Source organism: Enterococcus hirae ATCC 9790 (assembly GCF_000271405.2).
GTDB classification, from domain to species: Bacteria; Bacillota; Bacilli; order Lactobacillales; family Enterococcaceae; genus Enterococcus_B; species Enterococcus_B hirae.
Window position 1 is genome coordinate 1,473,528 of sequence record NC_018081.1, and the last position, 43,973, is coordinate 1,517,500.

Consider the following 43,973-nt stretch of genomic DNA (forward strand, 5'->3'; position numbering starts at 1 on the left):
TATTCCCATCTTGAAAAAGCTCTATCATACCAAAGAAGAAATGTCAGCGGCGCTTAAACGCCATTTAGAGTTTTTTAACACGACACCACATATCGTGACCCTGATCTTAGGGATCAATGCAGCGATGGAAGAAGAAAATAAAAATGACCCAGAATTTGATGTAACAGCTATCGATAGTATCAAGACCTCACTGATGGGACCTTTAGCAGGGTTAGGCGATTCATTCTTTTGGGGAACGTTGCGTTTGATCGCGACGGGTGTTGGGACTTCACTAGCACTACAAGGAAATATTTTAGGACCAATTTTATTCCTTTTGATTTTCAATATCCCTCATGTTTTGTTTCGTTACTTGGCAACAAGTTGGGGCTATCGACTAGGTACTGGATTTTTAAAGAAAATCCAAGCAAACGGAATGATGGAAAGTTTAACGTTAGGTGCTTCAATCATTGGATTGATGGTAGTTGGCGGGATGACTGCGACGATGATCGATATCAATATTCCTTTGAAAATCGGAACAGGTGAAAATGCTGTCACGGTTCAAAGTATTTTTGATGATATCGTTCCTCATATTTTAAGTTTAGGTGCCTTTGGAGCAGTCTTTTATTTATTGAAAAAAGAAGTCAAACCATTGATGATTTTGATTGGATTAGCTATTTTTGGGATTGCTGGTTCATGGATTGGTATCTTTTAGAAAAGGAGAGAACAAGATGGTCACAATGCTTGATTATATTCATGAAGAAAAAACAGCTTTATCAGCGATTCTTGAAAAGAATGATTCGTCACTTCATGTGTCTTATCAAAACATGCAACACGTTCTGATTCTGGCGACAGGTTCTTCGTATAATGCTTGTCTTGCTGCAAAGCCGGCACTAGAAAGCTATGGAGACATCACTGTGGATATCCAAGAACCTTATCATTTTAATCATTATGGGAAATTGTCAGAAGAAGTTGATACAGTCATCGCTGTTTCTCAAAGTGGGAAAAGTGCTTCGACAGTCGATGCCATTCGAAAGATCCGATCATCAAAACGACGGACGATCGCTTTAACTGGAGATGATCAAAGTCCGATCACCAAAGAAGTGGATCAAGTGATTGACTTGAATATGGGCGTGGAAAAAGTGGGGTTTGTTACCAAGGGCTATTCAGCAACCGTTCTTCAGTTGATTCTCTTAGGTCTAGCGATTGGAACCAGTAAAGACAGAATAACAGCAGCGCAAAAAGAAGAAAAACTAGTTCAACTAAGAGAAATCGTGATGAAAATTCCTCAGATCATTGCGCAAACAGAACAATTTTTTGAAAAAAATGAAGCACTCTTTCGTGTAGCAAAACGATTTATTGCGATCGGGTATGGACCGAATTGGGGAACAGCAAAAGAGTTTGAAACCAAGTTTACAGAAACTGTTCGGGAACCTTCCCAAGGCTTTGAATTAGAAGCATACATGCACGGTCCGTATTTAGAAGCCAATCCTGGTCACATCCTATTCTTCCTGGAAACCGATAGTGATAGTCAAAAACGTTCCCAGCGATTAGCACAATACATGAAACAATATGTTGGACAGGTCATTGTTGTAACGACTGAAGGAGAAACGACTGAGAATCAGCTTAGTCTGGGAATCACTAGCGAAGAAGATCTTTCTGTTTTAGCTTTAGTTGTACCGATCCAAGTTTTGGCTTATAAAATTGCGACTGCCAAAGGGATCGATTTAGGACAAAGAATTTTTGATGATTTTGATGAAGTATTAAAAAGTAAAATTTAAGAGGTGGAGACTATGTTAAAATTCAATGAACAAAAACAAATCGAGGATATCAATGGGGCGCTAGCTTTACGTCCGCAAGTGGAACAAATCATTGACGGATTGGGAGAGGGATTCGATGCAATTTATTATTTAGGAATCGGCGGAACCTACGCGTCAGCGATGCAAGCTGTGACTTATATGAATGGTAAAAGTAACCTACCTGTTTATGTCCAACATGCAGCAGAATATTACACAACTGGCAACAAACGCCTAACAGAAAAATCAATTGTTGTCTTGTCTTCAGTTACTGGTACCACGCAAGAAGTCGTGCAAGCGGTCAAAGAAATCAAAACAGTGGGTGCGACACTGATCGGGTTTATTGATACAAAAGAGAGTATTCTCGCTGAACTTTGTGACCATACGATCACTTATCCTGCACCTGGAACCGAACAAATCAAATTCTTTATGGTCGCAGATCGTTTGATGTATAATCATGGCGAATTTGAAGACTACGAAACCTATTATCAACAATTAGAAGAGCACTTAGCAGTTGGCTTAGTCGAAGCCGAAAAACAAGCAGATGCTTTTGGATTAGCGTTTGCTGAAAAACATCGTCACGATTCGATGCACTATTTTATCGGTGCTGGGAACCAATGGGGCGCTGTCTATTCTTATGCGATGTGTTATTGGGAAGAGCAAAGTTGGTTGCCTTCTAAATCGATCCACGCTGCTGAATTTTTACATGGTACGCTAGAAGTGATTGAAGAAACGACACCAGTGACGTTGTTCTTAGGAGAAGATGAACAACGTGTACTTGCAGAAAGAGTCGCAAACCTATTACCAAAAATCTGTGCAAATTATACATTGATTGATACAAAAGACTATCCAATTGAAGGAATTGACGAAAGTTATCGTGGACGTGTCCTTTCTTATTTGCTGATGCATGCGGTGACGCAACGAATCGATGCGCATATCGAGCAATTAAATTGTCACCCCTTAGAAATCAGAAGATATTACCGTCAATTTGAGTATTAAGCGACACAATCAGTTCTAAGAGGAACGATTTCGTAAAATAATAAAATAAAACATACCAATATGAATCGTCTGTCAGTGAAATAAACGGTTCATGCTGGTATGTTTTTTGGTTATGACATGGATCAAGTGAGCGATTTGATCCGTGTGTTGATATGTTGATAGAAGAATTTTTATGAATTGTTTGATAAGTCAGTTAAGAGATTACGAGGTTGGATATTCGCATCAATCACATTGTAAAAGGCATTTGAAGTATCATTCACATCCCAAACGGCTAAGATGACATGATAACCGAGATGATCACTTGGAATAGTGATCGTGTGTGTTAGATTTGTGTCAGCATCTTTCCCGTGACCGTCTACCTCACCTATAAATTGAAATTCATCGCGGGATAATGGTTTGTTTGGATTCCAATTATTTTTCGTGATATAGTAATGCCATTTAGCTGTTTTATGCGCGGCAGTATAAGACCAAGTGAATTTCGTTGGACCAGTTGAAAGGTTTTGTTTTGTCCAAATAGTAGCAGTTTGTTTGTCTAATTCAAATCCTTTGGCACCATTTGCGGAAGCAATTTTTCCATCTGCAGGTCCACCATTTGGGAATCCTTTAGGTGCTTCTAGTGATTGTGGCTCAGTAATTATTTCACCGTATTTTTCAAGAGCTGCATGCCAATTCTTCCTACTGTCTAATTCTCCTTGATAGGCACGACTGATAGGTTTCTCCACATAACCGTGAGCATCCACATTAACTGTCGATAAGGCAGTTAAACCAGTTGTTGCTAAAACGAGTCCTAATCCTACGACTAAACTTTTTTTCATCTTGATTCCCTCCATCAATTGCTTATTACGTGAAATAAATTTTTTCACAAAAATAGTATAAAACGATAGGAGAAGAGGGTTAAATATTGTTTGTTATTGCAACAAAAAAAGTATGGTTCCTAAAAAAGTTCGCTCAGTTCGCTATCATGAAAAAGCGTTCGATAAAAGATAACTTCTTTCTGATACGCTCTTATTATTGATGAGTGGCAAAAGTGAAACGAAAAAGATCCCACGATGTTGAGCCTAGCAATACTAGAACTACCCATCGTGGGAAAGATTGAGCAAATGTTTTCAATAAACAGTAAAGAAAATGAAGAATGATTGATTGTTCAGTTAAAGAGAATCACATGGATTCATTTAAATCATTTAAGATACTACGAGGTTGAATATTCGCATCAATGACATTGTAGAAGGCATTTGATGTATCACTTACATCCCAAACTGCTAAAATCACATGATAACCTATCCGGTCATTTGGGATCGTAATGGTGTGAGTTGGACTCGTGCTAGCTTGCGCACCTTTTCCTTGGACTTCGCCGATCAATTGAAGTTCATTGCGAGAAAGTGGTTTATTCTGGTTCCAACCTGGTTTAGTGATATAGTAATGCCATTTACTAGTTGGGTGTGATTGCGTATACTTCCAAGTGAATTTTGTCGCTCCCCCTGTTAAATTTTGTTTCGTCCATAGACTAGAAGTTTGCTTATCTAATTCAAATCCTCTTGCACCATTTGCAGAAGCGATTTTTCCATCTGCTGGTCCACCTTTAGGGAATCCCTGAGGAGCTTCTAGTGATTGTGGTTCATTAATGATCGGACCATATTTTTGAACTGCGAAATCATAGCCAATGTTTTCTTTATCCAATTGACCTTGATAGGCACGGCTAATTGGCGAGATAACATAACCATGTGCTGAAACATTGACGGAAGATAATGTTGTCAATCCTGTCGTTGCTAAAACCAAACCTAACCCTAATAAAGAACTTTTTTTCATATTATAACTTTCCTCCAAATAATTTTTATGAAAAGGTTTTCTTTTCATGGATTTAGTATAACGGGGAGAACAATAAGCTTAGATTGTTTGTCTAGCATTACAACAAAAATAACATCTTCCGGTTCGTAATTGTTAATTAGCTTTGTTTTGTAAACTGCTTTCAATCAATGAATTTTTGAGATTGCTAAAATATTCTTTAGCATTAGTCAAATCTAACCACTCAAAAAAACGAAGACCCTTTTCGATTTCCGAGATGGCTGAATGATCGCCATCTGCTAATCGATCCAAAGCCGCAAATAATTTATACTGGGCAAGATCAACTGACTGTTTGTGGTTTTGCGTTAATCTTTTCAGTTCGCATAGAAAAAGTTTTCTAAGAATCGCAGAATGACGGTTAAATGAGAGGCGTAAACCATTAAGAATAAAATTAGAGAAAAGTTCTGAATAGTAGGTAGCGTCTATGTACGTTTTCATTTTTGATACACTGGTTTGAAAGAGATGGATGATGTATTGATCATCAAAAATAAACAAACAGTTTGAAAAAATCGTTAGTTCAAAATGTCCCCAGGTTTCAATTTTTTCAAGATAATTTTTGATCACAAAAATTTCTTCTTCTATTTTCAAATTGGTATCAGTATGGTTGTAGAGGTAGTTCATAATCAATTTTCGTTGGGCATAAATCAAACGATAGTAGATGCTGCCTGTTTTTTCGTATTCGTTTAGTAGTTCTAATTCTTGTTCGTGAGTGATTTTTTTGGATGAGATGAGATAGTTGGTCAATTTTTGTTTATTCGTAAGTGAATTGCTATTAAGAAGAAATTGATACTCTTCTAAAGTAATGTTCATTCGTTCAAGGTAGTTAACTAATAGTTCAAAACTGATCTTTGTTCCTCTTGATTCAAACGCAGCAAGGGTTCCTCGTTGTGAGATACCTCGTGTCAACTGTTCTTGTGTTAAGCCACGTTCTTTTCTTAACTTACGAATCAGAGACGAATGGTTAGTCATATTTTTATCCTCCTAGTGTTTTTTTATATATATTGTAGATGTTTTTTTAAATATATCACAAATGTAATAAAATTTAAATAAAGCGTCATTTTTGCGCGCTTTTAAAGAAAAAGTGCGTAATTGATTATTTGGGTGTTGCAATACTATGCAAATAATTGTAATCGTTTTAATTGATGGTGTAATATGTTATGTAATAAAGAATAATGGAGGCGGTTTGATGAAGAAAAAACTAGTATTATTTTCTGTAGGTGTGTTTAGTGCAATAGTAAGTGGAGGTACGACGGTTTTTGCAGCTGATGCAGCAGACACGATGCCTGACCTCGCGAATAAACAAATTGCAGTCGGATACTATCATAACTGGCAAGCGGAACAAGGCGCAGGCTATCAAGGAGGTCGTCCAGCCGACATTGATTTGGCCAAAATAAATCCTTTTTACAATGTAGTGACGGTTTCGTTTATGAAAGGAGAAGGGATTCCTACTTTTAAACCTTATAATATGACGGATCAGGCCTTTCGTGAAAAAGTAGCAACATTGAATGCGCAAGGGCGAGCAGTCATTATTTCTCTAGGAGGAGCAGATTCACATATTGAATTACATCGTGGCCAGGAACAAGCTTTTGCGAATGAAATCATTCGGTTAGTAGAAGTATATGGCTTTGATGGATTAGATATTGATTTGGAACAAACTGCGGTGGCTGCTGGGGATAATCAAACAGTCATTCCGGCGGCATTAAAAATCGTTCGTGAGCATTACAAGAAAGAAAACAAACATTTTATTATCTCAATGGCGCCTGAATTTCCATACTTAAGAACAAATGGAGCATATGTACCATATATTACAGCTTTACAAAATGAATATGACTTTATTGCCCCTAAATTGTATAATCAAGCAGGCGATGGGATCAGTGTTGGGACGGAATGGATTGCCCAAAACAATGACAATAAAAAGTATGAATTTTTGTACGGGATTTCAAAATCATTTAATGAAGGAAGCGGTGGCTTTATCCAAATTCCGGCAAGTAAACTAGCTCTAGGGATCCCAGCTAACGAAGATGCCGCAGCGAATGGCTATGTTAAAGATCCTTCAAAGGTCTACCAAGTATTTGAACAAATGACAAAAGATCAAACGCCATTAAAAGGAATCATGACATGGAGTGTCAATTGGGACGAGGGCAGAAATAAAGCTGGGATTGCCTATAATCAGTCGTTTGCGAATGCTTATCAAGGATTGTTCAAAGAGCAAGTACCAGATACTGAGAAACCTTCTAAACCAGAAAATTTAAAAGGAACTGCAACGCAATCAAGCATTTCATTAAGCTGGTCAGCTTCTACTGATAATGTGCGTGTTTCTCATTATAATATTTATCAAAACAAACAACTCATTGGCACTAGTAACACAACCAATTATACGGTGAGCAACTTATCCCCTGACACAACCTATTCATTTACGGTTGAAGCAGTCGATACATCAGGAAATCGCTCAACATCGTCTGACGTATTAACGATCAGAATACAAGCTGGTTCACAATTACCAGCCCCTTCGATGCCAACTGGTTTAGTAGTAAAAGGTGTATCGCAAAACTCTGTGACACTCGGTTGGTCTGCAAATGATCCGAAAGAAGAGGTCATCGGCTATGAAATCTATCGAAATGGAACGCTAGTGACAATAACGAAGTCACCAACTTTCGTAGATACTGGTTTAACTCCTGACACAACGTATACTTATCAAATAGCAGCTGTTAACATTTCTGGTATTTCTAAGAAAAGTCAACAAGTGACAGCGAAAACGACAGCAGATAATCAAGCAGAAGAATGGAAAATTGGGAAATTATATAATATCGGTGATATTGTGACCTATAAAGGAAATCTTTACCGTTGTCGTAACATCCACATGGGACAAATCGGTTGGGAACCTGATGTAGCTTTAGCATTATGGCTGAAGATCAGTTAATAAAGTTAACAAAATAAAAAAGAGTCAGAGTGCAGTATGTCAGGGCTATTACAATGAGGATGTAATGAGGACATAGACATATAAGGCGCACTCTGATTTTTTTACATAAAATTGTCAGAATCAAAATATAAGATAAGCCACGCAACCATTTTACATGCTCTGATCTAAATAGTTATTTTCAGTTGTTCAGGATGAGAGAATAAACAAAAGAAGAAAACACACAGTTCAATCTGAATTCTGGTGTTTTCTTCTTTTATCATTTAGTAACGATCGTACAAAAGTGATGGGACAAACGATGCAACCCATATCGCTGGAATAAAAATAACTGAAACATTAATTAAAATGGCGGTGTAACAGACCACATATTCTAGCCCCCCTTTCTAGTTGATTCAATGATTATTTATATGATAATTATAACGCTTTGAATGACATAAAATTAAAATGTATCTTAATACAACAATGTCAAGTGTTAAACAAACTGTTAAAACGGGAAAAATAGTTTTCAACATTTAGAGTATCTATACTATAATAGTTACTATCAACTATTTGGAGGAATATCAATGAAACAAAAAATTGCAGTTTTAGGCCCAGGCTCTTGGGGGACTGCTTTAGCGCAAACCTTAGCAGAAAACGGACATGATGTTCGTATTTGGGGAAATGTTCCTGAACAAATCGATGAAATGAATCAGTATCATACAAATAAACAATTTTTACCTAACCTAAAAATTTCCGAAACGATTATCGGTTATAAAGAATTAGCAGAAGCAGTGAAGGATGTCGATGCGGTTTTATTCGTTGTACCAACGAAAGCCATTCGTTCAGTTGCTCAAGAATTGATTGAGAAAATGAATACTAAACCAATCATCATTCATGCAAGTAAAGGGTTAGAGCAAGGAACACATAAACGCATTTCTGAAGTTATTGCTGAAGAGATTCCAGAGGAAAAAAGAAAGGCAATCGTCGTGCTTTCTGGACCAAGCCACGCGGAAGAAGTTGCTGTTCATGATATTACGACCATTACTGCTGCAAGCATTGATCAGCAAGCGGCAATCTATGTGCAAGATCTGTTCATGAATGATTATTTTAGAATTTATACGAATAATGATGTCATCGGAGTTGAAACGGGTGCGGCTTTAAAAAATATCATTGCTATCGGTGCTGGTGCCATCCATGGATTAGGTTTTGGTGATGATGCAAAAGCGGCGATCATGACTCGAGGATTAGCGGAGATTAGCCGTCTAGGAGTGGCAATGGGTGCCAATCCATTGACATTTATTGGCTTGAGTGGTGTAGGTGACTTAATCGTGACTTGTACAAGTGTCCATTCTCGTAACTGGCGAGCAGGAAATTTGCTTGGTCAAGGACATAAATTAGAAGAAGTACTTGAGAATATGGGAATGGTGGTTGAAGGAGTCTCTACTACTAAAGCTGCGGTTGAATTAGCGGAACAACTAGGGGTAGAGATGCCGATCACACAGACAATCTACAATGTATTATATAATGGAGAAGACATCAAACAAGCAGCCAAAGAAATCATGTTGCGAGATGGTAAAATAGAGAATGAATTTTCATTAAGCTAAGGGCTTATATTGAAATGAGAGGACGGGGTGTATGAAAGTTAAGAAAGCAATCATACCTGCAGGTGGTTTAGGCACGCGTTTTTTACCTGCGACAAAAGCAATGGCTAAAGAAATGCTTCCTATTGTTGACAAACCAACGATCCAATTCATTGTTGAAGAAGCATTAAAATCTGGGATTGAAGATATTTTAATTGTTACTGGGAAAGAAAAACGTCCGATCGAAGATCATTTTGATGCTAACCTTGAATTGGAATTAAATCTGCGTGAGAAGGGAAAACTCGATTTATTAAGTACCATCAAGGAAACAGAAGCTGTTAATCTTCATTTTATCCGACAATCTTACCCCAAAGGATTAGGGCATGCAGTTCTTCAGGCCAAAGCATTTGTAGGAGATGAACCATTTGTTGTCATGTTAGGGGACGACTTGATGGTGGATCAAGTCCCTTTGACAAAACAGCTAATGATGGACTTCGAGGAAACTCATTCATCAACGATTGCAGTGATGGAAGTTTTGCCAGAAGATACAGGAAAATATGGAATCATTGATCCTGGAGAGGAAGAAAAAACTGGGTTATATCGAGTAAGAAAAATGGTAGAAAAACCTACTCCTCAAGAGGCGCCTAGTAACCTTGCCATTATTGGACGCTATTTATTAACACCAGACATTTTTCCAATACTCGAAACGCAAACACCAGGTGCGGGCAATGAAATCCAATTAACGGATGCGATTGATACATTAAATCGCCATCAAAAAGTCTATGCAAGAAATTTTAAAGGGAGACGATATGATGTTGGTGATAAATATGGTTACATGCGAACCAATATTGATTATGGGTTACAACATCCAGAAATCGGCGCTACCCTTAAAGAGTATCTGATACAACTTAGTAAAGAGTTATAATTTCTAAACTAAGGTACTTTTACTTGGTCTTATCTAGTTCGTTGCTTAAATTTTAGTAAAATACTTTTTGTTAGCTATTAAAATAAACGTCATTTTGCTTATTATGTAGTAATATAAAAGAGTTATGGCAAAATTGACTTTTAAATACAGAAAAGGTGTGTAGCTTTGTATGGGAAAATTGATTACAATCGGTCAAACACTTCTTGATGGATTGAAATGGCTGATGGAAGGAAATAACTGGTTGTTTTTGACTCCATTGGTGCTAATTTGTGGATATGTTTTCATTCAAATGGCTAGAAAAAAAGAGAAATTATTGATTTTTATCTGGTATTTAGCAACAATTTCTATTTTAAGTGTTATGCTTGAACTTGCTTTAGGTGCGTGGGAAGCTATGATTTTTGCTTTGATATTTATCATAGGTTATTTCATCATCTTTATCCCTTATTTCTTTAGAGGCGTTCATATCGGCAAAAAAGGCAGACACACGGCTTCTCATCGCAGAACAAAACGATCAGATAAACGCTAAAAGCAGTGAGTTAAGAAAGTTGATCTATGTAGCTTGCAACTACGGTTATTGCTCGCTTGAGTTTTTCGTTAGAACAAAGCAATCGCTGGTTAAATCCATTTTATTTGGATGAGCGGTTGCTTTTTTGTCTGGTTTTAGGGTCTGAGTATACCATTTAAGGAATGGGAGTTAGCAAAAAGCAGTAGGGGAGAGTCATCCTGGTAGGCTAAGCAAAAAAATGATCATGACATGTCTAATTGTGGACGGCAAATTTATTTATTTAAGTAGATATTGGCTGTTATCATTGATAAAAAATAAATCTAAAAACAAGAATCCTATCACGATAGGATTCTTGTTCAGTTAAAAAAAGTTGATTTATATGTCAAGAAAACAGACCATGGTTTTTTTATTTTTTCGGACTTGCACTTGTCTGATAGATTACTTAAAATGATTGAAGATAGAAACAGCAGAATAAAAAAAGGCTCCCTAATAGTTAGCGGCAACTAACTATCAGGGAATGACCAGTCACACGTATACACCCTGACCGATCATTTGCCATAGTCAATGCAAGGCATCGACCGTATTTATTGTACCTAATTTCTGGGGAGATTTTTACCCTTGTGTCGGTTTTTCGATGGTCGGTAGCTCGTTTATTTACTATGTCAAGGTATTGGGCAGTATGCTCAATGCCTTTTTTTATCTTTCATTTTCAAGCAAAAGGTTGATACGTCTTAACTGATTTCTTTTTTTATGTTTTAGCACACTTGCTGTTTTTGTTGTGAAATTAAAGGTGGAGAAATAAATGAGTTTACGCTATTTTGATTATTATCAGCAACTAGAAAAGAAATTAAGAATCGAAGAACCCTTGATGGTTCAAGCTGCTTCTTTAATTGCTCGTCAAGTTTCATTAGGTGGACGTTTACAAATCTTTGCTAGTCGTACACTAAGCGGGATAGCATTTGAGTTTTGGGAGCATTTACCTGAAATGATACCGGGCAAGTTAATTGAAAATCCGGCAAATGGGATATATGAAACTTTGGAAGGAACAGGAAAAGCGATCATTGATCAGCTCTCTGTCAAACAAGCAGATATTTTTCTACTTCTTTCCAATGAAGGTAGGGATCCAAGTATTGTGGAGTTAGCTCAATGGATCAAGTCAAATGGTCATTTACTGATTATTGTTACTGGATTTGATCTCTCGCGAAGTATCAAATCACAACACAGTAATGGGTTGCGATTGTTTGAATTTGCTGACCTAGTATTGGATAACCATGCACAAATGAATGATACCGCTTTATCATTGTCAGAAGTTGAGCTTGCTCTTTGTGATAGTTCCTCTATCGCTACCATATTACTATTGCAGCAAACCCTATATTTTACAGTCTGCCAGCTGATTCGTTAGGGAACGTAAAAATAGAATGAATGGAAACATTGCCTTGAAGTAGATGAAAAAGGGACACCTTTGAATAAAACTAGGAACATTCGGCGATTTCTAAGTGTTAGTGTAAAAATTAGAGCAAGGTAACATCTTTTTTCAATAGTTAAAACAAGCAAAATATCACAAAGAAGAGACAAAAAAGAATTCACTTGAATTCTTTTTTGTCTCTTAATACACGTTGATGAAAGAGTCTTCCCCAAAACTCTTTACATTGCAATTATAGTACATTAGTTATGATTATTGCAATGAAGATTGTTTATAGATTAAAAAAAGTCTGAAGCAGCTATTTTTTCTAATACACTATCTGTTTTTTTATTCGTTTTTTTTCGGATAAATAATGAATAAAAAATTCTATTTATATCGAATGTTGAAAAAATATACATATTTAAAAAATGATAAAATGTAATTGGTTTTTCTTCATAAATAATAAAACAAGTAAAGATATCATATGAAACTAATTGATTATATGCTTGCGTCACAAAATACAAGAGAGTTATTTAACTTTTTTTGGTTGTTTTTAACAAAAATAAAAAAGATTGCTTTAATAGATAATTAATGTGTTTAGCGTTTTTTTGCTGTATAATCTAATCTGATATTGATTGTTTTATTCATAAAAATTTAAAGATAGAAAGGAAGACTTCATAGTGAAGAAGCAAGTGTCTTCGGGGAAATCCAAACGGGATCTCACAAAAATGACGACACCTCATACTTATGTCATCATTTTTGGAGTGGTCATCCTTGCTTGGTTGCTGACATTTATTGTACCAGCAGGAAAATTTAGTACACAAGATATCGAATACCAAGATGCAAATGGAGAAACAAGTACGCGAACTGTATTACGCCAAGATTCATTTCGTTATGCTTATGCCTTGGATCGCTCCTATGTATTTGATCAATTAGAGAAGTTACAAAATGATCCGACGGAAAGAGAGAAATTAAAAGTCCCTGAAAAAGGGTTAGAAGAAGTGATTTCTGAAGGTGAAAAGAAATTAACGCAAGAAAAGTTAGATGAAATCTCTTTAACAGATGATGTACTTTATGACCAATTTGGCGAACGCATTTATGATACTTCAAAAAAACTCCATAAAACGGCTCGAGTATGGGGGACCGATGATTTTGGTGGTTTCGGATTTTTGAATTTTGTCTTTGAAGGGTTAGTTTCAGGAGACAAGTATGGATCGGCTGTCGGAATCGCTGCGCTTATTTTAGTTGTTGGTGGTGCTTTTGGAATTATCATGCGCACCGGGGCAATTGATGCAGGGATCTATGCTTTCATCAGTAAGACAAGGGGACTGGAGCGTTTAGCCTTACCGCTATTATTTTTTGCTTTTTCATTCGGTGGCGCGACATTCGGCATGGCAGAGGAAGTCATTCCTTTTTCTATGGTGATGGTCCCATTTGTGATAGCTCTTGGTTATGACTCGATCGTTGCAGTAACAGTCACGTATGTCGCCTCTCAAGTCGGAAATGCGACTTCCTGGATGAGTCCGTTTAGTGTAGCAGTTGCTCAAGGGATCGCTGGCATTCCAGTGTTATCGGGTGCGACGTTCCGATTGATCATGTGGGTCGTTATCACAGCGTTATCTGCTGGCTATTTGATGATTTATGGGGAGAAAATCCGTAAAAACCCTGAAAGCTCATTGACGTATAAATCAGATGATTATTTCAGAAGTCATTTGAAAAAAACAACCGACGAGAAAAAAGCGTTTATGTTGGGACACAAATTGATTTTACTTGAAATGCTCATCGTATTGGTTTGGATCGTTTGGGGTGTTACGCAAGAAGGGTATTATATCCCAGAAATTGCTTCACAATTTTTTGTTATGGGATTAGTCGCAGGGATCATTGCAGTAATCTTCAAATTGGATGGCATGCGGATCAATGATATTGCCTCTTCTTTCCAATCGGGTGCTGCTGATTTAGCTGGAACAGCAATCGTTGTAGGGATGGCAAAAGGGATCTTATTAGTATTAGGTGGCTCAGATGCTTCTGTTCCTTCTGCTTTAAACACCATTCTACATGGTATCGGTACAGCTTTAGCAGGAGTACCAGCGGCTATCGGAGCGTGGGCAATGTATATTTTCCAAAGCCTGTTTAATTTAGTCGTGACATCCAATTCTGGTCAAGCGGCGTTAACGATGCCAATCATGGCACCACTTGCTGACTTAGTAGGGGTCTCTCGTCAAGTAGCTGTATTAGCTTATCAATTAGGCGCTGGATTTATGGATGCCTTTACCCCTGTATCAGCTAGTTTGATTGGTGTCTTAGGTGTTGCACGTATCGAGTGGGCAAAATGGGCAAGATTCCAAATCAAAATGCAAGGATTCTTTTTTGTCCTAGGTACTATCTTTATCATGATTGCGATAGCAATCGGCTTACAATAGCGAAGTAAGAATACTATTTATTAAGGTCAGGGTTAGTGAAGTATGCACGGTGTTTTTTCTGATGACAGAGGAACTCGATGCTTTTTCAAACTTACTAGCCAAAAAGTTGACTTATAGAAAGCAAGCCGAAGAGACTGAAAATAGTTTGTCTTATTTTCATTATTCTTCGGCTTTTTTATACTAAAAATAGTTACTTTTGAAACAAAGAAAACCAAAATATCGGTATCAGAAAGGATGAAGTCAAATGAAAATCATTCGTCAAATTGAGGTCTATGCACCAGATTATTTAGGGGTCATGGATGTATTGATTGCTGGGGATAAAATTATTGCGCTTGAAGAAGCGTTGACCGGTGGCTATGCTGAGTTAGAAGTGGAAGAAATTTCCGATAGTGGGAAAGTGTTGACACCGGGCTTTATTGATTGCCATTTTCACCTTTTAGGTGGAGGTGGAGAGGGCGGTTTTCAAAATCGTACGCCAGAAGTAACTTTAAGTCAATTGACGACAGCGGGTGTAACAACAGTTGTTGGGTGTTTGGGAACAGATGGTGAAGGTCGTGACATGACTGCGCTTATCAGTAAGGGAAAAGGCTTAGAAGCAGAAGGGATCTCAACTTACGTCTATGAAGGTTCTTATCGGTTACCACTCAAAACGGTTACGGATTCAATCATCAAAGATTTTTTGACAATTGATAAAATCATCGGAATTGGCGAAATTGCTGTTTCTGACCATCGATCATCTCAGCCCACATTTGAAGAATTTTCTCGAGCAACTGCTGATGCCCGAGTAGGAGGCATGTTGTCTGGTAAAGCTGGTATCGTCAATGTCCATTTAGGTGGAGGAAAACGTAAACTAGAGTTATTAACAAGGGTAGTTGAGGAAACCGAGATTCCGATTACGCAATTTTTACCTACCCATGCCAACCGCACGCCAGAACTTTTAACAGCTTGTATCGAGTTTGCGAAAAAAGGTGGGACAATTGACTTCACAGCGAGCGAAGATCCTGATTTTTGGGAACGAACAGATGGGGAAGTCCGCTTTAGTAAAGCTTTAAAACAGTTGATCGAAGCTGGCGTTTCCCTTGATCATTTTACAATGTCATCTGATGGACAAGGAAGTTTACCTTATTTTGATGAAAAAAATCACTTTCTTGGTATGGGTGTCGGAAGCGCAAAATCACTACTGGTAGGTATCAAAGAAGCGGTAGAAAAAGAAGAGATTCCACTTGAAGTAGCCTTGCGAGCAATCACAGTCAATCCCGCTCGTGTGTTAAAGCTGGAGCGAAAAGGAACAATCAAAGTAGGGAACGATGCTGATCTATGTATACTTGACAAAGAAACCTTAGCCATCGAAACAGTGATCGCCAAAGGACAAGTAATGGTTGAAAACAAAGAAGTTAAAGTGTGGGGAACCTTTGAAAAAACGATCTAAGAGCATACTGTTTGTCTGTTTTTCAAGTTGATGATACCCTGATAATAGTTAGATAGTTAGAAATGAGAAATTTAAGGGAGGAATTAAGATGGCAGATTTAAAAGGACGTTCTGAAGATGCAAAAGACAAAGTAGTTGGTAAAGGAAAAGAAGCTTACGGTAAAGCAACAGATGATAAAAGCAAAGAAGCTGAAGGAAAAGCACAATCACTTGGTGCTGATATCAAAGAAAAAGCTCGTAATTTAGGCGATGATATCAAAGAAGGCTTTGAAGATGTCAAAGAAAAATTCTCCAAAAAAGATGATAAAAAATAGTTTCTCCAAAAGAGAAGTTTGGTTAAAACTTTGAGAATGATCCTCTGGTTTTGTCCAAAGCGAGTTCTTAAGGAAGATTGATTGTAAAAGACGATAGATTTGGTTTATTGTGTTTTGCACCTCTTATAGTTAGTAAACGAACTTTTGAGGTGCGCCACGATACCGATTCTACCGTCTTTTTTTAGTATGCGTTCCAGCAAATCTGTTGATGTACTCTCTCGAATTATAATAAGTATAATTATAAGTCAATGAACTTAATAGAGCTTTGAAGTGATTGGTAGTAAGAAAGCCTTTATTGAGATCGAAAATCCTACTATAGTTATTCCTAAAAATATGGTAAAATAGACGGAGTATGTTTGTAACAGAAGAACGGATAAAAGTAGACAGTTTGTTAAATTGAGACTGTTTTAATCAATGATTTGAGGCAAGATTGGTTGTGCTTTATAAAACCAGGCTTTTTTTCTTGAGAATAGCAGATGCTAGCGATTTATCTAATTTGTTGTATAATGATGGGGAGTAGTCGAATCCATTGTTTTCGACTTTTGTGTTAAAAATAATCGATTCATCGCTTTAATGAAACTTATTCAAAAATGGCAGAAGATAAACAAGAGGACTGTCAATCAGCTGCTTTTTCTTGCTAAGCAATAGAAGAAGTCAGCTAAAATTTTGTGAGTTGCTCATTGAGATGAATCATCTATTTAGTTAAAGAAGAGAATCGATGTCTTTAAACTTGGACATCATAAGAAGAGGTGAAATTTGTGAGTACCATTAAAATTATCCCTTTAGGCGGCGTACGTGAAAATGGAAAAAATATGTACATCGCTGAAGTGGGAGAAGATATTTTTGTTTTAGACTGTGGTTTAAAATATCCTGAAAACGAATTGTTAGGTATTGATGTAGTCATTCCTGACTTTACGTATCTGGAAGAAAACATTGATCGGGTAGCGGGAGTCTTTTTGACACATGGACATGCAGATGCGATCGGAGCGTTACCTTATTTACTTTCTAAGCTCTCTGTACCAGTATTTGGAACCGAGTTAACGATCGAGCTTGCTAAATTGAGTGTGGGACGAAATGATGCAGCAAAAGGTTTCAAAGATTTCCATGTAGTCGATGAACACACGGAGATTGATTTTGGCGAGACGATCGTCAGCTTTTTCCGAACCACCCACACGATTCCAGACTCAGTCGGGATCAACTTGAAAACCAAAGAGGGCAGTATCGTTTACACAGGCGATTTTAAATTCGATCAGACAGCTATTCCAATGTATCAAACTGATTATGCTCGTTTGGCAGAAATCGGTAAAGAAGGCGTATTGGCATTACTTAGTGAATCAGCGAACGCTGAAAACTCAGTTCCTGTAGCATCAGAGCTGCAGATTGCGGATGAAGTCTTCGATACGATCAAGTATTGGGAAGGTAGAATCATCGTTGCTTGTGTGGCAAGTAATCTACAGCGGGTTCAACAAGTCTTGGATGCAGCCGAAAAGGCACAAAGAAAAGTAGTATTGACAGGGCAAGATTTTGAACGGATTATTCGAACAGCAATGCGTCTGGAAAAACTACAACTTCCGAGTGAAGATTTGCTTGTGACCTTGAAGGACATGAAGAAATACAAACCAGAAGAAATCATCATTTTAGAAACTGGACGGATGGGTGAACCAATTAAGTCATTGCAAAAAATGGCCAATAAAACCCACCGTAATATCAAAATCGAAGAAGGCGACTTAGTCTATATCACAACTACTCCAAGTATTGCGATGGAAACGATGGTAGCTAAAACAGAAGATATCATTTATCGTGCAGGTGGTACGGTCAAATTGATCTCTGAAAACATGCGAGTGTCTGGACATGCGAACCCTAACGATCTTCAGTTGATGCTTAATTTGATGAGACCAACTTATTTTATTCCTGTTCAAGGTGAATATCGTGAATTAGCTGCTCATGCTGATTTAGCTCATGCCGTCGGGATCCCTTACAAAAACATTTACATCACAGGACGTGGTGATGTGTTGGAATATAAAAATAAACGGATGAGTGTCGCTGGAACGATCAGTGCTGAAAATGTGATGATCGATGGTTTAGGAATTGGTGATATTGGTAATATTGTGTTACGTGACCGTAAAATCTTGTCAGAAGATGGTATTTTTGTAGCTGTAGTTACTATTAGTCGCCGTGAAAAGAAAATCGTCTCAAAACCACAAATCACATCTCGCGGTTTCGTTTATGTCAAAGCTAGTCGTGACTTGATGAAAGAAAGTGGGACGATGATCGAAGAAATCGTGGAAAAACACTTGGAAAGTAACGACTTTGAGTGGAGTAAATTAAAACAAGACATTCGAGATCAATTAGGACGCTACCTATTTGAACAAACAAAACGTCGTCCAGTGATTTTACCAGTGATCATGGAAGCAACACAACGTAGAGGCAAAAAATAATTGAAACAATAATGGTGTGGAAAAGGTCGTAATCTTTTAAAGAGGTGACTTTTCCATACCATTTTTTGTATCAGTTGAACCAAAGTTCTTGCTCGTTCTTTTTTTTCTATTTTTTTGTAAAATAAAAGAGAAGGAAATGGAAGGAAGATAGTAGATGAAAACAAAAGTAGAAGAATATTTAGAAAAAGAAAGAATTTCTTACGAAGCTCTGACATTTAATCAGACAGAATTGAATGATTTTCAAAAAATACTCAAGCAAAAACAGATTGATCAAAACAGTGTTTGTAAAACATTAGTTTTGAAAGGGGATAAAACAGGTGTAATCATTGCCGTTGTTCCATTGTCGGAACATTTAGATTACAAAAAAACCAGGAAAATTTCTGGTGATCACAAAGTCGGTTTTCCCGGAATGGATTTTGTGATGGCATCTACTGGTTATCCACATGGTGCAAATACACCGATCGGCATTTATCTTAAACACCCAGATTATCTTTTTTTAGTTGATGCGTCTTTCAAAGAAAAGCAAGTGTTGGTCATGTCAAGTGGCGAAATTGGCAGAAGCATTAAGATCGCTAGAACAGACTTCGAAAAAATAGTTCCTTTTACGTATGCAGAGTTAGTGGAGTAGCGTACTTAGAGTGGTTTGAGCTGATTTGCCACTTGGTACAAACTGTATTATCTGTTACAATGATTACGTATGTACTGTACTATTATTTAGGATTATTCTCTAAATGAAATCGGTTTATTTAATGTATGAAAGAAAGTAAAAGGAGTGAGAAAAGTGAAATTTACTTATCACGGACATTCATGTGTGTCGATCGAAATGAAAAATGGTGAACGCTTGATTATCGACCCGTTTATTACAGGCAATCCGTTAACAGATTTAACAGTGGATAAGGTAGAAGTAGACTGGGTTTTAGTTACTCATGGGCACAACGATCATGTAGGAGACATGGTGCCGATTGCTAAACAAAATGATGCAACGATTATCAGCATTGTTGAGATTACCAATTATGCGGAACAGTTAGGTGCCAAAGGACATGGGATGAATATTGGTGGAAAATATGAATTTCCATTTGGGATCGTAAAATTTGTTCCTGCTCAGCACAGCTCAAGTTATGAGGTAGCTGGCACACCGCTTTATATGGGCGAACCTAGTGGGATTGTGATCCAAGCGGAAGGAAAAACGATCTATCACGCAGGAGATACCGCTGATTTTAGTGATTTGGCTTTACTTGCCGAACAATTTACCATTGACGTTGCCTTTTTACCAATTGGTGATAATTTTACAATGGGACCAGAAGATGCAGCGAGAGCAGCAAAACGGATTGGCGCTAAGCTAGTCGTTCCTATCCATTACAATACATTTCCTGTTATCCAACAAGATCCTCAACTATTTATTGAGAAGTTGGCAGGGAACGAAGGAAAAATAATGAGCGTTTCTGAAACGCTAGAAGTGTAGGTTAAAGATATGGCGACGAAACATGACTTGATTTTAGAATATATCGAAAGCTTACCGGTTGGAAATCGTATTTCAGTCAGAAGTATAGCAAAAGAATTAAACGTAAGTGAAGGAACGGCCTATCGTGCCATCAAGGATGCTGAAAATATCGGATTAGTTTCAACGATCCAACGTGTCGGAACAATCCGGATTGAGCGGAAATTGAAAAAACATATTGAACGACTGACGTTTGGGGAAGTCGTCAGGATCATTGAAGGAGATGTATTGGGAGGTGCAACAGGATTAGACAAAGTATTGAATAAATTTGTGATCGGTGCGATGACGAAACATGCGATGGAACGCTATATCACACCAGGATCACTGATGATCGTCGGTAACCGCTCGGAAGTTCAAAAATTAGCTTTAGAAGATGGAGCCGCCGTGCTGATTACTGGTGGATTTGACACTACCCCCGAGATTGCTCGCTTAGCAGACGAATTAGCGATGCCGATTCTTCGTACGACTTATGATACCTTTACCGTAGCAACGATGATCAACCGTGCTTTGAGTGATCAATTGATTAAAAAAGACATTATGCTTGTCAGTGATATCTATATGTCAGCAGAAAAGACACACTACCTGCTACAAACAGATACGATCGCCGATTATCAAAAACTATCAGAGGAAACGCACCATTCACGATTTCCAGTAGTGAACCGTCACATGCGCTTGATGGGAATTATTACTGCTAAAGATGTACTTGGTAAAGCAGATACACAAGTAATTGAGCGGGTCATGACAAAAGACCCGATCAGTGTGAAAAAAACCATGAGTGTTGCTTCTGTCAGCCATCAAATGATCTGGGATGGTTTAGAAGTCATGCCAGTCGTTTCGGATGATTTGACACTTGAAGGGCTGATTACTCGGCAAGATGTGATGAAAGCCATGCAGTTAGTTCAGCGACAACCGCAAATTGCAGATACGATCTCTGACCAAATCTCAGGAGGAATCCAAACGATCGATCGAGACCGAGACGGGAATCTTTTGGCAAATCCAAAGTTTAAATTTATGGTTACCCCTCAAATGGTCAATGGGGTCGGTACGATTTCATTTGGTGTATTAAGTGAGATCCTTTCTGATGTTGCACAAAAAACCATGGTATTAAATCAACGCAGAAATATCATGATCGAACAGATGAGTCTCCATTATCTACGTTTAATCCAACTTGAAAGCGAATTGGATATTCGTCCAAGAGTGCTTGAAATTGGTCGGAGATCAGCCAAACTAGACATTGAAGTATATATCGAAAATACGATCGTTTCCAAGGCAATCGTTGTTTGCCAAGTAATGGAACGTTCATAGAAAGCAGGGAAATAATGACTGTCCAATCTGAAATTTTAGCAGAAATAAAAACATATGATCGAATCATCATCCATCGACATCAACGTCCTGACCCAGATGCTTTAGGTTCTCAAGTAGGTTTAGCAGAGATTTTAAGAGCAACGTTTCCTCAAAAAGAAATTTACCAAGTCGGGGAAACTGTGGAGGGCTTGCGCTTTTTAGCAGAAATGCAAATAGTTGATGATCAAGTGTATGAAGGAGCTTTGGTCATCGTCACTGATACAGCAAATGCACCTAGAATCAGTGATGATCGTTTTAAGTTAGGTGAGAAATTAATAAAAATTGATCATCATCCAAATGATGAACCGTATGGTGATCTGGTCTGGGTCGATACGAAAGCCAGCAGTTGTAGTGAGATGATTACGGAGTTTGCCCTCATGTTTCCAAATGAGTTAACGTTGAATACTAGTGCAGCGCGTTTGCTTTATGCTGGGATTGTAGGAGATACAGGACGCTTCCTATATCCAGCTACAACCGCCAGGACGTTGGAAATTGCAGCAGATTTAAGACGTTATCCTTTTGATGCCAGTGCATTGAATCGTGAAATTGAACAAATGCCGATGAAAGTTGCTAAACTTTCAGGTTATTTATACCAAAATATCCAGGTTGATGAAAATGGCGCAGGAAAAGTGATTTTATCACAAGAACTCCTTTCGCAATACGGAATTGATGATTCTGAAACAGCAGCTGTTGTTTCCTTGCCTGGTGTCATTGATGAGGTATTAGCTTGGGGAATCTTTGTGCAACAACCTGAAGGATATTACCGTGTACGGTTACGTTCGAAAGGCCCGATCATTAATGAATTAGCGAAAAAGCATCATGGTGGTGGCCACCCGCTCGCAAGTGGCGCAAGTGCGAAAGATTTAGCGGAAGTGGCAGAAATTTATGACGAAATCAAAGAGATTTGTCATGCGTATCAAAGATAGTAACTATTTTAGAAGAGAGAGTTGTTCGTTGTAAAAAGGATTTTTACTAAACTTTGTTTTAAAAATCACAAGTCTCTCTTTTCAAAAGACACGTTATCCGTTACAATAATGCTCAACGCTATTTTTAAAGGAGAAAGAAGATGACATTACCAAACTGCCCACAATGTGGCTCTGAATACACTTACGAAGATCGAGGATTATTTATTTGTCCTGAATGTGCAAATGAATGGACAAATGAAGAACAGGACCAAGTAGATGGCTTGATCGTTCTTGATGCTAATGGTAATCCTTTGGCAGAAGGCGATAGTGTGACAGTGATCAAAGATTTAAAAGTGAAAGGTGCATCTGGTGCCATCAAACAAGGAACAAAAGTGAAAAATATTCGTCTAGTGGAAGGCGACCATAACATTGATTGTAAAGTCGATGGATTTGGACCGATGAAATTAAAATCAGAATTTGTTAAAAAACTCTAATACACTCAAGGTATTTTCACCTTCTTTTTAGATCACTCATGGTAAAATAAGTTAAAATAAAAAGGAGTGGATTTATCATGTATGGATATGGCATGTATGGCTTTTTTGATCCTACATTTTTGTTAGTGATCATCGGATTAGTTATTTCCGGTATTGCCTCAGCTTATGTGAACAGTACTTTTCGTAAATATGACAAAATCAGAAGTAAGAATAACGTGACGGGTACTCAAGCAGCGCAATACATTTTACAAAGTCAACAAATTAATGATGTCGGTGTCCAACAAATTGCAGGAGATTTGACCGATAATTATAATTCAGGAAATAAAATGTTGAGCTTATCACAAGCAACGGCACAGTCTACTTCGGTAGCTGCAATTGGTGTTGCTGCCCATGAATGTGGGCATGCGGTACAAGATGCTGTTGGTTATGCGCCACTAAAGATTCGTGCCGCACTGGTTCCAGTGGCTAATTTTGGTTCGATGATTTCATTTCCATTGATTTTGATTGGTGTTTTACTGAGCTGGAATGATACATTGATCAACATCGGTATTTTTGCTTTTTCACTTGCGCTTTTGTTTCAGCTAGTTACATTACCAGTCGAATTTAATGCATCCAGACGAGCCATTCAAATTCTAAGCGAAGGTGGTCTTCTGACAGCAGAAGAAGTACCAATGGCTAGACACGTACTCTTTGCCGCAGCATTGACATACGTAGCTGCAGCACTTGCCACTTTCTTACAATTGCTTCGTTTGATCTTATTATTCGGTGGTAATCGTAGAGACTAGTACATGGGACATTATTAAGGTCCTTACTAGCAATGAAAAATCGTAAGTAATCATCGTTAAACCGCTTTGACCTGGTTCAAACGCAAAGAGTTGAATAAGATAGGGCTATCTATCAAGATAATAGTTAAGTATAGGACAACAGGTTGTCCTATACTTTTTTGGCTTGTTTCAGCTATTTTCCAGCTTAAGGAAACAAAAGGATTATTTTTGGTGGAGTCTTTGTATCAGATGGAATAAATGGAGCCAAAGTTCATCTTCACGTTCAGGGTCAAGATAAAAGATATCTGCCGTTTGTTGTTGGGTATCGAACCAATCAGTGACGATTAAATCAGCTTCTTCAGGGTTTTCGGTGATTTGTAAAAACTGATGATTAAAAATATTTTTTAATAATTTTTCGATGTGGTAGTTTCCCGAAAAGACCTTGCTTATTTGTAGATGTATCGCTAATTTTTTATTTTCTTCCGATTTTAAAAGTGTATAGATCAGGCGACTAAGATGTTCGTGCAGTAAATTTTGGCTTGGTTGAGAAGTAAACGTGTCAGCGATGATCATTTGTATTTTTTTTAATCGTTGATCCGAGGCATCGATTTTCATATTTTCAGAAGGATAATAAAGTGCATGGAAGTAATCGATTTTTTCTTGGAATAAAAAAATAAACGTCGTCAGCATCATAATCAAATAATGGTAATAATATTTCTTTTCACCAGCAGATATCGAAGGGAATGACTCAGCTATTTTTTTGATCAGAAAAGAAACTTGTCGACAAAGCGAATGATTACTTTTAGAAAACTCATAGCCAAAGAGTGTTTTTTGTTGTTCGGGAATGAGGTTAGGAAAAAATAGCAAAGTAAAAATTAAAGTATAGTACTTCATTTTGGACAAGACTTTCAGGCAAGGATTGGGACAATTGTTTTTTCAATTCGCCGCTAAAATCTTTTGTAGAAGTTAAAATTTTCATTGTTTCATAGCTTTCTAAGAGGCTAGCATCTGGTAATTGATGATGAGCAGATCGCATTAAAAAGATTGCCACTAATAAGTAAACTTTTTCTTGTATCTTTGATGTTTTCTTGGTCATCAAAAGCTCATTGGATAAATGAGTATGCTTTACTTGGGAAAGTTTCATATTTGTCAAAGGCCAATCAATCCCCTGAAAAGCATCAGAAAAAAAGAAATACATATAAATTCTAATCGATAATTCATCGCCTTTCAAAATGTAACAATTTTGGCGAGAGATGATTTGCAGATGGAACTTTTTAAGTGATTTGTTTAATTGATTAGTTAGTTTTTCTAAATAAGAAGGAGATATGTACAACTTTTCCAGTAATATTTTTTTTGAAACACGGCTGTGTGGCGAATCAAAAAGTAACAATAAAAAATTAAAACGATTTGATTCGCGTAGGAAAAACAATTTTATATAATGAAAGATCGCCATTTTTTCATCTTTATGTTGTGAATCTAATTTCAATTCGCCTTTGGCAGTTGAGTAAATGAATCTAGGGATACTTAGTTGTTGAAAAATAGTCCCGTTTAATTTGCGGATGATTTCTTTGATCGTTCTCTTAGGGATTGATAGAACCTGAGATAATTCACGTAAGGAACATTTATTGGTTTGAACAATGGTATAGAATACTAACAATTCTTTCTTTTTTGCGTCCGTTAACATAAGTTGCTCCTTTTCCTTTTATTTTTTGTCCATGGGAGGACATAAACTGTGAGTGGAAAGAGTTTTTAATGTATGTTATTCTCACATAGTAGTAGTTGTTGTATGTACATGTTGTTATTTAAATGGTATATAACAATCGTTTATTCTATTGTTGTTTTTTCGCTCATTTTGTCAAGTTATAACAGATTAAATAATCAATTTATATAACAAAAACATTGTTATTTAGCTGATTTTGTTATGTTGGGTTTTGAGTGCTGAAGAAAGTTATTAATAAAATAAGCTTCTTGTTGAAATTGTACCTAAATATATTTTTTTGATGTTATGTTGTTATTTTTAATGGGGGATTAGTACTGTTCTCTAAATAATAATGCCTTTAATTTAGAGATGACTAAAAATAATGTCTTTTTAAAAAAAATGATCAAAAGTGAGAAAGGAAGAATTGTATGAGTAGAGTAACAAATTTTAGCAAAGAGTATTTACTCTTTAAAAGTATGGTATATGCTGAAGAAAATGGCTTATCAAAGATAACAGCTAGGAGTTTAGCTTCTTTTTGTGGCTGTTCCACTTATCCGATTTATGCCCACTTTAAATCAATACGTATATTAAAAGAAAAAATACTTGAAGAAATAACGATCTGTTTTGATCGCTATTTATCAGAATATGTCATTGATGATTTCTTCAGTATCGTCCATCTACTAAAAGAGTTCTTTTCAATCCATGAAAGCATTCGTGGAGTAGTGATTAAGTCTGAGTTAGATATGGCTTCCTTATTTAAACGTGCGTTTTCAGAATATGTCAAAGAACATACTGGGATCAAAGAGCCTTACTTATTAGAATTACTTTGGCTCAATGCATTAGGCAGTTTGAACTCAGATCGATCTTCTCATGAATTTTTTGAAACAATGACATTGATTTGGAATAAATTGGCTGAGTTGGAAGAGAACTTGCCTGAAGTATTAACAAATATTGAATATTCCCCTAAGTAAATGGATGAAACGATGCTGAAGCGTCCTTTCATATAGATGATCAGAAAAATTGGTGGTAGCGTTTTATCTTTCGGCGATTTTGAAAGTGAAAAAGGGTAAATAGTTCGTTTATCTTTTTATCTATGCTATGATTAATATAGATAAAAGGAGCTGATAATGATGAAAACATCAACAAAAGTAACAATTGGATTAGGTGTCGCAGCAGCAGCAAGCGTAGCGACAGCAGTAGTTGTTTCGGGAAAAGTCATTGAAAAAATCCATCATTTGACGAACCGGGCAAAAGTAAAAAAGTTCGTTAATGAGACATTTGATGGAAACGAAAAACTACTAGATATCGTTGAACATTTATCGGATAGTGATTTAGATTCTTTGATGGGAATCCTGGCGAAGATCAAGTCAGGCAAAAAGAAAATTTCTGTCTACGGAGATTCTCTAAAAGGATCAACGGAAGATGTGAAAGACCGTTTACTCCATTACGTTGATAAAATCATGTGATGCAACAAAAAAAGTAAAGTTAAAAGTACAAAAAGAGCGAAAGTATTAGAAAATGGGACAAACATTATTGGTTTGTCTCATGAACGAATACTTTCGCTTTTTGTGTTCAATGTGTTTGTTCTTGCAGTAAGAGCAAATGACAAAACAGTAAATCATTTGCTTCTTTTAAGTTGAACCCAGTTTGTTCTTGGAATTTTTCGATTTTGTATTTCAATGTATTTCGATGAAGAAAGAGTGATTTAGCTGTCGAACTAATATTACCTAAATTTTTCCATAACACTGAAATGATCTCTTCCATTTCTGTCCGTTTGACCATCTCCTGATAACTTGCAATTAACTGATTGTTGTTCATTGTTCCTTTTGTATAATGATGTAAAGCCACCTCCGATAATGAGATTGCGCCACCATGTAAAGCAAAGTGCTTTTTTTCTTCAAAAAATATTTTCCGCTCTTCAAAAAACAGTTCTGAAAAATTGGGAGAAGGCAAATGAAATGAGCCAATAAATACTTGGGTAGTAATTTCAAAGTCTGCATCTAATGAAAGAAAAATACCTCTTAGCTCAGAAATTTCTAGATAACTAGGATATTTTTTTTCAATCAGTACAGCATCGGTTTCTGTATAAAAGAAAAAATCTTCTAAGTGGAAAAACATTTCACCGATTGTTTCTTGCCATTGGCGCTTAAGAAATTCTCCTCTTGGATCAATGTGAAATTGAATCATGCGAAAGCTTTCTTCTGCTACTAGCGGTTTATTTTCAAATAGATAATGATACCACGGATGATTATCTTCGACAGTAGCTACAGGGAATAACGCTTTCAAAATATTTGTTTCTTGTGTCGAAATCGTCGATTGATCGATCCATAAAAAATAATCATCAATTGCTAAAGAGAGAATTCCTTTATCGGAAGCAGGAGAATTTTTTTTCTGTGCATTAGGATAAAGTGTTATCAGTTTTGTCAAGTCCATCAAAGTCACCTCAAGTTTTATTTTACCATAAGACAAAAAGCTAGTTACAACCTTTTTGTCTTATGCTAAAGTTAAGCAAGAAAATGAAAAGTAGGGGATCGATTGGAAATGAAGGAAATCGATAATGAAAAACATGAAAAATGGATGCGGTTAGCCATTGAAGAAGCTCAGAAAGCCCAACAATTAGCGGAAGTACCAATTGGAGCGATTGTTGTTTTAAATGATGAAATCATTGGAAGAGGCTACAATTTAAGAGAAACCACGCAAGATGCAACCACGCATGCGGAAATGATTGCGATCCGTGAAGCTTGTCAAAATGTTGGAAGTTGGCGTTTAGAAGAATCCCAATTATATGTGACACTCGAGCCTTGTCCTATGTGTAGCGGTGCGATGATTTTATCTCGAGTCAAAGAAGTATACTTCGGTGCGTATGATCCAAAGGGCGGAACAGCGGGAACATTAATGAACTTGTTGACAGATGAACGCTTTAACCATCAAGCCCATGTAGTAGGAGGCGTTTTGGAAACGGAATGTGGCCAACTTTTAACGGATTTTTTTAGAGAGTTGCGCTTAAGAAAAAAGAAATTAAAAAAAGGCTAGCCAAATAAAAAAAATCAGGTATACTATTATTTGCCGAAAGGCTAGGACAATGGCGGGCTTGTGAAGCGTGTCAGATCTGGAAGGAAGCAGCACTAAGCAGGATCCGCCATGTGTCTGATTAAAACGAATCTTAAAAGCGTGATAGGTAGTACTTTACTACTTGTTACGTTTTTTTTGTATAATGAACCAGTGTCTCTTTAGTTTTTTAGGTACTTTATTTGTATTTTATAGAGAAGTAAATAGATAGAGTATAATTGTTATTGGTAAAAAGACAGCATTCCATACCAATGACCTAAAAATAAATAATCGAAAGAGGTACATATTGATGGGAACGGAACACAAGCAAATGATATAAACGACGGTATACAGATGGCTAGTGACTATCTTGGGCTACAATTGTCTTATTATATTGAGGAAGAAAATAAATTGCCGTCTAGCTCAAGTATAAATAATATTAATGTAGAAAACTCTTTTCCTTTTGAGTAGACAAATACATACAATAAAGAGTATTTATTTGTCACGCTTGTTTCAGTTAATATAAAAGAGTATCTGGACATGGAAAAGAGAGAACGTAAAAATGTGTCTATTCCTAAATGGGCAGATAAATTAGGCAAAGAATTGAAGATCAATTTTTCTGAAACATTGACACATGCGATTTTAAGAAATCAGAAGAAGTAAAAAATAATTAAAATAAATGACAAGAAAAAAGCCTAGAATAAAATTTAACTTTAAGCTGAAATATGGATTTTACAAATATTCACAACGAATATTTTGTGAAATTCTTTTTTTGAATATGCAGAGAACTTGATAAAATGACAGCTCTAAATTTAATAGTGAACGAATAAGTTGACTTAAGAACAGTGAAAAGTTGAAAGAATCATTTGAGTGATTTTGCTCAAATGATTCTTTTTTTTGTCACAAATTTTATTATTTTCCAACATATCTAAATGGAAACAAAAATCTTTAGCAAAGTAGTGAAAGGAAGGTCTGACAATGTAAAAAGAAGAATAGTGTATCAAACAAATGATGAAAGCTAAAAGCAAGGGACTCAAAACTGCAAACTAATGTCTGTTATTGAGGGCATTTCTTTCGCAGTCATTACGTTTAAAAGGAGGTGTTAGTATGACGGCATTAACGAAAGTCTTTGCTAATGATCAAGCATTAATTCACAGTTTTTTTCTAGTGGTTCTATTAGATCTCATAACAGGTTGGCTTAAAGCAAAAGTCAATCATGTTTGGTATTCAACGCTAAGTTGGCGAGGACTTTGGAAAAAACTCAGTCATTTTGTGTTATTGATCCTGACGGGAGTCGTTGATTTTGTGTTGATCCAAAACGGCGTTCATTTTGAATTTACGTTAGTAAAGGTTTTTACGACTTGCCTGATTTTCACTGAGATTGGGAGCATTTTGACCAATATTGCTGAGTCAGAAGTAACGACTTATTTTGAGGGGATTTTAAAATCAATTCAAGACAAAATGAAACCAAAACAATAACGAAACAGAGAACGATTAGGAAGGATCAAAGTGAATTTACTGAGATACTACGTGATAATGACTTTTTTATTTACTAACAAAGCAACCTAGGCACAGCTTTTTAGAAAAAAGTGAAAGATTTTATTTTTTCTGTCACAAATCACTAAAATAGCTCACATATCTATGTGATTCGAATCAAATGATCAAAATAATTTTTTAGGAGGATGAAAGATAACAGTAAGTAATAAGCTGTGTACATTTAAAGGCGCAACTAATATGAAAAAATGATTGAAAGTAAGGAGCGAACAATTATTATGGGACAATTTGAAACAGCAAAAACAATTTGGGATTACTTGGTCAGTCAAGGTTGGTCAAAAACCGCAGTTGCTGGATTATTAGGGAACATGCAATCAGAAAGTGGCATTATTGCCGACCGATGGGAGAGCGACATTGTCGGAAATATGTCTGGTGGATACGGACTAGTGCAATGGACACCAGCATCTAAATATATCAATTGGGCAAATGCGAATGGATTAAATTACAAAGACGTCATTTCTCAATGCAAACGTATTGAGTGGGAGGTAGCAAACAATCAACAATTTTATAATATATCTATGACGTTTCAACAATTTAAGACAAGTAACAAATCTCCAGAAGAACTGGCGAATATTTTCATTCAATATTATGAAAGACCGGCAAATGCAAACCAACCAGCAAGAGCGCAACAAGCTAGATACTGGTACCAACAATTAAACCGAACAAAAGTCGTGGATTGGTTCAATAAACATCGTGGACAGATAACCTATTCCATGACTGGCTCAAGAAACGGTACAGATGGAACGGCAGATTGTTCTGGAAGTATTACTCAAGCAGTCAAAGACAGCTCTGGAATTCCTTATAGCTATTTATATAATACGGTTACCCTTGGTGGTTATCTCCAGAGATGTGGTTATGTATTAGTTTTAGTCGGAAATTCAAACGCTTCCAATCTCTCTCAGCTGAAAGATGAGGATATTGTTTTACTTTCTGGTGGGTCCTCGATGGCTGATTCAGGTGGTGCGATTGGACATACAGGTGTGATTACTGGTGGTGGTAAAAACATCACTTCAACTTGTTACTATACGCAAGGAGAAAAAAATACTGCGATTCAAGAATTACGTTTTGATAAAAATTATATCGTTGCAAATGGGTTTCATTATTATGAAGTTTGGCGTTTTTCTGGCGGTTTTAATCAATCAAGTTCAACAGGAATGACTAATGACCCAACGCCACCTTCATTTTCGACAAATGTTCATTATAGTTTACGAGTGTTGGGGGGAGCTTGGTTAGGAGAAATCACTAACTTTAACAATTCAGATTCTAATGGTTTTTCAGGATTACCGAATCATCAACACGATATGCTATATATCAAGGTTGATAAAGGAACATTACGTTATCGAGTACACACGATGACAAGCGGTTGGTTAGATTGGGTTAGTAAAGGTGATCCAAATGACATGGTCAATGGATGTGCAGGGAATCCTGGAGAAGCGATTGATGGTGTACAAATTTATTACACAACACCTGCTGGAGAAACTTATTCACAAGCATATTACCGTTCACAAACGACCGCTCGTGCTGACTGGTTACAAACTTGTTGCGATGATGGAACATCGATCGTCGGTTATGATGGTTGGGCGGGGATGTTTGGCGAACCGCTAGACCGTCTGCAAATCGGGATTGCGAAATCCAATCCTTTATTTACTTATTCACCAGGGGTAAATAATGGGGGAAGTTTTTCTACCAATGTTCACTATGGGTTACGTGTGTTGGGCGGAAGTTGGTTAGGAGAAATTACCAATTTCAATGATGTCGATTCCAACGGTTTTTCAGGATTGCCAAATAATCAACATGACATGCTTTATATCAAAGTAGATGCGGGAACGATTCGTTATCGAGTCCATACGGTAAAAAGTGGTTGGTTAGATTGGGTCAGCAAAGGTGATCCAAATGATATGGTCAATGGATGTGCAGGAAATCCTGGTGAAGCCATCGATGGTGTGCAACTTTACTATACAACACCTACAGGTAAGACATTATCGCAAGCCTACTACCGTTCACAAACGACCGCCCGAGCTGGTTGGCTAGGAGTATGTTGTGATGATGGCACCTCTATTGCTGGCTACGATGGCTGGGCAGGGATGTTTGGCGAACCATTGGATCGTCTACAAATCGGGATAGCTGCATCTAATCAATTTTTTGATTAAAAAAACTTTAATTAGTTGTCTGAAAAGAGAAAAATGAGAAACTGATTACTACTTGATTATTACTGAAGAAGTAGTGATAGAAGAGTTAGTTTTAAGAAATAAGCCGAAGAATTCCGACATTCGTCCTGCGTATATTGGAAATTCTACGGCTTATTTCTGTCGATTTGATTGAAAGTTAGCTGACGAATGAATGGGCAATGCCAATAGAATTATGTCTATTAATCATGTTTTGCTGTAACGTATTTTTTCATCACTTTTCTACCCTAAATCGCTAGCTAGGGATAGACTGATTATTAGCTTGATCCGATATTATCCACAAGGCTAACGTTTAGAATGGGGTCTATTCACAGCGGAGGAATTTGATTTTCTTTAAAATCTTTCAAAGTGAACAAAGAAAAAGCCTATGGTATGATAAAGAAAAGTGAGGCGAAAGAATAAGATGGAAAAAATAGTTCTATTACATACGAATGATTTACACTCGCATCTAGAAAACTGGCCTAAAATCAGAAGGTTTATTGAGCAAAAAAAGCGTGAAAACGAAAAAAAGAAAATACCACGACCATCACTGTTGATTTAGGTGACTTTGTTGATCGCTGGCACCCGCTATCAGAAGCAACCGATGGACAAGCAAATGTTGAACTAATGAATAACGTAGGTTATGATGCTGTGACGATAGGTAATAATGAAGGCGTGGGAAATGCCAAGGATCAATTGAATCATCTTTATGATCAGGCAAACTTTGATATTTTATTGGATAATTTGTTTGATAAACATCTGTTGCAACCGCCGAAATGGGCAAAAAAGTACAAGATCATTGAAACTCCTCAACAGACTAAAATCGGCTTACTGGCTTTGACGGCTCCTTTTCCCTTAACTTATAGTCCAAATGGTTGGGATATCAGAAACCCTTATGATATTTTGCCTGAATTAGTGGAAGAACTAAGACCAAAAGTAGACATCTTGGTATTGATGAGCCATCTAGGTATCCAAGACGATCGTCAAATTGCCCAAGAACTTCCATCAATCGATGTAATCTTAGGATCACATACGCATCATTTGCTGATTGATGGTCAAATCGTTAATGGTGTTCAGCTTGCAGCAGCGGGAAAATATGGACAATACGTTGGAGAGGTTCATCTCACCGTTGATGAGCATAAAAACATCATCCAAAAATCAGCTCGGGCTATCCCAACAGAAACGATGATGACGTTTATTGAAGATGAGCAGGAAAGCCAAGATTATTTAACTAAAGGGCACGAACTATTAGCGGCAAAAAAAGTAGCCAAGTTACCTTATGATTTATCAGTAGATATTTTTGCGGAACATTCTTTTATCTATGAGGCGTTAGAAGCAGTCAAGTATCGTGGGCAAACACAAGGCGCAATGCTAAATAGTGGGTTGTTTTTAACTGGATTACCAGCAGGGCTGATCAATCAGGATCAACTGCATACGGCATTGCCTCATCCAATGCATTTACTGAATGTCACACTTAAAGGAAGTGATTTGATTCGATTGGTATTAGAAATCGAAAAAAATCGTGCCTTTTTACGCAATTACCCAATCAGAGGTATGGGATTTCGGGGAAAAATTTTTGGACAAGTGGTTTATAGTGGGATCTCTTATGATGCAGTGAATCATCAAGTTCACTGGCTGAATCAGCCGATAGATAACGAGCGTCGATATACATTTACAACAGTGGATCATTTTATGTTTGTACCTTTCTTTCCAACGATTGAGATTGCTGGTGAAAATGAATTTTTATTTCCGGAATTTATTCGTAGCGTAGTAGGGGAATACTTAAATGCTCACTATCCAATAAAATAAAAACAAGGTATAATAGGAATGATAGGTGGTGAAAGCATGTCGGCAAAACAAAAAGAGCAACACGCCGTTGAAGCTAAAACAAAAGAAAAACAGACAGCGAAAAATGTCGAGGACCATACGGTGACAGAAGAAATCACCGCCGTGTTAGAAGAAATTATCGAAGAACCCAAACCGGAGAAAGTAAAGGGAGAAATCATTACTTTCATCGATGAGAAGAATTTTTTGATTGGCGAACAGCACTATCGCCTAGTAAAGGATCATCGAGAGGGGTTCAATCCAGAAAAACTTGGCGAAAGATATAGTGAAGTCTTGTCGCGTTATGACTATATCGTTGGTGATTGGGGCTATGAACAACTAAGATTAAAAGGATTTTTCCGTGTAGATAACAGACGTGCTCATCCCGACCAACGAATTGATGCTTTGGAAGATTATTTGTATGAGTATTGTAATTTTGGTTGCGCTTATTTTGTGATTGAACAAATCGGAGGTAAGAAGGAAAAAAATACTCCTCGCCGAAGAAAAAAGAAAAATCAAAACCAACATCGTGCGTACATTGATGAGAAAAAAGGACCCGTTTCTTCAAATCACAAAAAACCGGTCATCAAAAAAAGAAAAACAGAACAAAAAAAGACTGAAAAAACATCAACTAAACCAAAAGCCAACACTAATTTTACGATAAGACAAAGGGAAGGGTAAAGATGGATTATAAAGGATATTTGATTGATTTAGATGGAACGATTTATCGGGGGACTGAACCTATACCTGCTGGGAAACGTTTTGTGGAGGCTCTTCAGGCAAAAAAACAGCCTTTTCTGTTTGTTACGAATAACACCACAAAAAGTCCACAAGCAGTAGCAAATCGCTTGGCAGATGAATTTGATATACACGTTAGCCCTGAAACTGTTTATACAGCTTCTTTAGCAACGATCGATTTTATGCACGCTGCCGGGAAAGGAAACACGTTTTATGCCATAGGTGAAGCTGGTTTGATCGATTTGATTTTAGAAGCAGGATTTGTCTGGGACGAAGAAAATCCCGATTATGTAGTAGTCGGTCTAGATAATTATCTGACGTATGAAAAAGTAGTCAAAGCGACTCTTGCAATCCAAAAAGGGGCAACATTTATTGGAACAAATCCAGATAAAAATATTCCAACTGAGCGTGGGTTGCTGCCGGGTGCAGGATCGGTAATTTCGTTTGTGGAGACAGCTACGCAGACGCCACCGATTTATATTGGCAAACCAGAAGCGATCATTATGGATAAGGCGGTAGAAAAATTAGGTTTAACGAAAGCAGATGTCATCATGGTTGGAGACAACTATGAAACAGACATCCAAGCAGGGATTCGAAATGGGATTGATACGTTGTTGGTGCTCTCAGGATTTACGAAAGCTGAGGATGTACCTTTATTACCGGTACCTGCTACACACGTTCTCCGTTCGTTAGATGAGTGGAGTTTCTAGAATGAGAAAAACAAAATGGGTGTGGGGAGAATATGCTGGTTTGGTTTGTCTATTCTTCATGCTGATCAGTCTGGCGATCGCGATAACAATCAATTTTCGCTTTCTCTATGAACTAGACATCAAATATCTGAACATATTGGATCATACTACGCTTGATCAAGAAACTTTATTGAAAAATTTTGATCAATTAATGGCTTATTTAAATAATCCTTTTCAGAAGGAATTAAGTCTGCAAAATTTTCCTATTTCTACAAGTGGGGCACATCATTTTTATGAAGTCAAAAAACTTTTTTTACTTAACTATTTTGTGCTGCTGCTGACGTTGATACCTAGTATCTACTATCTTTTTTATCTGAAACGTCATAAGCGTTTTTGGCGTTTAGTTCAACCGTTTAAGATTGGAATGCTCGTACCGATTGTTTTTGGCTTTTTTATGTTGGTAGGATTTGATCGCTTTTTTATCTTGTTCCATGAAACATTTTTTAACAACGACGATTGGTTGTTTGATCCGACAACCGATCCAATCATTAACGTCTTACCAGAACAATTTTTTATGCATAGTTTTATTTTATTTTTTATTTTAATTGAACTCTTTTTTGCTTTTTTTGTGATCATTGGAAAAAGAGAGCTAAAAAGAAGTTAAAATCAAACATAGAATAGAACAAATCATAATGCCTATTTTGTTTCAACAGAATAAAAAAAGCCCGAGACAAGGAGATTGTCTCGGGTTTTTGCTTTAAACGGTGTTCAAAGAGCTGTCCTTCGGTATTAAGTCAAAAAATCTCAAAACATGAAAAGCTGTTTCGAGATTTTCGTCCTTAATACTCAGGACAAAACGCTCTTTTCACAACCTCTTTCTCTAAACGGTGTTCAAACATCAGCTCCTTGAAATAAGCCTGAATTTTTCAAAATATGAGAAGCTATTTTAAAAAATTCTTTCTTATTGTCATCGGAGCTATACGATGTTTTCACAACCTCTGATTCATGGTGTTCAAAGAGCTGTCCTTCGGTATTAAGTCAAAAAATCTCAAAACATGAAAAGCTGTTTCGAGATTTTCATCCTTAATACTCAGGACAAAACGCTCTTTTCACAACCTCTTTCTCTAAACGGTGTTCAAACATCGGCTCCTTGAAATAAGCCTGAATTTTTCAAAATATGAGAAGCTATTTTAAAAAATCCTCTCTTATTCGCTCGGAGCTGATCGCTTCTTTCACAACCTCTTATTGAGTCAAACGACTGCGTTTTTCTGGCTCTTGGTGAGCAAGACGACTGGCAGCAGAGGCAGCGATTGCACCCACGATGTCATCCAAGAAAGTATGCACATTTTTTCCGTCATGGCTATTTAATTTTTGTAAAATACCAGGCTTTATTTTATCGATATAGCCATAATTAGTGAAACCGATTGTCCCATAGACATTTACAATTGATAAGGCTAGTATTTCATCGATCCCATACAGTCCTTCATCATCTTCAATGATATGTTGGAGCGGTGACATCAACTTATTTTCTTCTGCTAAAATATCTAATTGAACCCCAGTTATGATCGCGTTATGGACTTCACGTTTGGTTAAGACAGCGTGAACACTTTGGATACAATCTGCTAAAGTAAGATCAGTAATGTAATCTTTTTGTAAAAACATCACTAGCTCAGCAATGTCTTCAAGGGTTACTCCACGCTCATTGAGCAATTCACGTGCTTTTTCTTCTAGCGTTTCAGTTTTGATAACCATTTTCTTCCTCCTTTTGCTTCTGTGAATCAACTATATTGTTAGCCTACCAAATAAAAAAGCAAGAAACAAATGTTGTCTCCTCTGCTTTGGACAAAATGGTCAAAAATCACACAAGCTATCCTATTTCGGAGGAACTTTTTTATCATATAAACTGGTACTATGTCCAGGTTGTGTGCGTTCTTTAGGGTTAATAAAGTGTAACGCATTATTGACAGCTGTAGGTGCTTCGCCAAATCCAGTAGCGATCAATTTTACTTTTCCTTTGTAAGAACAGATATCGCCAGCAGCATAAACGCCTGGTATCGAGGTTGACATATCTGAGTTTACTGAAATTGCATTTCTGGTACTTTCAAGTCCCCATGTTGAAAGATGTTCTAGATTTGAGGTGAACCCATAATTAACAATCAATGAATCAATCAGTAACTCAATTGTTTCCTCGCTTTTTACCCGTTTTAAGCGAACAGCAGTCAATTCCCCATTTTTTCCAGATAATTCATCAATGAGATAGGGAGTTAAAAGATTGACTGATGAAGCTTTCAATAAGTTTACACTATGCTCATGAGCTCTAAATTCTGGCCGGCGATGGATAAGATAAACTTCACTCGCAATCGGTTCTAGCATCAACGCCCAATCAATTGCTGAATCACCACCACCTGCAATTGCTACTTTTTTACCAGCATATTTCATTAAATCGTTCACAAAATAATCGAGACCGTGATGCTCATAAGTTGTTGCTTCTGGTACATTTAATTTTCTAGGTTGAAAAGAACCGCTTCCTAAAGTCAAAATGACTGCTTTTGAATAGTGGATTCCTTTAGTAGTTGTGATTTCAATTATTTCATCTTCTTTAGTAATAGAAAGAACTTCCTCATTCAAATGAAAAGAGTGATTGAATGTGGTTAACTGTTTTTCCAGATTTGCTACTAAGTCACTGGCTTTCACGGCGGGATAGCCGGGAATATCATAAATATATTTTTCTGGGTAAAGCGTTGCTAATTGCCCACCTAGTTGAGGTAAACTGTCAATGATCTTAGTTTTTGCTTGACGCATACCTGCGTAAAACGCTGCAAACATCCCTACTGGTCCTGCACCGATAATTGTAATATCATAGATTTCCATAGAAAACTTCCTCCTCATACCCACACTATAGCAGAATTTAATTGAGAATACTTCTCAAAAAAATGATTTATTTCTAATTCTTAAGGAGATTGGGGCAGAAGCGAAAACGATCTCTCGTGAAATCTACTGGTTCACATATTTAAAAATACTCGTGGATTATTTTTTAAGTCAGAGAAACGCAGAAAAGTATCTATCATTTGATAAAAAGTATATAATCATTTTTACATAAGGATGAGTCTTTTTGTTTTCTTAGGTTTCATGTAACAGCGAATAGAGAGAATATGTTATTATTACCAATGAAGGAATAATTTTTAGGAGGAAAAAGATATGGTATTCCCACAATTAAGCTTAGAAAATGAAAAAGGACCAAAGGCAGTAATAAAAACAAACCGTGGTGATATTACGGTCCAATTATTCCCAGAATTAGCGCCTAAAACAGTTAAAAATTTTATTGAACTTGCTAAAAAAGGATATTACGACGGAGTAATTTTCCACCGTGTCATCCCTGATTTTATGATTCAAGGTGGCGATCCAACTGGTACAGGTATGGGTGGCGAAAGTATCTATGGTGAAAGTTTTGAAGATGAATTTAGTCGTGAGTTGTTCAACTTACGTGGGGCGTTATCGATGGCTAACTCTGGACCAAATACAAACGGTAGCCAGTTCTTTATCGTGAATAATGAAAATGTACCAGCGAATATGCTAGATCAATTAGAAGGTGCAGGCTTCCCGGCTGAAATCATCGAAGCATACAAAGGTGGTGGGACACCTTGGCTAGATTTCCGTCATACTGTATTTGGTCATGTGATTGATGGCATGACTACCGTAGACGAAATTGCTAACGTACAACGTGGTCCACAAGATCGTCCAGTACATGATGTAGTGATCGAGAAAGTTGAAGTATCAGAATAATCACTCGCAATAGTAAGACATTTTAATTATTAACTAATCACAAAATAAACCAACTGGTTTCAATCATTGACCCAGTTGGTTTATTTTATTTCTAATTAGAATAGAACCTCGTTTAAAAGTCGTCAAAAATGCTTTTGTTTTTTATGTGAAGGCTTTTTTTATCCGCATCAATCCATCTAGTAGTGTTTCTTCCGGACAAGCTAAATTCAATCGCATATGAGCATGACCGGCAGGACCAAATGAGATGCCAGGATTTAAAACAACTTTTCCTTTGGTAATCAATGTTTGTTCTAGCAACTCGTCATTCGCTTCATAAGCAGAAAAATCTAACCACATCAAATACGTTCCTTCAATCGTCATCACACCTAGTTGAGGTAAATGTTTTTCAAAAAAAGAAGTGGCAGTGGCCGCGTTTTTTTCTATATAAGGAAGCAGTTGACTAAGCCATTCTCTACCCGTTTCGTAAGCAGCTTGTGTACCGATTAGACCAAAAGTATTTATATCTTGTTGCTGATTCATTAGTAACCGCTGTTCAAATTGTTCTTTTAATTTAGGATTTTTTATAAACACCATTGAGTTTTTAATCGCTGCTAAATTAAAGGTCTTGGTTGCCGAAGTAAACGTGATTAAAGACTGACTTAGTGTTTCATCAATCGTTAACATCGAGTTAAAATGGTTCGTTGAAAAAACTAAGTCTTGATGAATTTCATCACTAAAAAGCAGCACTTTGTGTTTCAAACATAGTTCGCTTAGTTGTGATAATTCTTCTTTAGTCCAAACACGCCCCCCTGGATTGTGGGGATTACAAAGGATTACCACTTTTACTTGTTGTTCAACGATCTTTTTTTCCATATCTTGAAAGTCCATCATGAATTTATTGTTTTGTTCAATTAATTGACTCCGTATAAGCTGACGGTGATTACTCTCGACGATTGCAGAAAAAGGTGGGTAAACGGGGTCATGGATCAGCACACTGTCACCTGGTTCAGTAAAAGTTTGAATTGCAACAGCTAAACTAGATAAAACACCGCTAGTAAAGACAATGTGTTCTTTTGTTAAAGATACCTGATGCTGTTGTTTTTCCCAATTGATGACTGCGTGATATAATTTTTCTGAAACGGTAGAGTAACCAAAAAGACCTTGAGAAACATAATTTTCAAAAGCTTTTTTTACTCCAACAGGTGATAAAAAATCCATGTCTGCAACCCATAAAGGCAATAAGTCGTCTCTTTGATAGGTTTCTTTAATTGAATCCCATTTTACGCTATCGGTATGTCTTCTTGAAACTTTCTTGTCAAATTCACTCATCTAAAGGACCCCTTTTTCTATTGAGTATTTTCAAAACTTCTTTTTTTAAATCATTTACAGTATAATGATAAATGCAAAGAGAGGGAAGTACATGACATATAAAATTGGACAAATAATTAAAGGAAAAATAACTGGAATACAGCCTTATGGTGCATTTGTGTCTTTAGACGAGGAAACACAAGGCTTGATTCACGTATCAGAAGTACAATCAGGTTACACGAAAAGTATTCACACATTGTTAAAAGTTGGTCAACCAGTAACTGTTCAAATCATTGATATTGATGAATATTCAAAAAAAATTAGTTTGTCGTTACGTACGTTGGAGAAGAAGAGCCCTGTTATTCCTTATCGAAGGAAAAGATACTTTACGAATAAAAATAAAAAGATCGGGTTTGCCACGATTGCGGAACAACTACCAAAATGGGTGGACGAAGCACTAGAAGAACTAGAACAGAAAGAAAATAAGAAATAAAAAGTGTATTTTTTCTGAAAATGTGCTAGAATTTTTATGTAAACCACAGAACAAGTTGATCGAGGTGGAAATTTTGGCAAGCAAAAAAGTAGCTGGTACAATCATGTTGCATTTGGAGGATGGATCAAAAAAATTTTTAGTCCATTCAATTGATGACAAGCTGGAGTTTGCATTAGCAGAGCTTTCAGAAGAAAAGACGGGGTTAGCAAACATACTTAGCTTTTTAAAAGAAATCGTTCATATTGATGTTAGCAAAATTAATTTGATGGAGTTGACCAATACACATATTAATCACGAAAATGTTCCATTGTTTGTTTTTGAAACTGAGCAAAAAAGTCAAAGTGAAGACTTAGGTAAAGGCTATCTTTGGGAAGACCCAGATCAAATGCGCTCTGTCCTTGGCACTTACGAAGTGGAAGGAGTTCCTTTCTTTTAATGTAGAATTAGACACCAAAAGAAACTTGAAAAAAATTCAAGTTTCTTTTTTATGGTAACCGGTCCTCTTTAAAGGATGAAACGTTCAGTTTATCATGGATTATATTCGATAATGCAAACTTTTTTATGCTTCTTTTGAAGTAAAAGCGAATGATGATCTTTTGCTTGAATATTCTTTTGAAAAATTAAGTGAAAATGTTTGTTGACGTACCTTGGTTTACGTGATAAATTTATTAACGTTGATTTAAGAAACAGCGTAATGAAACTTTCTAAAAAAATAGCAGAAAAGTTCTTGACGTTTCCAAAAACACATGATAAGATAACTAAGTCGTTAAAAAACGACAGCTTACGAAGCTTGATTCTATCGAAAAAAACTTCAAAAAAGTTGTTGACAAACAAACGTCGCTCTGATATGATATAAAAGTTGCTACGGCAATCTCAACTGATTAGCTTTTAATCAAGTAGACCTTTGAAAACTGAACAAAGCAAAGACAAACCAAATGTGTAGGGCGTCTTGATTGATTCAAGACAACAAACATTTTTAACAAGCAATATGCTAGCAAACAATTGAGCTTAACAATCGTAAGATTGTTCGAACTTTTTATGAGAGTTTGATCCTGGCTCAGGACGAACGCTGGCGGCGTGCCTAATACATGCAAGTCGAACGCTTCTTTTTCCACCGGAGCTTGCTCCACCGGAAAAAGAGGAGTGGCGAACGGGTGAGTAACACGTGGGTAACCTGCCCATCAGAAGGGGATAACACTTGGAAACAGGTGCTAATACCGTATAACAATCGAAACCGCATGGTTTTGATTTGAAAGGCGCTTTCGGGTGTCGCTGATGGATGGACCCGCGGTGCATTAGCTAGTTGGTGAGGTAACGGCTCACCAAGGCGACGATGCATAGCCGACCTGAGAGGGTGATCGGCCACATTGGGACTGAGACACGGCCCAAACTCCTACGGGAGGCAGCAGTAGGGAATCTTCGGCAATGGACGAAAGTCTGACCGAGCAACGCCGCGTGAGTGAAGAAGGTTTTCGGATCGTAAAACTCTGTTGTTAGAGAAGAACAAGGATGAGAGTAACTGTTCATCCCTTGACGGTATCTAACCAGAAAGCCACGGCTAACTACGTGCCAGCAGCCGCGGTAATACGTAGGTGGCAAGCGTTGTCCGGATTTATTGGGCGTAAAGCGAGCGCAGGCGGTTTCTTAAGTCTGATGTGAAAGCCCCCGGCTCAACCGGGGAGGGTCATTGGAAACTGGGAGACTTGAGTGCAGAAGAGGAGAGTGGAATTCCATGTGTAGCGGGTGAAATGCGTAGATATATGGAGGAACACCAGTGGCGAAGGCGGCTCTCTGGTCTGTAACTGACGCTGAGGCTCGAAAGCGTGGGGAGCAAAACAGGATTAGATACCCTGGTAGTCCACGCCGTAAACGATGAGTGCTAAGTGTTGGAGGGTTTCCGCCCTTCAGTGCTGCAGCTAACGCATTAAGCACTCCGCCTGGGGAGTACGACCGCAAGGTTGAAACTCAAAGGAATTGACGGGGGCCCGCACAAGCGGTGGAGCATGTGGTTTAATTCGAAGCAACGCGAAGAACCTTACCAGGTCTTGACATCCTTTGACCACTCTAGAGATAGAGCTTCCCCTTCGGGGGCAAAGTGACAGGTGGTGCATGGTTGTCGTCAGCTCGTGTCGTGAGATGTTGGGTTAAGTCCCGCAACGAGCGCAACCCTTATTGTTAGTTGCCATCATTTAGTTGGGCACTCTAGCAAGACTGCCGGTGACAAACCGGAGGAAGGTGGGGATGACGTCAAATCATCATGCCCCTTATGACCTGGGCTACACACGTGCTACAATGGGAAGTACAACGAGTCGCAAAGTCGCGAGGCTAAGCTAATCTCTTAAAGCTTCTCTCAGTTCGGATTGTAGGCTGCAACTCGCCTACATGAAGCCGGAATCGCTAGTAATCGCGGATCAGCACGCCGCGGTGAATACGTTCCCGGGCCTTGTACACACCGCCCGTCACACCACGAGAGTTTGTAACACCCGAAGTCGGTGAGGTAACCTTTTGGAGCCAGCCGCCTAAGGTGGGATAGATGATTGGGGTGAAGTCGTAACAAGGTAGCCGTATCGGAAGGTGCGGCTGGATCACCTCCTTTCTAAGGAATATTACGGAGACTACACTGTTTGTTTTATACTTTGTTCAGTTTTGAGAGGTTTACTCTCAAAGATATATTTTTGTTCATTGAAAACTGGATATTTGAAGTAAATTAGTAATACAAACCGAGAACACCGCGTTGAATTTGAAAGCTAAACAAATCGTTTAGCCTCAAGCAAAATAGGCGGACGGCAATGAAATCTTGATTTCATTAGACGGTCGATCTTTTTGCCGAAGAGGCTGATTTGTGAGCTGGATAGAGTTTTTTAATAAGTTCAATTGCTTATTTTCTTGATCGGACTTCTATCGCTAGAAGAAAGATCAAAACCCAACCGTAAGGTTGATAAGGTTAAGTGAATAAGGGCGCACGGTGGATGCCTTGGCACTAGGAGCCGATGAAGGACGGGACTAACACCGATATGCTTTGGGGAGCTGTACGTAAGCTATGATCCAGAGATTTCCGAATGGGGGAACCCAGCATCTTTTATAGGATGTTACGTTTGCGTGAATACATAGCGCATTCGAGGTAGACGCAGAGAACTGAAACATCTAAGTACCTGCAGGAAGAGAAA

38 protein-coding genes, 2 rRNA genes, 1 other RNA gene and 3 pseudogenes (2 of these 44 cut by a window edge) are annotated in these 43,973 nt (G+C 37.4%); 35 read left to right on the top strand and 9 right to left on the bottom strand.

The window, feature by feature from the left end; all coding sequences use genetic code 11:
- The 3 genes in view from EHR_RS07015 to EHR_RS07025 are tightly spaced (at most 16 nt apart) and all read left to right on the top strand, a layout consistent with a single transcriptional unit that may run on beyond the window.
- Positions 1-691: the 3' portion of a PTS system mannose/fructose/sorbose family transporter subunit IID gene (locus tag EHR_RS07015; protein ID WP_010737178.1), read on the top strand. 131 nt of this gene lie to the left of the window's left edge; 691 of the gene's 822 nt are visible here — the last part of the coding sequence; its start codon lies off the left edge, out of view; it ends in the stop codon at positions 689-691.
- Positions 692-707: 16 nt separating this feature from the next.
- Positions 708-1,757, top strand: a complete 1,050-nt coding sequence (locus EHR_RS07020; RefSeq protein WP_010737179.1) for an SIS domain-containing protein — start codon at positions 708-710, stop codon at positions 1,755-1,757.
- Between the two features lie 12 nt (positions 1,758-1,769).
- Positions 1,770-2,771 carry an SIS domain-containing protein gene (locus EHR_RS07025; RefSeq protein WP_010737180.1) on the top strand — a complete coding sequence of 334 codons (1,002 nt, stop codon included), beginning with the start codon at positions 1,770-1,772 and terminating at the stop codon, positions 2,769-2,771.
- Between the two features lie 170 nt (positions 2,772-2,941).
- Here EHR_RS07025 and EHR_RS07030 read toward each other — a convergent pair whose 3' ends face one another.
- The 3 genes from EHR_RS07030 to EHR_RS07040 form a co-directional block, all read right to left on the bottom strand.
- Positions 2,942-3,586, bottom strand: a complete 645-nt coding sequence (locus EHR_RS07030) for a lytic polysaccharide monooxygenase (protein ID WP_010737181.1) — start codon at positions 3,584-3,586, stop codon at positions 2,942-2,944.
- A 343-nt stretch (positions 3,587-3,929) separates the two neighbouring features.
- Positions 3,930-4,577: a lytic polysaccharide monooxygenase auxiliary activity family 9 protein gene (locus EHR_RS07035; RefSeq protein WP_010737182.1), complete on the bottom strand. Its 648-nt coding sequence runs from the start codon at positions 4,575-4,577 to the stop codon at positions 3,930-3,932.
- A 132-nt stretch (positions 4,578-4,709) separates the two neighbouring features.
- Positions 4,710-5,582 (bottom strand): Rgg family transcriptional regulator, encoded by an 873-nt coding sequence (locus EHR_RS07040; RefSeq protein WP_010737183.1) that lies wholly within the window; start codon positions 5,580-5,582, stop codon positions 4,710-4,712.
- 217 nt (positions 5,583-5,799) lie between these two features.
- On the opposite strand from EHR_RS07040, the gene EHR_RS07045 reads away from it, so the two are divergent.
- The 15 genes from EHR_RS07045 to EHR_RS07120 all read left to right on the top strand — a co-directional run bounded on the left by EHR_RS07045 (position 5,800) and on the right by EHR_RS07120 (position 23,547).
- Positions 5,800-7,533 carry a fibronectin type III domain-containing protein gene (locus EHR_RS07045; RefSeq protein ID WP_010737184.1) on the top strand — a complete coding sequence of 578 codons (1,734 nt, stop codon included), beginning with the start codon at positions 5,800-5,802 and terminating at the stop codon, positions 7,531-7,533.
- Between the two features lie 560 nt (positions 7,534-8,093).
- On the top strand, positions 8,094-9,113 hold the full coding sequence (locus EHR_RS07050) for an NAD(P)H-dependent glycerol-3-phosphate dehydrogenase (protein ID WP_010737185.1): 1,020 nt from the start codon (positions 8,094-8,096) through the stop codon (positions 9,111-9,113).
- Positions 9,114-9,144: 31 nt separating this feature from the next.
- Positions 9,145-10,014, top strand: a complete 870-nt coding sequence (gene galU / locus EHR_RS07055) for a UTP--glucose-1-phosphate uridylyltransferase GalU (RefSeq protein WP_010737186.1) — start codon at positions 9,145-9,147, stop codon at positions 10,012-10,014.
- A gap of 169 nt (positions 10,015-10,183) precedes the next feature.
- Positions 10,184-10,540 (top strand): hypothetical protein, encoded by a 357-nt coding sequence (locus EHR_RS07060; protein WP_010720747.1) that lies wholly within the window; start codon positions 10,184-10,186, stop codon positions 10,538-10,540.
- A gap of 781 nt (positions 10,541-11,321) precedes the next feature.
- Positions 11,322-11,921: an SIS domain-containing protein gene (locus EHR_RS07065; RefSeq protein WP_010737187.1), complete on the top strand. Its 600-nt coding sequence runs from the start codon at positions 11,322-11,324 to the stop codon at positions 11,919-11,921.
- A gap of 680 nt (positions 11,922-12,601) precedes the next feature.
- On the top strand, positions 12,602-14,341 hold the full coding sequence (gene yfcC, locus EHR_RS07075) for a putative basic amino acid antiporter YfcC (protein ID WP_010720745.1): 1,740 nt from the start codon (positions 12,602-12,604) through the stop codon (positions 14,339-14,341).
- Between the two features lie 244 nt (positions 14,342-14,585).
- On the top strand, positions 14,586-15,770 hold the full coding sequence (gene iadA / locus EHR_RS07080) for a beta-aspartyl-peptidase (RefSeq protein ID WP_010737188.1): 1,185 nt from the start codon (positions 14,586-14,588) through the stop codon (positions 15,768-15,770).
- Between the two features lie 88 nt (positions 15,771-15,858).
- A complete protein-coding gene (locus EHR_RS07085) occupies positions 15,859-16,083 on the top strand; it encodes a CsbD family protein (protein WP_010720743.1) in 225 nt (74 codons plus the stop codon).
- 758 nt (positions 16,084-16,841) lie between these two features.
- A complete protein-coding gene (locus EHR_RS07090) occupies positions 16,842-18,521 on the top strand; it encodes a ribonuclease J (RefSeq protein ID WP_010720742.1) in 1,680 nt (559 codons plus the stop codon).
- 154 nt (positions 18,522-18,675) lie between these two features.
- Positions 18,676-19,149, top strand: coding sequence for a YbaK/EbsC family protein (locus tag EHR_RS07095; protein WP_010737189.1), 474 nt, complete (start codon positions 18,676-18,678; stop codon positions 19,147-19,149).
- 153 nt (positions 19,150-19,302) lie between these two features.
- Positions 19,303-19,983, top strand: a complete 681-nt coding sequence (locus tag EHR_RS07100) for a metal-dependent hydrolase (protein ID WP_010737190.1) — start codon at positions 19,303-19,305, stop codon at positions 19,981-19,983.
- 9 nt (positions 19,984-19,992) lie between these two features.
- Positions 19,993-21,324 (top strand): DRTGG domain-containing protein, encoded by a 1,332-nt coding sequence (locus tag EHR_RS07105; protein WP_010737191.1) that lies wholly within the window; start codon positions 19,993-19,995, stop codon positions 21,322-21,324.
- A gap of 14 nt (positions 21,325-21,338) precedes the next feature.
- Entirely contained in the window at positions 21,339-22,289 is a 951-nt protein-coding gene (locus tag EHR_RS07110) for a DHH family phosphoesterase (protein ID WP_010720738.1), read from the top strand.
- Positions 22,290-22,429: 140 nt separating this feature from the next.
- A complete protein-coding gene (locus EHR_RS07115; RefSeq protein ID WP_010720737.1) occupies positions 22,430-22,762 on the top strand; it encodes a zinc ribbon domain-containing protein YjdM in 333 nt (110 codons plus the stop codon).
- Positions 22,763-22,839: 77 nt separating this feature from the next.
- On the top strand, positions 22,840-23,547 hold the full coding sequence (locus EHR_RS07120; RefSeq protein ID WP_010720736.1) for a zinc metallopeptidase: 708 nt from the start codon (positions 22,840-22,842) through the stop codon (positions 23,545-23,547).
- Positions 23,548-23,748: 201 nt separating this feature from the next.
- Here EHR_RS07120 and EHR_RS14440 read toward each other — a convergent pair whose 3' ends face one another.
- Positions 23,749-24,420 carry a hypothetical protein gene (locus EHR_RS14440; protein WP_014834472.1) on the bottom strand — a complete coding sequence of 224 codons (672 nt, stop codon included), beginning with the start codon at positions 24,418-24,420 and terminating at the stop codon, positions 23,749-23,751.
- Entirely contained in the window at positions 24,377-25,210 is an 834-nt protein-coding gene (locus EHR_RS14445) for a helix-turn-helix domain-containing protein (RefSeq protein ID WP_014834473.1), read from the bottom strand. Before EHR_RS14445 ends, EHR_RS14440 begins: the two co-directional genes overlap by 44 nt.
- Before the next feature lie 443 nt (positions 25,211-25,653).
- Between EHR_RS14445 and EHR_RS07130 the strand changes: the two genes are divergently transcribed.
- Positions 25,654-26,196 (top strand): hypothetical protein, encoded by a 543-nt coding sequence (locus EHR_RS07130; RefSeq protein ID WP_010720734.1) that lies wholly within the window; start codon positions 25,654-25,656, stop codon positions 26,194-26,196.
- A 159-nt stretch (positions 26,197-26,355) separates the two neighbouring features.
- The gene (locus tag EHR_RS07135) at positions 26,356-26,691 is read left to right on the top strand and encodes a hypothetical protein (protein WP_010737193.1); all 336 of its coding nucleotides are present in this window, start codon (positions 26,356-26,358) and stop codon (positions 26,689-26,691) included.
- Between the two features lie 106 nt (positions 26,692-26,797).
- On the opposite strand, the gene EHR_RS07140 is transcribed toward EHR_RS07135, so the two are convergent.
- The gene (locus EHR_RS07140; RefSeq protein ID WP_010737194.1) at positions 26,798-27,658 is read right to left on the bottom strand and encodes a helix-turn-helix domain-containing protein; all 861 of its coding nucleotides are present in this window, start codon (positions 27,656-27,658) and stop codon (positions 26,798-26,800) included.
- 108 nt (positions 27,659-27,766) lie between these two features.
- Here EHR_RS07140 and tadA point away from each other — a divergent pair, with 108 nt between their 5' ends.
- The 10 genes and pseudogenes from tadA (at position 27,767) to EHR_RS07175 (ending at position 35,907) form a co-directional block, all read left to right on the top strand.
- Positions 27,767-28,258 (top strand): tRNA adenosine(34) deaminase TadA, encoded by a 492-nt coding sequence (gene tadA, locus EHR_RS07145; RefSeq protein ID WP_010737195.1) that lies wholly within the window; start codon positions 27,767-27,769, stop codon positions 28,256-28,258.
- A gap of 39 nt (positions 28,259-28,297) precedes the next feature.
- Positions 28,298-28,382, top strand: an RNA gene (ffs, locus tag EHR_RS13795) — signal recognition particle sRNA small type.
- Between the two features lie 431 nt (positions 28,383-28,813).
- Positions 28,814-28,936, top strand: coding sequence for a hypothetical protein (locus EHR_RS14605; RefSeq protein WP_010737196.1), 123 nt, complete (start codon positions 28,814-28,816; stop codon positions 28,934-28,936).
- 444 nt (positions 28,937-29,380) lie between these two features.
- Positions 29,381-29,752, top strand: a complete 372-nt coding sequence (locus EHR_RS07150; protein WP_010737197.1) for a phage holin family protein — start codon at positions 29,381-29,383, stop codon at positions 29,750-29,752.
- Between the two features lie 293 nt (positions 29,753-30,045).
- Positions 30,046-30,423, top strand: a pseudogene (locus tag EHR_RS14765) (phage tail tip lysozyme); the annotation flags it as partial.
- A gap of 117 nt (positions 30,424-30,540) precedes the next feature.
- Positions 30,541-31,467, top strand: a pseudogene (locus EHR_RS14770) (phage tail tip lysozyme); the annotation flags it as partial.
- A gap of 949 nt (positions 31,468-32,416) precedes the next feature.
- Positions 32,417-33,801 (top strand): annotated as a pseudogene (locus EHR_RS07160) (bifunctional metallophosphatase/5'-nucleotidase).
- Positions 33,802-33,837: 36 nt separating this feature from the next.
- A complete protein-coding gene (locus EHR_RS07165; RefSeq protein WP_010737200.1) occupies positions 33,838-34,497 on the top strand; it encodes a YutD family protein in 660 nt (219 codons plus the stop codon).
- A 2-nt stretch (positions 34,498-34,499) separates the two neighbouring features.
- Positions 34,500-35,264, top strand: a complete 765-nt coding sequence (locus tag EHR_RS07170; protein WP_010720725.1) for a TIGR01457 family HAD-type hydrolase — start codon at positions 34,500-34,502, stop codon at positions 35,262-35,264.
- Position 35,265: 1 nt separating this feature from the next.
- On the top strand, positions 35,266-35,907 hold the full coding sequence (locus tag EHR_RS07175) for a TIGR01906 family membrane protein (protein ID WP_010737201.1): 642 nt from the start codon (positions 35,266-35,268) through the stop codon (positions 35,905-35,907).
- A 578-nt stretch (positions 35,908-36,485) separates the two neighbouring features.
- Here the strand turns inward: EHR_RS07175 and EHR_RS07180 are convergent.
- Positions 36,486-36,995, bottom strand: a complete 510-nt coding sequence (locus tag EHR_RS07180) for a phosphatidylglycerophosphatase A family protein (RefSeq protein WP_010737202.1) — start codon at positions 36,993-36,995, stop codon at positions 36,486-36,488.
- A 120-nt stretch (positions 36,996-37,115) separates the two neighbouring features.
- Positions 37,116-38,114: an NAD(P)/FAD-dependent oxidoreductase gene (locus tag EHR_RS07185; RefSeq protein ID WP_010737203.1), complete on the bottom strand. Its 999-nt coding sequence runs from the start codon at positions 38,112-38,114 to the stop codon at positions 37,116-37,118.
- 327 nt (positions 38,115-38,441) lie between these two features.
- Between EHR_RS07185 and EHR_RS07190 the strand changes: the two genes are divergently transcribed.
- Complete coding sequence (locus EHR_RS07190) at positions 38,442-39,026, top strand: peptidylprolyl isomerase (protein ID WP_010720721.1); 585 nt, start codon at positions 38,442-38,444, stop codon at positions 39,024-39,026.
- Positions 39,027-39,167: 141 nt separating this feature from the next.
- Here EHR_RS07190 and EHR_RS07195 read toward each other — a convergent pair whose 3' ends face one another.
- Positions 39,168-40,334 (bottom strand): MalY/PatB family protein, encoded by a 1,167-nt coding sequence (locus EHR_RS07195; protein WP_010737204.1) that lies wholly within the window; start codon positions 40,332-40,334, stop codon positions 39,168-39,170.
- Positions 40,335-40,425: 91 nt separating this feature from the next.
- Here EHR_RS07195 and EHR_RS07200 point away from each other — a divergent pair, with 91 nt between their 5' ends.
- The 4 genes from EHR_RS07200 to EHR_RS07215 all read left to right on the top strand — a co-directional run.
- A complete protein-coding gene (locus EHR_RS07200) occupies positions 40,426-40,806 on the top strand; it encodes a CvfD/Ygs/GSP13 family RNA-binding post-transcriptional regulator (protein ID WP_010720719.1) in 381 nt (126 codons plus the stop codon).
- A 73-nt stretch (positions 40,807-40,879) separates the two neighbouring features.
- Positions 40,880-41,242: a hypothetical protein gene (locus EHR_RS07205; protein WP_010720718.1), complete on the top strand. Its 363-nt coding sequence runs from the start codon at positions 40,880-40,882 to the stop codon at positions 41,240-41,242.
- A gap of 598 nt (positions 41,243-41,840) precedes the next feature.
- A 16S ribosomal RNA gene (locus EHR_RS07210) occupies positions 41,841-43,402 on the top strand.
- A gap of 346 nt (positions 43,403-43,748) precedes the next feature.
- Positions 43,749-43,973 (top strand): 23S ribosomal RNA (locus EHR_RS07215); it runs 2,689 nt beyond the window's last position.
- The 16S and 23S rRNA genes sit together here, the layout of an rRNA operon.

What these genes read in the sequence shown, in the direction of transcription:
- EHR_RS07020 (WP_010737179.1), top strand. Translation starts at nt 708, where the DNA reads ATGGTCACAATGCTTGATTATATTCATGAAGAAAAAACAGCTTTATCA.
- EHR_RS07025 (WP_010737180.1), top strand. Translation starts at nt 1,770, where the DNA reads ATGTTAAAATTCAATGAACAAAAACAAATCGAGGATATCAATGGGGCG.
- EHR_RS07030 (WP_010737181.1), bottom strand. Translation starts at nt 3,586, where the DNA reads ATGAAAAAAAGTTTAGTCGTAGGATTAGGACTCGTTTTAGCAACAACT.
- EHR_RS07035 (WP_010737182.1), bottom strand. Translation starts at nt 4,577, where the DNA reads ATGAAAAAAAGTTCTTTATTAGGGTTAGGTTTGGTTTTAGCAACGACA.
- EHR_RS07040 (WP_010737183.1), bottom strand. Translation starts at nt 5,582, where the DNA reads ATGACTAACCATTCGTCTCTGATTCGTAAGTTAAGAAAAGAACGTGGC.
- EHR_RS07045 (WP_010737184.1), top strand. Translation starts at nt 5,800, where the DNA reads ATGAAGAAAAAACTAGTATTATTTTCTGTAGGTGTGTTTAGTGCAATA.
- EHR_RS07050 (WP_010737185.1), top strand. Translation starts at nt 8,094, where the DNA reads ATGAAACAAAAAATTGCAGTTTTAGGCCCAGGCTCTTGGGGGACTGCT.
- galU (WP_010737186.1), top strand. Translation starts at nt 9,145, where the DNA reads ATGAAAGTTAAGAAAGCAATCATACCTGCAGGTGGTTTAGGCACGCGT.
- EHR_RS07060 (WP_010720747.1), top strand. Translation starts at nt 10,184, where the DNA reads ATGGGAAAATTGATTACAATCGGTCAAACACTTCTTGATGGATTGAAA.
- EHR_RS07065 (WP_010737187.1), top strand. Translation starts at nt 11,322, where the DNA reads ATGAGTTTACGCTATTTTGATTATTATCAGCAACTAGAAAAGAAATTA.
- iadA (WP_010737188.1), top strand. Translation starts at nt 14,586, where the DNA reads ATGAAAATCATTCGTCAAATTGAGGTCTATGCACCAGATTATTTAGGG.
- EHR_RS07085 (WP_010720743.1), top strand. Translation starts at nt 15,859, where the DNA reads ATGGCAGATTTAAAAGGACGTTCTGAAGATGCAAAAGACAAAGTAGTT.
- EHR_RS07095 (WP_010737189.1), top strand. Translation starts at nt 18,676, where the DNA reads ATGAAAACAAAAGTAGAAGAATATTTAGAAAAAGAAAGAATTTCTTAC.
- EHR_RS07105 (WP_010737191.1), top strand. Translation starts at nt 19,993, where the DNA reads ATGGCGACGAAACATGACTTGATTTTAGAATATATCGAAAGCTTACCG.
- EHR_RS07110 (WP_010720738.1), top strand. Translation starts at nt 21,339, where the DNA reads ATGACTGTCCAATCTGAAATTTTAGCAGAAATAAAAACATATGATCGA.
- EHR_RS07115 (WP_010720737.1), top strand. Translation starts at nt 22,430, where the DNA reads ATGACATTACCAAACTGCCCACAATGTGGCTCTGAATACACTTACGAA.
- EHR_RS07120 (WP_010720736.1), top strand. Translation starts at nt 22,840, where the DNA reads ATGTATGGATATGGCATGTATGGCTTTTTTGATCCTACATTTTTGTTA.
- EHR_RS14440 (WP_014834472.1), bottom strand. Translation starts at nt 24,420, where the DNA reads ATGAAGTACTATACTTTAATTTTTACTTTGCTATTTTTTCCTAACCTC.
- EHR_RS14445 (WP_014834473.1), bottom strand. Translation starts at nt 25,210, where the DNA reads ATGTTAACGGACGCAAAAAAGAAAGAATTGTTAGTATTCTATACCATT.
- EHR_RS07130 (WP_010720734.1), top strand. Translation starts at nt 25,654, where the DNA reads ATGAGTAGAGTAACAAATTTTAGCAAAGAGTATTTACTCTTTAAAAGT.
- EHR_RS07135 (WP_010737193.1), top strand. Translation starts at nt 26,356, where the DNA reads ATGAAAACATCAACAAAAGTAACAATTGGATTAGGTGTCGCAGCAGCA.
- EHR_RS07140 (WP_010737194.1), bottom strand. Translation starts at nt 27,658, where the DNA reads ATGGACTTGACAAAACTGATAACACTTTATCCTAATGCACAGAAAAAA.
- tadA (WP_010737195.1), top strand. Translation starts at nt 27,767, where the DNA reads ATGAAGGAAATCGATAATGAAAAACATGAAAAATGGATGCGGTTAGCC.
- EHR_RS14605 (WP_010737196.1), top strand. Translation starts at nt 28,814, where the DNA reads ATGGAAAAGAGAGAACGTAAAAATGTGTCTATTCCTAAATGGGCAGAT.
- EHR_RS07150 (WP_010737197.1), top strand. Translation starts at nt 29,381, where the DNA reads ATGACGGCATTAACGAAAGTCTTTGCTAATGATCAAGCATTAATTCAC.
- EHR_RS07165 (WP_010737200.1), top strand. Translation starts at nt 33,838, where the DNA reads ATGTCGGCAAAACAAAAAGAGCAACACGCCGTTGAAGCTAAAACAAAA.
- EHR_RS07170 (WP_010720725.1), top strand. Translation starts at nt 34,500, where the DNA reads ATGGATTATAAAGGATATTTGATTGATTTAGATGGAACGATTTATCGG.
- EHR_RS07175 (WP_010737201.1), top strand. Translation starts at nt 35,266, where the DNA reads ATGAGAAAAACAAAATGGGTGTGGGGAGAATATGCTGGTTTGGTTTGT.
- EHR_RS07180 (WP_010737202.1), bottom strand. Translation starts at nt 36,995, where the DNA reads ATGGTTATCAAAACTGAAACGCTAGAAGAAAAAGCACGTGAATTGCTC.
- EHR_RS07185 (WP_010737203.1), bottom strand. Translation starts at nt 38,114, where the DNA reads ATGGAAATCTATGATATTACAATTATCGGTGCAGGACCAGTAGGGATG.
- EHR_RS07190 (WP_010720721.1), top strand. Translation starts at nt 38,442, where the DNA reads ATGGTATTCCCACAATTAAGCTTAGAAAATGAAAAAGGACCAAAGGCA.
- EHR_RS07195 (WP_010737204.1), bottom strand. Translation starts at nt 40,334, where the DNA reads ATGAGTGAATTTGACAAGAAAGTTTCAAGAAGACATACCGATAGCGTA.
- EHR_RS07200 (WP_010720719.1), top strand. Translation starts at nt 40,426, where the DNA reads ATGACATATAAAATTGGACAAATAATTAAAGGAAAAATAACTGGAATA.